The following is a 55866-nucleotide window of genomic DNA, read 5'->3' on the forward strand; positions in this document are numbered from 1 at the left end:
GACACCGTCGATCTGCCGCTGCGCGAGAAAGCGCATCAGGTCGGCCCACGCGAACGGCGGCCGGTACGGCAGCGGGAATGTCATGTCGCCATCGGCGGACGCGCCGGCCCCTTTGCGAAGCCGCAGCGGATTGAGGCCGTAGCGTTGCCGGAACAGGTCGTTGAAGCGCCGCACGCTGCCGAACCCGGCCGTCGATGCGACGACGGCCACCGGCAGCGCGGTGTCGGTCAGCAGCCGCTTGGCCATCAGCAGCCGGTGCGTCTGCGCGAACTCGACCGGCGATACGCCGAACTGCGCGGCGAAGATCCGGCGCAGATGACGTTCGGTCACGCCGACGCGCTGCGCGAGCGCGTCGACGGAATGCGTGTTCAGGAAACCGTCTTCGATCAGCGTGGCGGCCGCATCGGCGAGATTGCCTGAGAGGTCGAGCAAGCCGTGACCGGGCGCGAGCTCGGGGCGGCAGCGCATGCACGGCCGGAAGCCGGCTTTCTCGGCGGCCGCGGCGGTCGGGTAATAGCTGCAGTTCTGCGCTTTCGGCGGCTTCACCGGGCAGACGGGGCGGCAATACACGCCCGTCGTCGCGACGCCGACGAAGAACCAGCCGTCGAAGCGGCGGTTCCGCGAAAGCAGAGCGTCGTAGCAGGTGTCGGGATCGAGGCGCATGAAACGACTGTAAACCATCCCCGTCATCGATTCTGGCTGGAATCGGACATGTGTCTCGGCGTCCGTGCCCCGATTCGTGCGTTGGAAAATCCGGGAAAAACGGTTAATACCACTCTTCGAAACAGTCATCTCTTTTGCCGCGACCAATTTGAGATGACTCATCGAAATCCCCGACTGACAGCGTGCCGGCCGACGCCCTATCCTTTGAAAAACGTTTTCCAGAAGGATTGGCGATCGGCCGTGCGCGACAGCGCGTCATGGCCGTCCGCCCCGGCGCCGGTCGCCGGTCAACGAATATCGTGCGGCGCGACGGGCGCGGCCGCGCATCGGAGACATTCATGCAATCTGCCGTCGTCGGCACGGTGCGCGCCGTCGCCAGCCGCTACCGCTGGACCGTCTGTGCGCTGCTGTTTTTCGCGACCGTCATCAACTACATGGATCGGCAGATCCTCGGCCTGCTCGCGCCGATGCTCCAGCACGACATCGGCTGGAGCCAGGTGCAGTACGGCCGCATAGTGATGGCGTTTTCCGCGTTCTATGCGCTCGGGTTGCTCGGCTTCGGGCGCATCGTCGACTGGCTCGGCACGCGCGTGTCGTATGCGGTGGCGATGCTGGTATGGAGCATCGCCGCGATGCTGCACGCGGCGGTCGGCTCGGTCATGGGCTTCGCATTCGTGCGTGCGCTGCTCGGGATCGGCGAGGGCGGCAACTTCCCGGCCGCGATCAAGACGACGGCCGAGTGGTTCCCGCGCCGCGAACGCGCGCTCGCCACCGGCATCTTCAATTCGGGCGCGAACATCGGCGCGGTGTTCGCGCCGGCGATCATCCCGGCGATCGCGGTGGCCTACGGCTGGCGCGCGGCGTTCGTGATCATCGGCGCGATCGGCATCGTGTGGCTCGCGGTGTGGCTCGTGCTCTATCGCCAGGCCGACACGCGCGCGCTCGCCGCGGAATACGACGAGCCGCGCGACGAAGCCGAAGCGATGGATGCAGCGAACGCGGACGCCGGAGCGCCGCGCTGGGGCGAACTGATCCGCAAACGCGAGACGTGGGCGTTCCTGGTCGGCAAGTTCCTGACCGATCCGGTGTGGTGGTTCTACCTGTTCTGGCTGCCGAAGTGGCTCAACGAGTCGCGCGGGATGGACATGCAGCACATCGGCCTGCCGCTCGTCTGCATCTACGCGCTGACGACGGTCGGCAGCATCGGCGGCGGCTGGCTGTCGTCGATGCTGCTGCGCGCGGGCTGGAGCGTGAACCGCGCGCGCAAGACGGCGATGCTGATCTGCGCGTGCTGCGTGCTGCCGATCGCGTTCGTGTCGCAGGTGCAAAGCCTGTGGATCGCAGTACTGATCGTCGGTCTCGCCGCCGCCGCGCACCAGGGCTGGTCGGCGAACCTGTTCACGACGGCCTCCGACCTGTTCCCGCGCCGCGCGGTCGCGTCGGTGGTCGGCATCGGCGGGATGGCCGGGTCGATCGGCGGCGTGCTGTTCTCGGAAGTGATCGGCCAGGTGCTGCAGCGCACGGGCCACTACTGGGTGCTGTTCGCGATCGGCGCGCTCGCGTACCTGCTCGCGCTGGCGGTCATGCATGTGCTTACGCCGAAGATGAAGCCGGCGAAACTCGACGCTTGATTGCAGGCCGGAAAACGAACGCGCCGCTTAGTGCGGCGCGTTTTCGTTTTGAGGCGCGCAGCAGGCGACTCAACCGGCCGCTGCCGTCGACGCGCGCATGATCAGCCGCGGCTCGAACGTCGAATAACTCGCATCGGTGCGCCCCGCGAGCGCGTCGATCAGCTTCTGCATCGCGAGCTCACCCATGTTCTCGCTCTGGATGTCGACGGTGGTCAGCGCGGGCGCCGCGTATTCGCCATACGGCACGTTGTCGATGCCTGCGACGGAGACATCCTGCGGCAGCCGGAAGCCGAGCGACGCGGCTTCCTTCATGAAACCGAGCGCGATCAGGTCGTTGTAGCAGATCACGGCCTGCGGGCGCTGCGGCCCGAGCATCACGCGCGAGCACGCGCGTTCGCCGGCTTCGGCCGTCGGCGCGTGCGCGTCGTGCACGTCGAGCGTGAGCCCCGCTTCGGCGAGACAGTCGCGCGCGCCCTGGATCCGCTCGTCGTTCACGCGTGCGGTGCCGAAGCCGAGATACGCGATGCGCGTGTGCCCGAGATTGAGCAGGTGGCGCGCGAGCATGTAGGTCGACAGCCGGTTGTCGATGCCGACGCTCGGAATCGGCAGGCCGGGGCTGCGGCGCAGCAGCACGAGCGGCTTGTTCAGATCGAGCATCCAGCCGGCTTCGTCGTCGGGCATCCGCGTGCTGACGATCAGCCCGTCGACGCGCTGCGCGAGCGCCTCGATCAGCGAGCGTTCGCGTGCCTGGTTCTCCTCGGTATCGACGAGCAGCAGCGTGTAGTCGTGCTGCAGCGCGATCCGGTTCGCGCCCTTGACCACGTTCGTGAAGTGCGGGTTGCTGATGTCGAGGATCACGAGGCCGATCGTGCGCGTGCGCCCGGTGATCATCGAACGCGCGAGCGGGTTCGAACGGTAGCCGAGCCGCTCGATCGCCTCCTTGAGCCGCGCTTCGACCGCCGGCGAGAAGCGCTGCGTGCCGTTCACGTATTTCGATACCGTCGCGACCGACACGCCGGCTTCCGCGGCCACGTCGCGGATCGTCGGGGAAACTTTTTTCATCGGCAGGGTAACGTTTTCGTTCGATAACGCCGGATTGTGGCAGAAAAAGCCGGCATGCGGCCACGCGTCGATATCGGGAAAGTGCGGATGGCTGCGGACGGGTTCGACCATTGACGTTCGGTCGCGCTCCCGCGTATAGTTGGAAAACGTTTTCCGATTCGAGGTAAAAACCGGATCGGAGTCCAGGTCAGATTCAAGGAGAAGGAGATTCGATGAACGCCTCATCCACCGGCGCGCGCAAACCGTTCGGGCGCCTGTTGCTGACGGGCGCGGCCGGCAACCTCGGCCGCCAGTTGCGCGGCGCACTCGCGCAATGGGCCGACGTCGTGCGCGTCAGCGACATCGCGGCGCTCGGCGACGCGGCCGCGCATGAAGAAACCCGTGTCGTCGACCTGGCCGACCGGCCGGCGGTGATGCAGCTCGTCGACGGCGTGGACGCGATCGTCCATCTCGGCGGCATTTCGGTCGACGCGCCGTTCGACGATCTCGTCGGCGCGAACATCACCGGCACGTACAACCTGTACGAAGCCGCGCGCAAGCACGGCGTGAAGCGCGTCGTGTTCGCGAGCTCGAACCATGCGATCGGGTTCCATCCGGTCACCGAAGTGCTCGACGCCGATTCGCCGCTGCGCCCCGACAGCCTGTACGGCGTGACGAAATGCTTCGGCGAATCGCTGTCGCGCTACTACTTCGACCGCTTCGGGATCGAGACGGTGTGCCTGCGCATCGGCTCGTCGTTCGAGGTGCCGAAGAACCCGCGCATGCTGGTGACGTTCCTCAGCTATCGCGACTTCATCGAGCTCGTGCGCTGCTCGCTGCTGACGAACCGCGTCGGGCACGCGATCGTTTACGGCGCGTCGGACAACCCGGTGAAATGGTGGGACAACACGAAGGCCGGTTTCCTCGGCTTTCGCCCGCGCGACAGCTCCGAGCAGTTCGCGGGGCTGTTCCCGGTCGCGGCGCCGACCGCCGACTACGACGATCCGGCGCAGCGGTTCCAGGGCGGCGGCTTCGTCGTCGGCGAGCCGATGGAGCGGAAGGCTTCGTAAGCGTCGCCGGCGTCGTGATTCAGCGCAGGATGTCGGTCGCCTTGTGCCGTTCATCGACGCCGTCGATCAGGATCAGCGGGCCGCTCGCGTGCCGTGCGCGCAGCGGCTGGATCTGCCGGTACGCATCCGATTCGTACCATGCGCGCGCCGTACCGAGATCGGGAAATGCGATCGCGATCAGGTCGCCGCGCCACACGCCTTCGCGTACCTCCGGCCGTGCGCCGTGAATGACGAACCGGCCGTCGAACGGCGCGAGCGTGCCGTCGATGCGCTCGAGGTATTCGACGATGTCGTCGCACATGTCGACGTCGTGCAGGTGGGCGATGGCGTAGGCGGTCATGGCGGGCTCCTTGGCGTGACGCGGTTCGTCGGTCGATGGAGCCATGATCGCGGCGCGGGCGGCGCGCGTCGATTACCTGCGACGTAAGCGAATCCGCGCAGCGGCGCGCAAGCGTGCCGACCTGTACACCGCTCGCATGGCGCGACGGCATTCACGCGTACGTGTCGATGTCCAGCCCACTCTGAACCGGTGAAGGCTGTCGAGCAACGAGTTTCCGGAAGCTTGTTCACGGAACGCTGAACTCGTAGTTCATTCAGCTTTGAACGATCAATGGTGCGGTTCACTTTAGTCTGAACTTTCCGTGGCGAGAACCCACGCGCTGCCAACGTCAGAAATAGCACGGCAGGCCGCTGTCGACCCTGAACTGCCCTTCGAATCGACCGTAAGCGGTCATCCATCGACCGATCGCTAGCGCCGGGTGCTGCGATACGTGACGACCCCGTGGAACCCGACCTCCGCAAGGTCAATCACCAGTTGCTTGGCCGACGCTACGTCCTTAGTCTCGATCACGGTCTCACGCGCCGCAAGGCATCGATCGACTGAATGCTTTGCCTCCGCGAGACCCATGTGTGAATGCTGGCGAATCAACCGCGTCGCTTGAACCTTATTCGCCCCGGCCAACCATCGCGTTAGACGAATCTGAGACTCTTCATATCCGTTAGGATCTCCGCACGCACGGTAGGCTTGGATGGACTCGGTAATTGGCCTGTGATAGCTGACGGAAATGGCCCGGCCATCGTCCCGGCTGACAAACAATGGTGCATTTCCCGCTAGGCTATCCCGAACGTCACCTGTCTCAAGGAAACGCGATGATTGATAGTAGAAGACCCAGCCGACATCGAACTCACGGGTTGCCGCATCGATGATGGTAATCCCGACCGCCCCGGCCAAAGAGGAGAGGGTGCGGCGGGCCTGTTGCATCGCTTGTTCAAGCGTCCAACTCATGTCGAGGCCATTTAGATCAGTTGGGAGTTTGCAAGTGTAGCAGTGACTATTTTCGCCTTGATTGTCGGCGATTCAGATCATTGTGCCGAGTGGCTACTCATGGCCGATTACCGCCCGACGCGGTCAGCACATGCTGCCATGACCAGACCTTCGCCCAGTTCGAAAGGAAATGCAAAGCGTCGAGGAGCATCCTGCTTCCACTCCGTCAAAGCCCGTAGCGCTTCGCTGCTAACCGAAAGTCGCCGCTATCAGGTGCCGTTCAGAGTATGCAATCAAGGCGAATATGATCAGCCCTGTCACGATCCCTGCAACGCGCCCGGTCGTGACATTCGTCGATTTGGCCACGATATCGCCGGCATTGCGCCGTTCTTTAAGGCGATTCATGGCGTAAAGCACGGCAGCCAATGCCGCCGCCCGGACAATTGCACTCTGAATAGTCATATATCCCCCGGCTGATCTATTTGATCTAGTGTGTCGTCGATAGATGGTTATCAGGCGACGGCGAACCATTTTGTTGGTATGCGCCTTTGAGATGCTCGCGAGGGCAATTGTGGACGATTTGAGTCACGGTGTCGAACGACCGTTCATGGCTGCGGATTCAACCCGTCGATGCAACGAATTGATGAAAGCGCTCAGCCGGTGTATCGAAGTCTAGCGTCTTCCGAGGACGCTCATTGAGCCGCTTGGCAACAGCGTTGAGCGTGGCCTGTGAATAGGCCGAGAGGTCGATCCCCTTTGGGAAATACTGTCTGAGGAGCCCATTTGTGTTCTCGTTCGAGCCCCGTTGCCAAGGGCTCTGCGGATCACAAAAATAGACCTTGATGTCGGTGGCCACGGTGAAACGCGTGTGATCGGCCATCTCCTTGCCTCGATCCCAGGTCAGTGATTTGTATAGTTCGTGAGGAAGCTTGCCGGCGTGTCGGATCAATGCGTTGATGACCGTTTCCGTATCCTTACTGGCAACCTTCACCAGCATCACGAAGCGGCTCTGACGCTCGACAAGAGTGGCAATCTGGCTGTTCGCGCTGCCGAACAGCAGATCGCCTTCCCAGTGGCCCGGTATCGCACGATCATCAACGGTCGCGGGACGTTCACTAATCGGGACGGTGTCGCAGATTCTGCCGTGGTCGTCGGTCTTCATCGTGTGATGACGCGAACGACGCATAGCTCGCGAGCGCCGTAAATGCTCGAGCAATTCCTTTTTGAGTGCACCGCGAGCTTGTATATAGAGGCTGCGGTATATGGTTTCGTGCGACACCTGATAGTCCCTGTTGACCGCATACACGTGCTTAAGCCAACCGGCGATCTGCTCAGGTGACCACTGCAGCCTGAGCTTGCTTGCCACGACCTGGGCGAGCTCCCGGTTCCTGACGAGCTTGCAGACTTGGGGGCGCCGGGCTCGCTCCCACGCAAGTTCGTCAGCATCGTTCGCCCGATAACCCTGTATGCCGCCGTTCCGCTTGAGCTCGCGGCTAATGGTGGACGGAGCACGTGCGAGCCGAATCGCAATCGCGCGAATCGAATCGCCAGCAACCACTGAGCGCGAGATCTCCTCCCGCTCGGCAAGGGTTAGTGCCAAGCTCGAACGGTGCCGTTGCTTTGGCTGTATGCCCCCCCGTTTCGGCCAGAATCCCTTGTACCGAGGAATGGTTCCGATCAAACAACTGGGCGATCTGCTGCAGCGACTCGCCCTTGCGCCAGCGCTCCCACATTAGCGCTTTCTGGCTGTCTGTATAGTAGATCCGCCGTCTCTGTTTCATTGCAACACTCCTCGCTGCTATGCAGCCTCAAGTGTGTTGCATCGACGGGTTGAATCCGCAGCCGAACGCGGCCGGCCACCGCCCTACAACGCGCGACCGGCGCAGATCGACCCATCTCCGCCATAGGCAGCGTCAGTATCACAGTCTGCAGTTCGCTCCCCAAACAGCCACCCAACTCTCACGGGCGCGTTTTCTCGAAGTCGGAAACAGCAATGAATGGGGCTGCGGCACGCCCTAATGGAGCCCTTGTCCTAGCGCAAGAGCTCAACAATCACGACATCAGTGTCGTCTCGCGCCCTCAATACGAGCCGCGCTTCATCTCGAACGGCAATTCCATCGCGTCGCGTCAGCCTGATCGGCCCTATGTCCAGTCGCCCATGATCCGCAACCAAATAAGCGGAACCGGTCATCGGCAAAACGTGCAGCATCGTCGTGCCTTCGCGCAGCGTCGCGATACGCACCCGCGCGTCGGCATGGAGGGGCAAAGCACCCGTGCGGACATCCTCCGGATCGCCGCTCGCCAGTGTGACGAATCGGCCCTCTCGACATCCTGGCGAACAGACCCGCGTCGAGCAGCGCGGCGTACCGGCCGGTGTGCGCGGACGTAGCCAGATCCGGAACTGTCGCGCGGGAATGTTTTCATCGTTGCGCTCGGCGTGATGGATCGCCGTGCCGGCACTCATCACGTGGACGGAATTGGCAACCAGGCGCGCGCGATTGCCAGCATCGTCTTCGTGTGTGATGGCCCCCGAACGTACCCACGTGACGATCTCGACGTCGCGGTGAACACGAAGCCCGAGGCCCGCGTGCTGCGCGAATTCAATGTCGTTCCACATATGGAGCGGACCGAGGGGCGCATGGTCGGCGTGCCCGGAGTCGCCCGCGCGGAAATGTTGGCGGACATCAACGCCGTCGTGCCGGATTGCGTCAAGCGAAGGAAAAGGCCGATGTTCAATCATGACGGTGCTCGATTCGAGTCCGCCGGGCGTGGATCGCGATCGTCGAAGACCGCGTCCACCACACCCCGCGTGCTCAGCCTGGCTCAGATCTGCTGCTGGCCGCCGTCGACGAACAATTCGATACCGTTCACGAAGCTCGCGTCGTCCGAGGCCAGGAATAGCGCCGCGCCAGCGATCTCTTCCGGTTCACCGAGACGCCCCATCGGAATCAGGGAAGCCAGGTAATCGGCAAGCCCTTGCCGTTGCGTGGCGTCGTCGCCGGCAAGATCCAGCAGGCCCGGCGTACGGGTCGCGCCCGGGCTGATCGTGTTCACGCGGACACGGCGCTCCTTGAGGTCGAGAATCCAACTGCGCGCAAACGCACGCACCGCCGCCTTCGAAGCCGAGTACACGCTGAACGCGGCAGTGCCCGCGCTACCGGCCGTCGAGCCGGTGAGAATCACCGATGCACCCTCGGCGAGCAGCGGCAGCGCTTTTTGCACCGTGAACAGCACGCCCTTCACGTTGCGGTCGAAGGTGTCGTCGTAGTGCGCTTCGGTGATGTTGCCAAGCGGCAGCATCGAGCCGCCGCCGGCGTTCACGAACAGGACGTCGAGGCGCCCCTGTTCTTCCTTGATTTGCGCATACAGCGCGTCGAGTTCATCGAGCTGGGTGGAATCCGAACGGACGCCGGTCGCGTTGCCGCCGGCTTCGCGAATGCCTTTCACGGCGGCATCGAGTTCTGCCTGTCGGCGGCCCGTGAGATAGACGTGCGCGCCTTCCGCCGCGAAACGTTGCGCGGTGGCGAGACCGATGCCGCTGGTTGCGCCGGTGACGAGTGCGATCTTGTTGTCGAGTTTGCGTGCCATGGTATTGCTCCTTTCGATGGTCGGTGGATGTTTGCGTCGCAGCGGCTTGCTGCGATGTGAGGAGAATATCGACGGCCTTATCTTTTCGAAATAGAATTGATCGCAATTTAACGTTGCATAAATGAAAAGATAAGGACATGGCTCAACTACCCGATTTCGAGGGGCTCGCGATGTTCGCGAAGGTGGCCGAGCACGGATCATTTGCAGCCGCAGCGCGCGCGACCGGCGTGTCGGTCGCCACGGTCTCGCGCGGCGTGGCCCGCCTGGAGGACCGGCTGGGTGCGCGGCTTTTCAATCGCACGTCGCGCCAGCTCTCGCTCACCGAGTTCGGCCGGACGATCAGCGAGAAAGCCGGCGAGATCTATCGCCAGGCCGAGGAAGCGGAAAGCTCGGCGCGCGAAATGTCGGTGCAGCCACGCGGGCTGGTGCGGCTGGCCGTGCCGATGTCATATGGGCTGCGTTGGGTTGCGCCGCTGCTACCCGGCTTCTTTCGCGCGTATCCGGAGGTGTCAATCGACCTGCATCTATCGGATGCGTCGGTCGATCTGGTCGCCGATGGGTTCGACGCCGCCCTGCGTATCGCCGCGCTTCCGGATTCATCCCTGGTCGCGCGGCGGCTGTGCGCGGTGACGCAATTCGTGGTGGCGTCGCCAGAATATCTGAGACGTGAAGGACGACCCACGCATCCGCGCGAGCTGGTGGATCGCCCCTGTCTCTCATATGCGTACCGTGCGCGTAGCGCTGTATGGCGCTTCACGAACGACGCAGGCGAGGAGGAGCCGGTGATGCCGACGGGCCCGCTGCGCGTGACGAACTCCGATGCGCTGTTGCCCACGCTGCTCGATGGCCTTGCAATCGCCGAGCTGCCTGAATTCATCGCGGGCGAGTATTTGGCCGATGGCCGTCTTGAAGCGATCCTCACCGACTGGTCGCTGACGAAGGGTGGTCTTTACTTCGTTACGCCGTCGGCGCGCGCGCGGCCCGCGAAAGTCGCGGCGCTGTCGGATTACTTTGCCGAGCACCTTTCCGAGCCAACATGGCGGTGGCCGAAATGATCCATCGGCGCAGTTGATCAGCCGGCGTCCATCGTTGCATTCATGCAATGATGGATTTCAAACGATTCTATTTCGCAAATATTGTCCGATCCGTATTCTCCTTTCCACCGGCTGCACGACATCACGTCGCAAGCCACTGGACCAAGCAAAAGGAGAATCACGATGAATACGCAAGCCACACCGAACACGCCCGATACCGCGACGGTTACCTTCCTCGATGCGCTGAACAGTGCCACCGGCCCAGCAATCGAGACGCTCACGCCCGCCGAAGCGCGCGAAGTCTTGGCAGGCGCCCAGCGCAGCGTGCCGGTCGACGTCTCGGGCATTGACGTCACGCGCCGCACGGTCGAGCAGGACGGCCTGGTCGTGTCGCTTGTCGTCGTCAAGCCGCAGGATTCGCGCGGTGTGCTGCCCGTGTTCATGTTCTTCCACGGCGGTGGCTGGATTCTCGGCGACTACCCGACGCATGAGCGTCTCGTGCGGGATCTTGTTGTCCGGTCGGGCTCGGCGGCGGTGTTCGTCGAATACACGCCTTCGCCCGAAGCGCGCTACCCGGTCGCGATCAACGAAGCCTACGCCGCGACGAAGTGGGTTGCCGCACATGGCGCGGAGATCGGCGTCGATGGTGCGCGGCTGGCCGTCGTGGGCAACAGCGTGGGCGGCAACATGGCCGCGGTCGTCAGCCAGATGGCGAAGGACCGTCAAGGCCCGGCAATCCGCTTCCAGGGCCTCATGTGGCCGGTGGCCGACCACGCGTTCGACAATGCCTCGTACGACGCCTTTGCAAATGGCTACTTCCTGAGCTGCGACATGATGAAGTGGTTCTGGAATGCCTACACGATCGACGAAGGTGAGCGCAACGAACGCTACGCGTCGCCGCTGCGCGCCTCGCTCGACGAATTGAAGGGCTTGCCGCCCGCGCTCATCCAGACGGCGCAGTTCGACGTGCTGCGCGACGAAGGCGAGGCATATGGATATCGGCTCGACCAGGCGGGCAACGACGTGACGACGATCCAGTACAAAGGCACGATCCACGACTTCGGCCTACTCAACGTGCTTGCTGCGGACGCACCGACGCGCGCAGCCATGCAGCAGATGGCGACTGCGTTGAAGACGCATCTGCAATGAATCGCATCCTTTCACGCCTTTATCGAGCCGATCATGAACGACGCTAAACAACTGCTTTCCGCTTATCTCGAATCGATTCGTGACCCACGCGCGGCCGCCGCACTGTTTGCCGACGATGGCGTGCTGGAGCTCCCTTATCTGAAGTCGCTTGGCATTGACGGGCGAGCACAGGGGCCAAAAGCGATCGAAGGCTTCATCGCCTCGCTGTTCGCGAAAGTACCGGATTTTTCGTTCAGAAATGTGCGGCTGCTGATCGAAACGCCTGAGCAGGTATTCGCCGAATATGAAGTCGAAGCGCTCGTGCCATCGACGGGGAAAATCTATCGACAGATGTACGCAGGGCGGCTGGTGGCGAACAACGGCAAAATCCTGCTGTTGCGCGAAGCACTGGATACAATGGCTGCGGCACGCGCATTCTCGACGGCGCAGCCCATTTGAAGAGATGACGATGAAAGGCCGCCTGATCAATCGAAGCGGCCTGCCGCTGTTTCATCCCGACTGGCCGCTTCTGGCCGAACCGAGTCGGATGACCCGACGTCCGCGTCGCTCCCTTTGGCAGGCCCCGCCCAGCCCCTTGCTCGATGGCTTCGGTTGCTACACCTGCGCCCAATCACTTTCGGCCGCCAGTGTGCGCTACGCCGAGTTCAGCGTTACGTGAATCTCGACAGTACCCGCCTCCGTCGTCGTCAGTCGCGCCGCCATCAATGCTGCTTGCGGCAAACCGGATCGCTGTCGCGCCGCTCGCTCGATTCGCACCAGTAACTCGGCCGCCACGCTTCGAACGCGACGGCCTTGGTCGCATTCGCGCGCGTGACGCGGACCGGATCGGCCTTCAGCGCATCGCCGTCCTGCTCATAGTTGAACCGCCAGTTGCGGAACACTTCGCGATGGAACACCCACGTGCGGTGCGCGACGTCATAGCGAAACGTCACGCGGTCGCGCCAGTGGTTATGGCCCGCGAATACGCCCTGTTCGATCGTGAACATACGAGGCTCGACCGTGAGCGCGTTCTCGGCGACGCCATCGAGATACGGGTCGCCCATGCCACCTTCGTCGGCTTTCATGATCACCGTATCGTTGCGCGCCGCCAGCCGGTAGCGCCCGTCCTTGCCCTGCAGGAAGATCAGCAGCGGACGCGGCCCCGGCTTGATCATCGAATCGCCGGGCAGATGCGCGACGACGACGTAGCCGGTGCGGGCGCTGTCGGTCAGGCGTCCGGACGCGGCATCCAGCGCTTCGTAGCCGGCGGGAAGCTGCGCGACGATGTCGTCGGGGAGATCGGGCGTGTCCGGGCAAGTGAGCGACGGCGGCGTGTCGCCGCACTGCGTGGCGTATGCATTGCCGATGCCGAATGTCAGCAGCGCGGCGATGAGGAATCCTTTGAAGCGGGGGATCGTCATGCGGTTCGAATCATGAGTTCGCGGTGCGGAAGCCGACGCGCGCGTGTCGTCTCGTCTCGCCGCAGCGCGGGTTGATGGATCGGCAGGTGACGCCGTGTAATCAGTCACGCGCGCTTGCGCGTCGGCCGTGCGGCGGGCGCGGGCGCCGGCGCCAGCGGTTCGCCGGCCTGCTCGCACAGCCGGTCGAGCATGCGTTGCGCGGCGCCCGCGCAATCCTCGCCCGCCGGCTTGTTCTCGATCTCGTCGATCAGCGTCTCCAGATGGCGCCGGTTCTGCGCGAGACGCTGTTCGAGCAGCGCGATCTCGTCGACCTTGTGCCGCAGCGCGACCAGCAGTTCGTCGCGCGGCCACGCGCCGAGATCGGGCGGCAGCACCGCGCGGATTTCGTCGAGCGCGAAACCCGCGCGCTGCGCACGGTCGATGATCGCGAGCCGCGTCAACGCTTCCGGCCCGTATTCCCGATAGCCGTTCGCCTGCCGGCGGGCCGGTTCGAGCAGGCCGCTCGCTTCGTAGAAGCGGATGCGCGACGCCGCGAGGCCGCTGGCACGCGCCAGTTCGCCGATTTTCATGTGGTGCTCCAAAGGGGCTTGACCTTAAAGTTGACTTTAAAGTTATCGTTGGACATCGTCAATCGAGGATGCGCTCCATGAACCTGTTTACGCCCCTGACACTGCCCAACGGCGCGGTGATCCCGAACCGGCTGGCCAAGGCCGCGATGGAAGAGAACATGGCCGATGCGGATCACGCGCCGTCCGACGCGTTGCTGCGCCTGTACCAGGCCTGGGCCGACGGCCAGGCCGGGCTGATCCTGACCGGCAACGTGATGGTGGACGGCCGCGCGATGACCGGGCCGAACGGTGTCGTGCTCGAGAGCGACGCGCATCTCGACCGTTTCCGCCGCTGGGCGCAGATCGCGCGCTCGGGCGGCGCGCATGTGTGGATGCAGATCAACCACCCGGGGCGCCAGATGCAGGCGGCGCTCGGCCAGACGACGCTCGCGCCGTCGGCCGTGCCGCTCGCGCTCGGCGCGCTGTCGAAGCAGTTCCCGGTGCCGAAGGAAATGACACAAGCCGATATCGCCGAGGTGCAGCAGCGTTTCGTGCGCGCGGCGCAGCTTGCGGAGCAAAGCGGTTTCACCGGCGTGCAGATTCATGCGGCGCACGGCTATCTGCTGAGCCAGTTCCTGTCGCCGCTGACGAACCGCCGGCAGGACCAGTGGGGCGGCAGCATCGAAAATCGCGCGCGCCTGCTGCTCGACATCGTGCGGGCCGTGCGCGCGACGGTGTCGCCCGCGTTCGTCGTCGCGGTCAAGCTGAACTCGGCCGACTTCCAGCGCGGCGGTTTCAGCGCGGACGACGCGAAGCGCGTGGTCGAGTTGCTGAACCCGCTCGACGTCGATCTCGTCGAACTGTCGGGCGGCAGCTATGAAGTGCCGGCGATGCAGGGCGAGGCGCGCGACGGGCGCACGCTTGCCCGCGAAGCGTATTTCCTCGAATTCGCGCGCGACATCACGGCCGTCGCTCGGATGCCGCTGATGGTTACGGGCGGCATCCGGCGCCGTGCGGTCGCAGAACAGGTGGTCGAAAGCGGCGTGGCGATGGTCGGTATCGCGACCGCGCTGTCGATCGATCCGAACCTGCCGCGCGACTGGCGGGCCGGCAAGGACAGCGCGCCGGTGCTGCAGCCGATCCGGTGGAAGAGCAAGGCGCTGGGCGCGCTGGCCAACATGGCCGTCGTCAAGTTCCAGCTCACGCGGCTCAGCGAAGGGCGCCGCACGAACCCGCAGGTGTCGCCGCTGCGCGCGCTGGTCGGGCAGCAACTGGCCGCGCAATGCCAGACGCGGCGCTATCGGAAGTGGATGGCGGGGCGCGCGGCGAGCCCGCGCGCGTGACGGCGCTTTCCTGGGCCTGCCCGGCGGGCGCGAAGGCCGCGAGCAACGCAGCGGGCAGCATCAATCTGAACTTAATGCTTCGGAATCCTTTGAATCAGTGGAATCGCTTCGCGGTCATGCTGTCGCGCGCGCCGCACGGCCGAACAGCAAACGATCGATCAACCAGACCGCGACGATCGTCATCCCCATCAGCGGGAATACGATCCCGAGCAGCACGAGCCCTGCAATCCAGCCGCGCATCGGCGGCGTGCCGCGTTCGCGCGACGGCGCGCCCAGCTTGCCGACAGGGCGGCGCTTCCACCACATCACCGCGCCCGTGACGGCCATCGCGGCGAGCCCGAGCGACAGCACCGCGCAGATGATCTGGTTCGCGAGCCCGAAGTAGCGACCCATGTGCAGCGACGTGCCGTACGACACGGCTTTCGACACCGCGCCGTAGTCGTCGTAGCGGATGTCCTTCAGCACCGCGCCGCTGTACTGGTCGATGTAGATCGTCCGCTCCGCCTTCGGGTCGGCCGGGAAGTACGACGCGGTGAACACGCCGTCCGCGCCCGACGGCAGCGCGAGCGTGTAGCCGCTCGTCACGCCGAGCCCCGCGACGATCGCGATCGCGCGTGCCAGCGGCAGCGGCGCGGGCGTCGGCGCGGACGGCGAATGCGGAACGGGCACGTTGCCGACCGCCCACGGCGTTTGCGGCAGAGGCAGGTCGTCCATCACCATTCCCGGCATCGACTCGCCCGATTCGTGATGGTGGCCGGACGGCGCGTCGGCCTGCGCGCGCGCAGGTTCCGCCGCTGCGCCCGGGCGCGTCGAACGCACCGCCGCGCCGCCCCATGCGCCCTCCGGCGCGCCGAGGTTCACGGTCGCGGCGAGCGCCTTGAAGTTCTTGCCCCACGAGCCCGACCACGGCAGCCCCGTCAGGATGAACGCCACCGTACCGGCCGCGAGCCAGATGCCCGCGGTCGCATGGAGGCTCTTCCACAGCGGCCGGCCGCGCAGCGACAGGTCGGGCCGCAGCGCGCGTCCGACGCGCGCTGCGCCACGCGGCCACCACAGCGCGATGCCGGTGCCGATCATCACGAACGTCCAGCACGCGGCGAGCTCCATCAGCAATTCGCCCGTCTTGCCGAGCAGCAGCTTGCGATGCAGCATCCGGTCGACCTGCATGAAGCGTCGCTCGACGCTCAGCGTGCCGAGTACGCTGCCGTCGTACGGGTTCACGTAGACGCTCTCGCGGCTGCCGTCGCGCAGCCGGAATACATATTCGGCGCTGCGGTCCGGCGCGGTGGAGACCTGGACGGAAACCGGCGTCGCACCGGCCGGCATCGCGGTACGTGCGCGGGCGAGCAGCGCGCCCGGGTCGAGCCTCGGCGTGGCGCGCGGCTCGACGAGCAGCCGGTGCGGATACAGCAGCGGCTCGATCTGCGGCTGGAAGCAATAAAGCGTTCCCGTGATCGCGAGGATCACCAGGAACGGCATCACGAACAGGCCGGCATAGAAATGCCAGCGCCAGAGCGTCCGGTAACCGGCGCTTGCGGAATGGGCGGGCGAGATCGCCCGCTCGACGGTGGTGGTCGACATGGTGTCAGCTCCTCGTGATCGTCGATCGGCGAGGCCGGCGCGGGCCGGCCGCCGTCAACGCGCCACACACCGGCATGCGAGCATCGACGTAATGGGCAGCGCGGCCCGATGCGCAGGCAATGCGCAAGGCGGCGCCGCCCGCGCGACGCGGGCAGTCGGGTGAACGCTTGAATCGGGTTCAGTGAAACGAACGGCATGAAGGCCCATGCACATCGACGTGCACGAGCCGTTGGGCGGAACGTTCAGCAGAACAGAGGAGGGGCGCGGGAGGGCGGGCGATCGTCGAATATCGACCGCACGACAGGAAGGAAATCGGGAGGAATCCGGAAACGCCGCGGAACCGCGGCGGGAAACAGCAGCACCAGCAGCACGAACGACGCGAGGGCCGTAAATAGCGCGGCGCCGAATGCGCAGAGGCTGTCGCCGTTTCCTGAGGGCGCCGTCTTGTCGGCATGCGCGTCGTGTTTGAGCGCATCGACGAGCGCCAGCGCGTCGTTGGCCGGCGTGATCGGCGCGCTGGCATCGAAGCGGGCGGCCAGTGCGGCCACGTCGACGATCAGCGGGCCACGGCCCGAACACAGCACCACCGAGCCCGCATCCGGACCGTCCGGATCGAGCATCACGGCACCCGACATCAGCGCGCGGGACAGCAGCGTCACGAGGAGGAAACCCCACAGAAACTGTCGCGCGACGCCTTGCCGGAGCAGGAAGCGGCGAAGTGCGTTCATGGCGCGCGATTGTACATCCGTTTGCGGGGAGGGGCCGGCCGCAGCGCTGATGATCGGGATAAGCCGGCGCGCGAGCGGGCGTGTGCGCGGCGTTACCGCGTCATGCGTCGCTCGGCTTCGTGATCGCGGCGGCGATCGATGCGCGCATTCGCTCGTATCGGGAGCTGGCTTTCTACGGCAGCCGGTTCGTCAAGCCGCCTCGCCGGGCCGCGTCACGCCGGATACGAATCGTCGACCTTCAGGTTCGCGAGCCGGAACAGCGTGCGCAGCGTCTGCGGATGAATGTCGCGGCGCGCGGCGAGCGACGTCAGCATGAAGTCGAGCACTTTCGCGTAACGGAGCAGCACGAGGCAGCGCGGGAGATCGGGCGCGCGGCCGCGCATCTCTTCGGCGATGTGGACCATTTCGGTCGACAGCGTGCGTGCCATCTCGAGTTCCATCTGCTGTTTTTCGGTCCAGTCGGGCAGCGGCTGTTCGAGCACCTTCGCGAGAAAGAGCTGGAACGCCGTGTCGGACGAATTGGGCAGCGCATCCATGAGGGGCCTCGTTGCTTGCGCGAATCGTTCGGGCGTATTCGTGGATGCGCCCGAGGTTGAATTTGTGTCCGCGCGGGTCGTCGGCGCGGCTTTTACCGGAACGGAATGCAGTTTCCGTACCAGCGCCGCGATCCGATTGTCGAGCAACGTCGAGCGGCGATCCGGCGCCGGCCGGCGAGTCCCGCCGGTAGTGGGTTGCGCAGGCGGTCGAGGAGGGTGTCTACAGGCGGGGCGTGGTGGACGTCAGGCGCACGAAGGGGCTCGGCGACGCGAAATGCTTCACGGATGTAACGTAACGCGGGCGGAACGCGCGGTGCGTTTCTGCCGGCGAACGGCCGAAACGTGCCGATCCACGCGTTCCGCCCGTGTCTGCCGTGCGTTCGCTGGCGGCAAACGTTGAAACGGGACGAACTCCGTTGCATGGGGAAACGGGCGGCGAATGCGCCGGGTGTTTCATATCCGAGACGGTTTCACGAACGGCGATTCGATTGGCGTGGCCGTCGAACTGGCCCAGCGATTGGCCGCGCAATTGTCCATGGGCAGACGGCCCGCGTTTGCCAACAATCCCGGAACCCACCCTGCGAGATTCGACATGAGCGTCCACGCCTTCTTCTCGGCCAACCTGCTGCTGGCCTACACGGCCTATTTCATCGGTACGGCCAGCCCGGGGCCGAGCAATCTCGCGATCATGTCGGTCGCCGCGAACCAGGGCCGCAAGGCGGCGCTCGCGTTCGCGCTCGGCGTCATTTCGGGGTCGATGTTCTGGGCGACGGTGGCGGCGCTCGGCGTGTCGGCCGCGCTGCTCGCATGGTCGAGGCTGCTGGTCGCGATCAAGATCTTCGGCGGGCTGTACCTGCTGTGGCTCGCATTCAAGTCGGGGCGCACGGCGCTGTCGGGCACGGCGGCGGCGTCGCTGAACGCGGCGCGCGAGCAGCGGCTGTCGCGCTTCTACGCGCGCGGCGCGATGCTGCACCTGACCAATCCGAAAGCCATTCTCGTGTGGGTGTCGATCGTCGCGCTGTCGTCGGACGGCGCGGGCGCGTCGCACGGCGCGGTCGTGCCGGGCTGTGTCGTGATCGGGTGCCTGGTGTTCGGCGGTTATGCGCTCGTGTTCTCGATGGACGGCGCGCGCCGGCTATACGTGCGCGGCCGTCGCGCGATGGAAGCGTGTCTTGCGGTCGTGTTCGGCGTGGCGGGGATCCGGCTGCTGGCGTCGAACGTATGACAAGCAGCGCGGTGTTCGCTGAAACCCTCCGCAGCATCGACGCGCGGCGGAAGGTTCCCGCTTCACGACGGCTTCAGAAAATGAAGCCCGTATTGATGAACTTCGACGTGTGATCCGACACGATCGAGTCGAGCAACTGCTTGCTGCTGTCGGTCTGCTTCGCCGCGACCATCGAGCGGATCGAGAACGCGCGCAGCGCGTCGCTCACCGACAGCGTGCCTTCGGCCGAATCCTTGCGGCCCGCGAACGGGAACACGTCGGGCCCGCGCTGGCACTGGCAGTTGATGTTCACGCGGCACACCTGGTTCACGAGCGGATCGACGAGCGCGCCGATCTGCACCGGATCGGAACCGAAGATGCTGACCTGCTGGCCGTGCTCCGACGTCGTCACGTAGTCGAGCGCGGTGTCGACGTCGTCGAACGGCGCGACCGGAATGATCGGCCCGAACTGTTCCTCGCGGTACAGCTTCATTCCTTCTGATACCGGATACACGACGGCCGGATAGAACAGCGTCTTGCTGAATTCGCCGCCCGAGTGGTTGACGACCTGCGCGCCCTTGGCGTTCGCGTCGTCGATTGCGTCCGTCATGTAGGCCGTGCGATGCATGCCGGGCAGCGGCGTGATGCTGACGCCTTTTTCCCACGGCATGCCGATCTTCAGCTGTTCGAGCGCGGCGGTGAAGCGCTTCAGGAATTCGTCGACGATCGAGCGGTGCACGAGCAGCATCTTCAGCGCGGTGCAGCGCTGGCCGTTGAACGACAGCGCACCGAGCAGGCATTCCTTCACGGTGAGGTCGAGATCGGCATCGGGCAGCACGATCGCCGCGTTCTTCGCGTCGAGGCCGAGGATCGCGCGCAGCCGGTGCGACTTCGGGTGCTGCTTCTTCAGGTGATCGGCCACCTTGCTCGACCCGATCAGCGCGAGCACGTTGATCTTGCCCGACGCGAGCATGTGCGGCACGACCACCGCGCCCGGCGCGTAGATCGTGTTGATCACGCCGTGCGGGAACGCGTCGCGGAACGCTTCGAGCAGCGGCTCGAACAGCAGCGTGCCGTACTGAGGCGGCTTGAACACCACGGTGTTGCCCATCAGCAGCGCGGGGATCAGCGTTGCGAAGGTCTCGTTCAGCGGATAGTTGTACGGGCCCATGCACAGCACGACGCCGAGCGGCGTGCGGCGGATCTGGCCGATCGTGCCTTCCGCGATCACGAAGCGCGAGTTCGCGTTGTCGAGCTCCTTCAGCGCATCGATCGTCTGCGTCATGTACGTGACGGTGCGGTCGAATTCCTTCTGCGAATCGGCGAGGCTCTTGCCGATCTCCCACATGATCAGGTTCACGACCAGCTCGCGCTGCGCGACCATCCGCTTGATGAAGTCCTGCATGCACGCGATGCGCTGCTCGACCTTCATCGTCGGCCACTCGCCGCGGCCCGAGTCGTACGCGCGCACCGCGGCGTCGAGCGCCGCATCGCTCTCCGTTTCGCCCATCACCGGATAGCTGCCGATCTCGACCTGCTCGACGCTGCCGTCGGCCTGCCGCACGCACACGGGCGACAGCACGGTCTTGGTCGCGCCGTCCCACGGTCGAAGTTCGCCGTCGACGAGCGATACGCGCTGGTGAATCGGTGAAGCGAGCCGGAACTCGGCGGGGATGTCTTGATACGCGGGAAACAGTTGCTGCAGGGAGGCGGAATCGGGCATGACGGTCTCGTTTGACTAGGTGTCCGGGAAGGACGGGCGATGCGAATCCTGAGCTGAATGATCCTCGATCCTGAATCGGCATGATGACGCGCGGACGACGACACGTCACGCTGGAACATGGCTGAATCAGCGATTGGAACCAGTTCCATTAAAAAGGAACGCTGACGCGAATGCAAGAATTGCCGGATCGCAGCACATGCATCGTAAGCATTCGGAAAGACTGTTTCCGAATGGCCGGTATAGCGCGTTTGTTGCAACCGCAAACGTTTCACTCCGGCTGGTTTGGGCGGATAATGGCGCAGCGCGACGAAGAAAAAAATGAAGCGAGCCTGAGAGAGCAGATGTAGTGAACAACAGAAGAAGGTCCGCCGCGCTGCCGATGCGAGGTCGGCTGCCCGGAGCGCCGGGTCGGGGTTGCCCGGTCCGGCGCGCACCGGACCGTTGAATACGTGCCGCTCCTGCTTTACTTGATCCTTCGTGATCCTCTTCAAGTTTTTCGTCGTCGTATCCCGAACCCCACCTTCTGCCTGACCGTTTCCGCACGATCCACTTGATGCGGCCGATCGATTTCTTTCTATTTGCTTTCGGCGATGCGCGGATTAGCACCTGAAAATGAAAGGTATTCGTCAGGAATGCAGAGCGCAATACGCATGCACGTTGCGGGCAGGCGACACGTTAAAAATTAATCGAAAACACGAATCATTCTCGTTTATTATTTCGCACCATTACGAGCCGTGACGGGACGTCACGGCTTTTTTCGTGCCGGTCGTGCCGGCCGGCATCCACCCTCGCCGGCCGTTCGCCGCCGGCATGCGCGACGGGGCGATCCCCCGCGCGCCATCCAGTTCACGGAAAGGCTTCGTCGGTCGCTGCGCGATTCGCGCGTCGACCGGACGCGTTTCCGTTCGCCGTTTTTCCTTCACCCCCTACGTTCACGATGAAACTCAACACGAGCGCTTGCCATGCGCTTCTGATCGTCACGTCGCTGGCCGGCGCCCGCACTTCGTTCGCGCAGGCGAGCGACGCCGCGGCGACCTTGCCCGCGATTTCCGTCAATGCGGCCGCCGAGCATGCGTCGTACGACGCGAGCCGGTCGCGCGCGGCGACCAAGACCGACATGTCGCTGATGGACGTGCCGCAGACGGTGAACGTCGTCCCGCACGCGGTGATCGAGGACCAGAACGCGTCGTCGATGCAGGACGCATTGCGCAACGTGCCGGGCGTCGGCTTCTCGGTCGGCGACGGCCAGCGCGACCAGATCACGATCCGCGGTTTCAACAGCATCACGGACCAGTACGTCGACGGCATTCGCGACGACGCGCTCTACTATCGCGACCTGTCGAACGTCGAGCGCGTCGAGGTGCTGAAGGGGCCGGCGGCCGTGCTGTACGGGCGCGGCTCGGCGGGCGGCATCGTGAATCGCGTGCTGAAGCGGCCGGACGCGAACCCGGTGCGCGACGTGGGCCTGACGCTCGGCACGCGCGGCGAGCGGCGCGGCGAATTCGACCTCGGCTGGAATGCGAACGACGCGGCGCGCTTCCGCATCACCGGCGCGGCCGAGAACTCGAACAGCTTTCGCGACCAGTTCCAGCTCAACCGCCAGGCGATCGCGCCGTCCGCGCAGTTCAAGCTGGACAGCAACACGGTGCTGAACGTCGAATTCGACTACCTGCACGATCGCCGCACGTCCGACCAGGGCCTGCCCGCGTATCGCGGCCGGCCGGTCGACGTGCCGATCAACACGTATTACGGCTCGGCCGACGCGGCGAACAGCTCGTACAACGACGTCTCCGCGAAGAGCGCGACGGTGTCGCTCGATCACCGCTTCAACGATTCGCTGTCGTTCCACGGTGCGATCCGCGCGTACGACTTCTCGCTCGAACGCAAGAACTACGTGACGTTCGAGCCGATCAAGACGGCCGCGCACCCGGTCGTGACGCTCGACCAGTCGACGCGCCAGCGCACCGACCACGGCATCGACGGCCTGTTCGAGCTCACGCAGAAGACGTCGCTGTTCGGCATGCGCCACGAGCTGCTGTACGGGCTGGAGCTGTCGCAGCAGCAGAAGTTCGACACGGTCTACAACGTGACGAAGGTCGCCACCTACGACCTCTTCAATCCGCAGCAGGTGATCCTGCCCGGCGTGCCGACCGGCGCGCGTGCGAAGACGAACGCGTCGACCGTCGTCGGGCTCGCGGGCGTCTACGCGCAGGACCTGATCTCGCTGACCGAGCACTGGAAGGTGCTCGCCGGCCTGCGCTTCGACTACCTGAACCAGATCCGCCACGACTACACGTCGTCGAACGTCAATCTCGACCGCACCGATCACGCGTGGAGCCCGCGCGTCGGCCTGATCTACGAACCGCTCGACTGGCTGACGCTGTACGGCTCGTTCAGCCAGTCGTTCTCGCCGCTCGCCGATACGCTGATCAGTTCCGGCGCGTACTCGAACGGCGCCGCGCTCGCGCCGCAGAAGACCACCGCGTATGAGCTCGGCTCGCGCTTCGACCTCGGCGGCAAGGCCACGGCCAGCGTCGCGCTGTTCGACATGCGCCAGACCAACCAGCAGATCGGCGACCCCGCGAATCCCGGTTATGCGCTGCCGATCGGCACGCAGCACGTGCGCGGGATGGAGCTGGGCTTCACCGGCGAGATCGCGCCGAAGTGGTCGGTGTACGCCGGTTACGCTTACATGAACGGCACGGTCGACGGTTCGCCGCAATCGACGGCGGCCGGCCTCGCGCTGTCGAGCAACACGCCGGGGCTGATGCCGCGTCACAGCGCGAACCTGTGGCTGAAGCGCGAACTGCCGTACGGCTTCTATGCGGCGGCCGGCATGCAGTTCCAGTCGGCGCGTTACACGTCGGCCAGCGATCTCGTCACGCTGCCGTCGTTCACGGTGTTCAACCTGGGCGCCGGCTATCGCAGCAAGAAGGTCGACGTGACGCTCACGCTCGACAATCTGTTCAATCGCCGCTACTTCATTGCCGCGCACGGCAACGCGGACCTGTACAACATGCCCGGCGATCCGCGCACGTTGACCGCGACGGTGAAGTGGCACATGTAACGCTCGCGCTGCGCGACAATGCGGGTCTTCGTTTCGACGACCCGCACCTCACTGCCCATGATCCGGAAAGCGTTTGATGTGTCGAGCATGAACGGCCGCGCCCGCGTGCTGTGTCTGGTGTTGCTGGCGTGCGGTTCGGCCGCGGCGGGCGCGCAGCCGGTGCCGGCCGACGCCGAGCCGGACTGCCGCGCGGTGCATGCCGGGCGGGCGATCACGTTGTCGGGCCGTTACGCGCTCGACTACGGCGACGAATCGATCGGATCGGACGTGTGGTTCGAAGAGGACGACGCATCGGCGCGGCGCTTGCCGGACCGTTCGCAACGCGCGGGCGTGATCGTTTTCACGAACCAGCGCGATGCGACGCGCGGGCTGCGGCTGCCCGCCGCGCAGCCGAACGGCGTGTGCCGGTTCGACGGGCGCGCGACGATCGTGATCCGCGATCTGGATACCGCGTGCCCGGGGCTGGAAACGCCCGATCGCGCGCGGCTGGTGAAGGTCGTCGCGGCCGATGTGCCGACGCGGTACGCGTGCGACGCCGCCGCGCCGTGACTTGAGCGTGACCTGAAGCGAGCGCGCTACTCGACGTCCTCGTCATCCTCCGCGTCGGCGCCATCCACATCTCCGTCCGGCGCCGCATACGCGCTCGCCTGCTCGAGCAGCCAGCCGCGAAACAGCTCCAGCGGCTTGCTGTGGCTGAATTCCGTCGGATATACGAGGTAGTACGCGGAATCGCCGACCGTCGCCGCGTCGCACGGCACGACCAGGCCGAGCTGCTGCAACTGTTCCTCGACGAAGAACTTCGGCACGAGCGCGATCCCGAGCCCGGCCGCGGCCGCGCTGATCAGCATCGTGTGCAGTTCGTAGCGCACGCCCTGCATCGTGCGAATGTCCTCGACGCCATGCGTCTCGAACCACTGCGCCCACGCGCCGGGGCGCGTCGTCGAGTGCAGCAGCGGGTACGCGAGCAGATCCTCGACACGCTCGACCGGCCCGTCGAGCAGCGCGGGCGAGCAGATCGGCACGACTTCCTCGCCGAACAGGTAGTCGGACGACGTGCCGGGCCAGGTCGGCTTGCCGTAGTGGATCGCGGCCTCGAAATGGGTGTCCTCGAACGAGAACAGGTCGGTGCGGCTTCCCATGTTCACGCGCACGTCGGGCGTGCGGTCGTAGAAGCTCTTGATGCGCGGGATCAGCCAGTGCGACGCGAACGTCGGCAGCACCGCGAGCTCCAGGTAGCCGCCGCCGCTGCCGTGCGCGATGATCGACAGCGTGTCGCGGTCGAGCGCTTCCAGCGCGCGCCGCACCTGCGTGCCGTACAGCTTGCCGGCGCGCGTCAGCACGACGCGCTGCTTCACGCGCGCGAACAGCCGCACGCCGAGGCTTGCCTCGAGCGTCGCGATCTGCCGCGATACCGCGCTTTCGGTCAGGAACAGCTCCTTGGCCGCATGCGTGAAGCTCTCGTGGCGCGCGGCGGCTTCGAAAGCCACCAGTGCGCCCATGTTGGGGATCTTGAATTTGCGCATGATGCTCTATTTGTCTGACGAACTGACCCGCGCGGCGCGGGCCGGTGAGCGGGTCGGGGACGGTCGATAATTCCAAAAACTCATCACGTGTCAATTTAATCTCGCTTTACGCACGGCTGCAACCCTTTGAATAATGCTCCCCACGCAAGGTCAGGCGCCCGATGGGCGGCCGGCCGACGAGTTGCCGGCACGTTTGCCGGCGGTCCCCCGAGACGAGAATCCTGATGCGCAATCCGAATATCGAGAGCTTGCTGACGAAGCTGCTGGGACAGGCGAAGACCGACGCCCTGTTCTCGACCCTGAACATGCCGGCCATCCTCGAAGAATGGGAGGACGGCATCGTGACGCGCGCGGAGATCGCGCAGGCGATGAACATGGCGCTGTTCGAAGGGCTGCTCGAGCGTTCGGCGAACGGCCGCGCATACACGGCCGACGCGATCGAAAGCGGCGGCTCGGTCTACTTCGACCACGGCGCGCTGCGCACGGTGCGCTGGCCGCACACGGGCGCGCTGCCGCCGGGCGAGGCCGCGTTCACGCGCATCCTGCGTCCGCTCGGCTTCCGCCTGAACGGCCGTTACCCGCTCGACAAGCTCGGCATGACCGGCCGCGCGTATGCGCACGAGGATGCGCCGGACGAAATCGCGCAGTTCTTCGTCAGCGAACTGCATCCGGAACGTTTCTCGAAGGAATTCCAGCAGGCCGTGACGAATGTCGTGAGCTCGTCGCGCGATCCGCTGTCGCCGGCGGCCGTTGCGCTGCTGTGGGAAGTCGAACGCGAAGGCTGGCTGTCGCTCGACGCCGCGCACGCGCTGCTGCCGGAGATCGTCGGCGCGTTCGCGCGCCAGCACGATCTGCCGAACGAACTCGACTACGAAACGCTGCTGATGGAATCGGCGGAAATGGCGTGGATCTCGACCGAAGGCAACGCGTTCAACCATGCGACCGACCGCGTCGCCGACGTGTTCAAGCTGTCCGACGACGAGAAGGCAAAGGGCCGGCCGATGAAGCCGGAAGTCGAGCGCTCGCGCTCGGGCCGCGTGTTCCAGACCGCGTATCGCGCGGATACCGTCGAGCGCGAGTTCCGCACGCGCGACGGCGGCACGGTGAAGCGCAACGTGCCGGGCTCGTTCTACGAGTTCATCACACGCAAGCGCACGTTCGATCAGGCGGCGCGCCGCTGGGTGACCGACCTGCGTTTCGACGCGGGCAACGCGCAGGGCATCTTCAAGATGACGGCGAACGCGGCGAAGTAACGAACGTGAAGCGGGGCGCGTCGCGCTTCGCTTCCGAACGGGCAAGCCGATCGGGCAGGGCGCGCATGCGTCCTGCCCGATTTGCGTTGGGTGGCTGCGATGCAGCGGAATGCGTGCGCTCGTTCGAGCGATGGACTACGGAGTCGCAGCCGATGGTGTAGGGGGAACGTGCAGATGCGTCGGGCGCCGCGCCGTCACAGGATGTGCGTGATCAGATAGAACAGCACCAGCAGCCCGACCGGCACGCCGAGCAGCCAGGCGATCAGATATTTGCCCATGTCGTTGTCCTGATGGCCGCGACGCCGGCGGCGCCGCGGCGGGGTGAGTTTGCCGGTTGCGTTACAGCTCGCGATCGAATTCCTTCAACTGCTTCTCGGCCGCATCGCGGGCGATTCCGTAACGTTCCTGGATCTTCCCGGCCAGATACTCGCGATCGCCTTCCGCGACCGCGAGATCGTCGTCGGTCAGCTTGCCCCACTTGGCCTTCAGCTTGCCGGTGAGCTGCTTCCACTGGCCCTTGATCTTGTCTTCGTTCATGGTGTGCTCCTTGTCGCAATGGGATAACTGCGGGATAACTGCGCGGCGTCGGCCGCGCGGGAGGTCAGGCCTTCGCCTTCAGGCCGGATGCGTCGACGTGCTTCACGCCCTTGACCGCGCGCGATACAGCGATCGCCTTCTTCACGGCGATCTTGTTCGGCAGCACGCCCGTCAGCGTGACGACGCCGTCGATCGTCTTCACGCCGATGTCGAGACTCTTCAGGCCGTCGGTGGCGGCCAGCTGGCTCTTCACCTTGGTCGTGATCCACGTGTCGGTGACGGGCTGGTTCGATTCGGCCTGCATGCCGTTGCCGCTGTCGGTCGATGTTTTTTCCTGTGCATGGGCGTTCATGAGCGGCGCGGCACTCAGCAGGAAGGCCGCGCCGGCGGCGAGCAGCGTCGAAAGATGCCGGGTCTTGTTCATTGAAGTTCTCCATCGATTGACGTGTTGGATAAGGGAGTGCGATCGGCGTTGCCGGTCACCGGACGATCGGCGTGTCGTAGCCGGGCTCGCGCGGCGGGATGTCCGGGCGCGGCACGTCGGGCGGCGGCGGAACCGGCGGATCGGTGCCGGGCGATGGTTCGGGCGGACTGTCCGGAGGCGGTTCGGGCCGCGTCGGATCGGGTGTCTGATGCAGCTTCATCGTGCTTCTCCTCTGCGGGTTGGAAGGCAGCGCATGAGCGCCGATGCAGTACCAGCGTACCGATGCGAACGCAGGTGGGCATCGCGCAAATTCACCTGATCGGCTAGTGCGTTTGCACGGGGGCAGTGATGGGGTTGGGGTGCGTCGGTCGCCTGCAGCGCGGGGCGCGGCGGATGGCGGGATGCCGTACGGTTGCGGCGGGCCGTGCGAATGTACTATGACGGATAGTGCATTCGCGCCTGTCATGCCGAGGTGCGGCAAGCGATCATCGCCGCACGCGCCGGCCGGCGCGTGTCGAAGCGAGGTGTGGCCGGGCCGGCAGTCATGTTGACGACATGGACAACCATTCGATGAACGAACAGCTAAACGAACGGGCGCTCAAATCGCATACCGATCGGCGCCAGTTGCACCAGATCATCGCGGGGCTCACCGAGGGCGTGATCCTGATCGAGCCCGACCAGCGGATCGTCTGGGCGAACGAGGCTGCGCTCGCGATGCATGGCGTGACCGAGCTGAAGGCGCTCGGCGCGACCGTGACCGAATACCGCGAGCGTTTCCGGCTGCGCTACCGGAACAACCATCCGGTGCGCGACGGCCACTATCCGATGGATCGCGTGATCGCGGGCGAGGAGTTCAGCGACGTGACGGTCGAAGTCGAATCGGCCGCCGACGAAACCGTGAGCTGGGTTCACCGGATCCGCAGCCTCGTGCTGACGAACGCAGCCGGCGAGCCCGACTGCCTTGCGCTCGTGCTGCACGATGCAACCGAATGGGCGAGCGCGGAGGAGCGCTTCGAGCGCACCTTCAACGCAAACCCGGCGCCGGCCGTGATCTGCCGGCTCGACGATCTGCGCTACGTGAAGGTCAACCAGGGCTTTCTCGACATGTCGGGCCACGCGCGCGACGACGTGCTCGGCCGCTCGGTGTACGAGATCGACGTGCTCGAACAGGCCGAGCGGCGCGAACTCGCGGTCGAGCGGCTCGGCGAAGGTGCGACGATTCCGCAGATGGAAGCCGTGCTGAAACTCGCGGACGGCGGCACGAAGGCGGTGATCGTCGCCGGGCAGCCGATCGACATGAACGGCGAAGCGTGCATGCTGTTCACGTTCATGGATCTCGAACCGCGCAAGCAGGCCGAGCGCGCGCTGCGGCAAAGCGAGGAGCGCTTCGCGACGGCATTCCGGATGGCGCCGGTCGCGACCGCGATCGTCACGGCCGACCGCTTCGAGCTTCTCGACGTCAACGATGCGTTTGCCGCGATGACGGGCCATTCGCAGGACGACCTGCTCGGCAAATCCGCGGACGAGATCGGGCTGTGGGCCGAACGCGGTGCGTGGCAGCGCATCGAGGCCCGGCTCGCGCGCGACGGCAGCGTACGCAACGCCGACGTGCAGATCCGCACGCTCGACGGCGACGTGCGCGATTGCGTCGTGTCGGCGGACCCCGTTGCGATTCACGGGCGGGACTGCCTGCTCGTCGCGCTGCTCGACATCAGCGATCGCAAGCGCACCGAGATGGAGCTCGTCTACGCGATCGAAACCGCGATGCAGGATGCGTCGTGGTTCAGCCGCACGCTGATCGAAAAGCTCGCGAACGTGCGGCACGCGAATGCGCCGGACGCGGGCGCGCAATTGTCGGACCTGACCGCGCGCGAGCGCGACGTGTTCGACCTGCTGTGCCACGGCCTCGCGGACAAGGAGATCGCCGGCCGTCTCGGGCTCGCGCCGAACACGGTGCGCAATCACGTCGCGACGATCTACGCGAAGCTCGACGTGCACAGCCGCGGCGAGGCGATCGTGTGGGCGCGCGAGCGCGGCATCGTCGGCGCGGCCGATGCGAACGGCGTGCGCGAGAAGGGTGGGGAGAAAGGCGGCGCGAAGGGCAAGGACTGACGCCATCGGTACGAATGCACCATGCGTGCTGGTGCATCCGCATCTGCCGCGCGCGGCGGAGGCTTGCGAACCTGTCCACTCGGCGGTGCGGCGCGGGCCGTCACATCGCCGGCTCTCCCCAACCATCGCAGGAGACGACCATGGACAGCAATCGCGTCGAAGGCAGGCTCAAGCAGCTCAAGGGTTCGCTCAAGGAAGCGCTCGGCAAGGTGACGGGCGACCGCAAGACGGAAGCGGAAGGCATCGCCGAACAGCAGGCCGGCAAGATCCAGGAGAAGGCCGGCAAGGCGACCGATGCGGTGCGCAGGCAGACGGGCACGGATCGGCACTGAGCGGACGATGCGATGCGGCGGGTATCTCGATCGCGTGCCGTTGTCGAAGCAATGATGCTTCATCGGCATTACCGCGGCCGGCGTTGACGGACGGGCGCCGGCACGTATCCCACTGACGCATTCGGCTCACGGCCCGCCGTCGCGCGGGCCGTGAGCCGTTCGTGCGCACGGAACTTGATGACAAATCCTCACAACGTAGTTCCGATAATTCGTTTGCTGCACAGGTATTGGCTACCCACAATCCATTCACCTCTTTCGCGGTGAAAGGTTCTTCGGAGACGGAACCTCAGTGATCGGCCGACCGGTTTGACGCCTTCGTCGAATGGCGCTCCGGCGGCGGGCAGCATCACCGGCACGCAGGAGGTTGCCGACGCGCGGCGGTCGCGCGTTGCATCCCGACCCACAGAACAAGGACTGCCATGACGTTCCGCATTCGTTCGCTTTCCGGCGTCGCATTGACCGCCGCGATCCTCGCTTTCCAGACGGGCGCGGCCCATGCGCAGGAGACGGTCGTCAAGGTCGGCGTGGCCGGCCCGCTGACGGGCGGCGGCGCCGCATACGGCAAGGACATCGAGAACGGCGTGCGCATGGCCGTCGACGAAGCGAATGCCGCGCGCACGACGGTGGGCGGCAAGCCAGTGAAGTTCGTCGTCGCGTCGCAGGACGACCAGAGCGATCCGCGCACCGGCGTGCAGGCCGCGCAGCAGCTTGCCGACGCGCAGGTGGCGGTCGTGATCGGCCATTTCAATTCGGGCACGACGCTGCCCGCGTCGAAGATCTACGCGAAGGCCGGCATTCCGATGATCACGCCGTCGGCGACCAATCCCGACATCACGCGCGCCGGGCTCGGCACCGTGTACCGCGTGATCGCGACCGACACGCAGAACGCCGGCAACGCAGGCGCGTATGCGGCGAGCGTGACCAAGGCGAAGCGCATCGCGATCATCGACGATCGCACCGCGTTCGGCCAGGGCGAAGCCGACGAATTCGAGAAGTCCGTGAAGGCGAACGGCGGCACGATCGTCGCGCGCGAATTCACGAACGACAAGGCCGTCGACTTCAGCGCGCAGCTCACGAAGATCAAGAGCACGAATGCCGATCTCGTGTTCTTCGGCGGCCTCGACGCGCAGGCCGCGATGCTGGTCAAGCGCATGCGCCAGCTCGGCATTCGCGCGCAGTTTCTCGCGGGCGGCGGCGTGATGAACGCGAACTTCATCAGGCTGGCCGGCAACGCGGCGGAAGGCGCGGCCGTGTGGGAATACGGGCAGCCGCTGTCGCGCCTCGCGAAGGGCAAGCTGTTCGAAACGAAATTCAGGCAGAAGTACGGCGTCGACATGCTCGCGTATGCGCCGTTCGCGTACGACGCGACGTGGATCGCGATCAACGCGATGCAGAAGGCCAATTCGACCAAGCCGGCCGATTTCAACGGTGCGTTGAAGGACACGCGCTACGACGGCATCACGGGCACGATCGCGTTCACGAACACGGGCGACCTGAAGAACCCGAGCTCGACGCTGTACGAAGTGAAGAACGCCGCGTGGCAGCCCGTCACGACGAAATCGGCGGATTGAACGCAAGCACGCAGGCTTTCGCGGCGATGCCGGACGTGCTGAAATACCGTGAGCGATCGGTTGCGATCGCGGCGCACGCCGGGGCGATCGCCCGGGAAGTCTGCAGACGCGACGCCGCGTGCGACGCGGCACGAACAACCAACGGGCGTGGCCGGCTGGCCGCGCTTTTTACGTGCAACTGGAGTCAGTCGTGAGTTCTCAAGTCGTTATCGTCGGCGGTGGTGTGATCGGCAGCTCGATCGCCTATTTCCTGCGCGCCACCGATCCGACGGTCGCCGTGACCGTCATCGAACGCGACCCCACCTATGCGCGATCGTCGTCGGCGCTGTCGGCCGCGTCGATTCGCCAGCAGTTCTCGACGCCGCTGTCGATCGAGATGTCGCTGTTCGGCATCGACTTCCTGCGCACGATCGGCGAACGGCTCGAAGTGGACGGCAACCGGCCGTCGATCGATTTGCACGAAGGCGGTTACCTGTTCCTCGCGACGGCGGCCGGCGATGCGACGCTGCGCGAGAACCATGCGCTGCAGATCAGCCTCGGCGCCGATATCCGGTTGATGGATTGCGATGCTCTGCGCGCGAAGTTTCCGTGGCTGAACGTCGACGATCTCGTATCGGGCGCGTACGGCGTGAGCGGTGAAGGCTGGTTCGACGGCTACGGGCTCGTGCAGGCGCTGCGCAAGAAAGCGCAGGCGCTCGGGGCGCGTTATGTAGCCGCCGACGTGAAGTCGGTCGAGCGCGATGGACGGAAGATCACGCATGTCGTGACGGGCGACGGCGAGCGTTATGCGTGCGACACGCTGGTCAATGCGGCCGGTGCGTGGACGCGCACGCTGTCGTCGATGATGGGCATCGACATTCCCGTGTATGCGCGGCGCCGCAGCATCTTCAACGTGTCGTCGCCGGCGAAGCTCGCGGATTGCCCGCTGCTGATCGATCCGACGGGCGTGTATTTCCGGCCGGAAGGGCGCACGTATATCTGCGGCACGTCGCCGAGCCCGGATCGCGACCCGGACGATCTGCCGCTCGACGAAGTCGATCACGACCTGTTCGACGACGTGATCTGGCCGACGCTCGCGAATCGCGTGCCGGAGTTCGAGGCGCTGCGCGTGGAGAACTGCTGGTCCGGGTACTACGAGTACAACGTGTTCGATCACAACGCGATCATCGGGTATCACCCGGAACTCGACAACGTCGTGTTCGCGAACGGCTACAGCGGCCACGGGCTGCAGCAGGGGCCGGCGACGGGGCGCGGCGTCAGTGAACTCATTCTGGGCGGGCGTTACGAAACGCTCGACCTGTCGTCGCTCGGCTGGGCGCGAGTGCTGGAAAACCGGCCGATCGTCGAAAAGAACGTCGTGTAGCGCGGCGTGACCGCCCGGTGTGGGGTGGGCGGTATTCTCCTTGTGTCTCAAACCTATTGGCCCGACTTTGTCGGGCTTTTTTTGTTTATCGCGGATTTCGGTGGAGGGGTGCTTGGCGACTCGTTGCTGCCGGTCGCCCGTTCGGACATTCGAGGACAGCTAACTGTCCGTCGGATCGGAACAAGCGTGATGGCTGCTCGCAGACAGGTTTTGGACATCCACCGGGCGCTGCCTGATCATTCGCTTCGATCGATAACGGGGCCTCCAGCGGCGGCACGGGTTGAATCCGCATCTGATACCCGCCCTTGGGATTATGATGACGCGATCGGCAGCCGTGGCTTTGGGCACGATTGCGCGGCCTGTTCCGTCAATTGGCCGGTGCTCGCTTGCCGGCGCTTTCCCGATGCATTTTCCGTAACACGAGGCGGCGATCTTTAAAGCCGCGAGTGGGGCGAACCATGGATCAAGGCGGTGACTTTATCGTGCGCACCATGTCGGCCGACGAGGTAGTCATGGCGGTCGAATGGGCGGCTGCGGAAGGGTGGAATCCCGGCTGGCATGACCCGCGCTGCTTCAGGGAAGCGGACCCGGCCGGGTTCTTCGTCGGCGTTTGGCGCGGCGAGCCGGTCGCGTGCCTTTCCGCCGTCGCCTATGACGAACACTTCGGCTTCATCGGTCTTTACATCGTGAAGCCCGGGTTTCGCGGCAAAGGCTTCGGTATGCGAATCTGGCAGCACGGCATGCGTTATCTTGGAGACCGCAACGTCGGCCTCGATGGTGTCGTCGCCCAGCAAGCGAACTACGGGAAGTCCGGGTTCCGGCTCGCGTACCGCAACATTCGCTATCAGGGCCGCGTGGACGGCATCGGGTGCGCGCATGTAGCGGCAGCGGCCGATGTGCCGTTCGAGCAGTTGCTTGCCTACGATCGCCAGTGTTTCCCCGCGGCGCGCGAGCGTTTCGTCTCCGCGTGGATCGCGCAGCCGGATGCCGTTGCGCTCGCAACGGTCGACGCCGGCCGTGTCGCCGGATACGGTGTCGTGCGCCGCTGCAACGAGGGGTGCAAGATCGGCCCGCTCTTCGCCGATGATGCAGGCGTCGCTACCGGGCTGTTTCGCGCGCTGGCGGCGAGCATGCCCGGCGAGGTCATCGTGCTCGACGTGCCGGAAACGAATCCTGCGGCCGTCGCGCTGGCGGAGCGGCACGGGATGACGAGCGTGTTCGAAACCGCGCGGATGTACACGAAAGAAGCGCCCGCGATCGCGATCGATCGCGTGTTCGGGGTGACGTCGTTCGAGCTGGGGTGATGGGGCGGACGGGGCAGCCGTCGACGGCTGCATGTGGCAACATCGCGGTGATCCGTACATCACACCGGGGCGCGGGCGGGCCCAACTATCCGAGAGGGAACTCATGTTTGACCACGTCAAATTCGGAGTCAGTGATTTCGCAGCGAGCAAGGCGTTCTTCCTCAAGGCACTCGAGCCGCTTGGCGTAGTAGTCGCGGCGGAGGGGGAGCCTTCGTACGGCGTCGAGCTTTGTCCGCCGGGGCCGTGGCAGCCTTCGTTGTGCCTGTTCCAGACTTCGGAGAAGCCCGCGCATCTTCACATCGCATTCAAGGCCGAGAATCGGCGGCAAGTCGACGAGTTTTATCGTGCGGCGCTGGAGGCGGGCGGGAAAGATAATGGCGCGCCGGGGTTGAGGCCGCGTTATAGCGCGAATTACTACGCGGCGTTCGTCATCGGGCCGGATGGGCACAATATCGAGGTGGTTTGTCAGAAGGCGGAGGGGTGATTCTCAGGCGCGCGAGGCAGGCCGCGGGATCGAGTCGCACGTCACGTGTCGAGGGGCGGCGGCCGACGGATGTCTTCGAAACCATCAGTGGGCGTGTGCGCCACGCAAGCGACGGAGCGTTCCGGGATGAGTGACATCGCCATCGATTACCTTTTCCGGTCATCGTGATTCTGTTTGGCGCCATCTACTGGCCCGCGACGCTGTGTGTCGGTGTTGTCGGTTTGTATTTCGGTGCGACTCGTCTGCGCGGTATCTGGCGCGTTGTCTGCAACGTCATTGCACGTTTGTTCATCGTTGATGCCGGCGCGGGGATTTATGAGTCGCTCCGGCAGGGTTTAAGTACTCGACATTGATCTCGTCGCTGCGCGATACCTGCAAGCGGCGGGGAAGAGACAAACAAATTCCGGGGCGGGGGCCACTGGCTACCCGATAAGACGATGTTAATAAGCAAGTTGAAGGCTATGCCGGCGTTTCGCGCCGACGCACCTCCGCAGATCCGTCACGCCATCGCGCTCTTCACCGTTGTCTGGCTCATTGAGGTTGGTTATGCCGTCATGCTCCTGATTATCGGTTTCAGTCAGATTGACGAAGTACCCGCGGCGAAGTTGACCGACATGCGTCAAGGGCTCGTCGCGGTCGTGATGATTCAGGCTTTCTGGCTTTTCCTGAACGCCAGCCTGATCGTGGGCCTCTGCCAGCGACAAAAGCTGGCGCGAATGCTGGAATTGCTGCTCACGCTTGTCACGACAGTTGCCTTTCTCGCGATGGCGTTGCCATTCAATGTGAACCTGTTCGAAGTGGCCTTTTTCGCCAATGCGATTGCAACCGTACTCATTTACTCGGGGCCGTGTTCGCGTTGGTTTCAGGGGACGGCTTCGTAAGATCGCCGCGCCGTTGCCATCGCGAATGCAGACGTGCGCGATAGCGGCGTTTGAGCACGAAATGAAGATTCAACGGAGAGACAAGCGATGACCTCGAAAGGCGTCCGCAGAGCGACGGCAGACGATGTGCCGGCTCTTACACAGATCCGGAACGACGCGCACGCGAAGAAGGTTGCGCACGGTGACTACGCGTGGGGCAAGGACGGTGACGGTTTTTCCGAGCGATGGGTGCGAAACAACGTCTCCGAAAAAGAAGTGTATGTCGTCGAACTGGATGGCACGCCGGCCGGAACGTTTTCGTTCGGTCTGGACGATGACAAACACTGGGGGCCTCAAGAGCCGATCGCCGGTTATGTGCATGGGCTGTGTGTGCGGCAAGGCTTTAACGGGCTCGGGCTCGGCAGCTTCATGCTTGATTGGTGCGCTCTCAAGGTGAGCGGTTTGAACCGACGCCTTGTTCGACTCGACTGCGCCACCGAAAACACGAAGCTATGTGCGTACTACGAGTCGCTCGGTTTTATCCGCGCAGGACTGAAATCAGACGGCTGTGTCTGGTCACTGTACGAGAAACCGGCTGACTAGCTTCGATCGGAACGCCGACAGGCGTTTCGTACATGCCTGGCCAGATTGCCGCACGTAGTTGGCCGCAACCATCCGTTCGACGGCGGCGGCCGCATCGTCGACAATCTGCGGAACTTAATGAATCAGGGAGGGAGAGGGCATGCGCTGGACCTGCAAGACGCTCGGCGTGATCTTGACCTCATCTCCGCGCTTCCCCATACGTCTCCTTACACACCTCCCGTAGCGCCTCGACGAGCAAATCCCGCGCCGGCGAGCGCGCGTCGGCGGAGCGGGTAAACAGCGCAATCGGCGGAAGCGTCCACACCAGCGAGTAAGGCACGATCGCCACGCCGGCAATCCGCACCAGTTCCTCCGCGATATCGGCCGGCACGATCGACACGGCCTCGTCGCTCGACGCGATCATCTCGCCGATCAGCTTGGACGAGTAGCTTTCGACGATCGGAACGGGCGGCGGGATGCCGGCCGACAGAAACAGGTCGGTCACCTGCTCCCGCATCGGCGTATGCGGCGCGCCGAGAATCCAGTCGAGCGCGTGCAGCTTGTTCCAGTCCAGCGTCGTGCGGGCCAGTTTCGCGGCAAGACGGCGGCTCGCGATCATGCGCGGCTGCTGCTGGTACAGCACCTCGAAGGAAACCCGGCCCAGATCGACCGCCGACGACGCCCGCCCGATCACGATGTCGACGCTGTGGTCCTTTAGCTGCAGCAGCAGCTGATCGCTGGTGCCTTCGTGGATCGTCACGGTCAGGCGCCGTTCCATGCGCGCTTGCAGCCGCTTCAGCGCCGCCGACAGCATCTGGCCGGAAATGAACGGAATCACGCCGATGTGCAGGTGGGCCGCATGCCCGGCGGCGACGGCCTCCATCTCGCGGGCGAGGTGGTCGAGATCCTTGATCATCGCCTTCGCCCGTTCGAGCACGACCGCGCCGAGCGCGGTCGGCCGCATGCCGCGCGACGAGCGCTCGAACAGCGGCGTGCCGAACATGCTCTCCAGCTCGGACAGCGCGTTCGTCACGGCGGGCTGGCTGCTGGCCATGTGCTCCGCGACGCGCGTCAGCGACCCGTGCTGCTGGATCTGCAACAACAGCACCAGATGCCGAATCTTCAGACGAGCGCCCAGCCGCCTGACCACGTCGTTTGCGTCAAAAGTCATTGACTGGTCATGCATTCATCATGAAAAAGTGATGGACCGATATTAAAACAGAATCATCTCCTTATGGCTGATCCCTAGAATCACCTCCATGGATCGCGCCGGGACTGGCCTGGCGCCCGTGCCCGGACCGAAAAACATGAAACAGACAGAGACACAGCAGCAGGCAGCGTTCGACTATCACGAGTTTCCGACCCCGGGGAAGATCTCGGTCGTCGCCAGCAAGCCGCTCGTGACCCAGCGCGATCTCGCGCTGGCCTATACGCCGGGCGTGGCAGGCGTGTGCGAGTCGATCGCGGCCGATCCGCTGCAGGCGCACCGCTTCACGAGCCGCGGCAATCTGGTGGGCGTGATCACCAACGGCACCGCGGTGCTCGGTCTGGGCAACATCGGCCCGCTCGCATCGAAGCCGGTCATGGAAGGCAAGGCCGTCCTGTTCAAGAAGTTCGCCGGGATCGACGTCTTCGACATCGAGATCAACGAGACCGATCCGGACAAGCTGGTCGACATCATCGCCGGCCTCGAACCCACGTTCGGCGGCATCAATCTCGAGGACATCAAGGCGCCGGAGTGCTTCACGGTCGAGCAGAAGCTGCGCGAACGCATGAAGATTCCCGTCTTCCACGACGATCAGCACGGCACCGCCATCACCGTATCGGCCGCGTTCATCAACGGGCTGAAGGTCGTCGGGAAGTCGATTTCGGAGGTGAAGGTCGTGACGTCGGGGGCCGGTGCGGCCGCGCTGGCCTGCCTGGACCTGCTGGTCGACCTCGGGCTGCCGGTCGAAAACATCTGGGTGACCGACATCGAAGGCGTCGTCTATCGCGGCCGTACCACGCTGATGGACCCGGCAAAGTCGCGCTTCGCGCAGGAAACCGATGCGCGCAAGCTGTCCGAAGTCATCGGCGGCGCAGACGTGTTCCTCGGCCTGTCGGTCGGCGGCATTCTGAGCGCGGAGATGCTGAAGGAGATGGCGGCGCGTCCGCTGATTCTCGCGCTGGCCAACCCGACGCCGGAAATCTTCCCGGAACTGGCGCATGCGACGCGCGACGATGTCGTCATCGCGACGGGCCGCTCGGACTACCCGAACCAGGTCAACAACGTCCTCTGTTTCCCGTACATTTTCCGCGGCGCACTGGACGTGGGCGCGACGACGATCACCCGCGAAATGGAGATCGCCGCTGTTCACGCGATCGCGGGTCTTGCCGAGGAGGAGCAGAACGAAGTCGTGGCGGCGGCCTATGGTGCGTACGACGTGGCCTTCGGCCCGCAATACCTGATTCCGAAGCCGTTCGATCCGCGCCTGATCGTGCGTATCGCGCCGGCCGTGGCCAGGGCGGCGATGGAAGGCGGCGTGGCGACGCGCCCGCTGACGGATCTCGACGCGTATGTCGAGCAACTGCAGCAATTCGTCTACCACTCCGGCGCGTTCATGAAGCCGCTGTTCGCGACGGCGCGTCAGCTTGTGCGTGACGGCGGCAAGGCAAGGATCGTCTTCACCGAAGGCGAGGACGAGCGCGTGCTTCGCGCCGTGCAGGTGATCGTCGACGAGAAGCTGGCGCGTCCGATCCTGGTGGGGCGTCCGGAGGTGCTGCTGGCTCGGATCGAGCGGTTTGGCCTGCGTATTCGGCTCGGTCAGGATGTCGAAGTGACCAATCCGGAATATGACGAGCGGTTCCCGCAATACTGGACGACGTATTGGGAACTGCGCTGCCGGGACGGCATTTCGAAGGAGATGGCGCGCGTCGAAATGCGGCGTCGCCTGACCTTGATCGGCGCGATGATGGTGCGGCTCGGCGATGCGGACGGGATGATCTGCGGGACGGTTGGCGAGTATCACAATCACCTGCGGTTCGTCGACGAAGTGATCGGCAAGAAGCCCGGTGCGTCCACCTACGCGGCGATGAACATTCTGTTGCTCGACCAGCGGACGGTGGCGCTGGTGGATACGCACGTGAACGATAACCCCGATGCCGAGCAGATCGCGGAATTCACGATTGCCGCGGCCCGGCAGATGGAGTGGCTGAACCTGACGCCGAAGGCTGCGTTGCTGTCGCGCTCGAACTTCGGGTCAGGCAGCGCGGCTTCGGGTGTGAAGATGCGCCGGGCGCTGGAGATCGTCCGGGAGCAGGCGCCTGATATCGAGGCGGATGGCGAGATGCACGGCGACTGTGCGCTCGATGAAGGGCTGCGGTCGCGGCTGCTGCCGATGTCGCCGCTCAAGGGCGCGGCCAATCTGCTCGTTTGTCCGAACGTCGATGCGGGGAACATTGCGTACAACCTGCTCAAGACCGAGGCGGGCAGCAATGTGGCGGTGGGGCCGTTCCTGCTCGGAGTCAACGCGCCGGTGAACATCCTCACTTCGAGCTCGACGGTGCGGCGGATCGTGAATATGGCGGCGTTGACGGTGATCGAGGCCAATCGGAGTGCTTCTGCCTGATCGATCGGCGCTCGTGGGGGAGGGCTGCGGCCATCCCCCGCGTTTGTCGGTGCCCGGCCGGTTTCTGCCGCTCGAGACGCATCGGCGAGCGGCCGCTCCAACGCGCACCTGAGGCGCAATTCCACTTTGGCACGCCGATGCCGTTTCAGGCCGCCGGCAGCACGGCCGCCACGCCGCCGCTGCTACGCCTTTTTCGCATAGGCGCTGCACCAGCCTTTGGCATTGACCTGCTTGCCGCTGAAAATGGTGCACGGCGCCATCGCGGCGCCGGTCTTGCCCTGGAAGAACTGGCAGCTCGCACAAGCCTGGCCCGCCTGGAATTGAGGGAACTTCGCGTGGTCGACCCGGCTTGCATCGGTCTTGTAACCGAGAGCCTGGGCATTTGCATCGGATTCCTGAACGGCACCGGCATCTGCCGCCGCCGCGCGGCGTCCAAATGTCAGCGCGGATGCCAGAACGGTGGTGGTTGCAATAAAACGTCGGCGTGAAAATTTCATGGCGTCCTCCTTCATGTGCGAAGCGCTCGTCGCGTGACGAACGGGCGGCGAAGGGATCAGTGGAAGAAGAGCTCCCGCATGCCGAACGTGTGATGCGCTTCGGCCGCCATCAGCACCATCAGCACCAGCAGGCACAGGGGCGGTATCAGGATGGCGTACACCAGCGCCAGCCGCTCCCACATCATGTGCATGAAAATCGATACGATCAGCCCGGCCTTGGCGATCATGAGCACGACGATCAGCACCCAGCGCAGCAGGCCCTGCACGTGGAAGTAATCCACCATGTACGACAACGTGCTCAGCACGAACAGCAGGCCCCAGATCTTCAGGTAAAGGCCGATCGGATGCTGCTGGCCGTGCGCGGCGTCGGGTCGATCGGCGGGATCGGTGTGGTCCATGGCGTGCCTCACCACAAATAGAACAGCGCGAAGATGAACACCCACACCAGGTCGACGAAGTGCCAGTACAAGCCGGCGATCTCGACGATCTGGAAGTTGCCGTGCTCGGTAAACCCCGGCTGCAGGATCTTGCGCGCGATCAGCAGCAGGTAGATCACGCCGCAGGTCACGTGAAAGCCGTGGAACCCGGTGATCATGAAGAAGCACGCGCCAAACTGCGCCGCGCCCAGCGGGTTGCCCCACGGGCGGATCCCTTCATGGACGATCAGCTTGGTCCATTCGAAGGCCTGCATCGACACGAATGTCGCGCCCAGCAGCGCGGTGGCCAGCAACAGGGCGGCGGCGCGCCTGGCGTTGCGCCGGTAGCCGAAGTTGACGGCCATCGCCATGGTGCCGCTGCTGGTGATCAGCGTGAACGTCATGATGGCGATCAGCAGCAACGGCACGTCCACGCCGCCCACCGTGAGCCCGAACACCTTGGAGGGATCGGGCCACGGCACCGTGGTCGACATGCGCACCGACATGTAGCCGATCAGGAAGCTGCTGAAGACGAAGGTGTCAGACAGCAGGAAGATCCACATCATCGCCTTGCCCCACGGCACCTTGAAGGCTTCGCGGTCGGCCGACCAGTCCGTGACGATGCCGCGCCAGCCGTCGGGCCCGGCGTCGGTGGGCGGGGTGTCGGCGGATTCGGTGGGAAGCGTGGGTGCGGTCATGGCGCGGCTCCATACAGCGGCCCGCAGATGGCCGCGACGAACGCAGGGGTGAGCCACCACATCGCCGCCAGCAGCACGAGCCAGACAGCCAGCAGGAAATGCCAGTAGATCGCGCACAGCGCGATGGCGCGCTGGGCCCGGAACGGGGCCGCGTGCCGGAGACGCGCGATCGTCACGGCCCAGGCCGCCAGCCCGCCCAGCACATGCAATCCGTGCAGGCCGGTGAGCAGGTAGAGGAAGCTGTTGGAAGGATTGACGGTGACGGTCTGCCCGGCTTCCGACAGCATGCGCCAGGCGACCAGTTGCCCGATCACGAACACGGCCGCCAGCACGCCGCCGGACGCGAGCCACGCGACGCGGTGCAAGGTCAGCTGCCGGGCACGCTGCATGGCGACGCTTGCCAGCACCAGCGCACCGGTGTTCCACCACAGCAGCGCCGGATGCGGGATCGGCTGCCAGTCGGGCTCGCGCATGCGCATGCCATAAGCGAGCAGCAGCAGCGAAAACAACGTCGTCGCCACCGCCATGAAGACCATCAGGCCGATGCGGCTCGCATTCGGCAGGACCGGTGGCGCGTCGGGAACGTAAGGGCGGGGCAGTGTGGTCATTCGCGTGCCTCTCCGGGTTGAAGCGTCGGATGGGCCGCCGGCTCGGGCGCCGTCGCAGGCGGCTGGTTTTGCGGGACGAAGTCTTCCTTGTGCCCCGGCGGGCTGTATTCGTAAGCCCAGCGGTAGACGACGGGCAGCGCGGCGCCCCAGTTGCCGTGCACGGGCGGCGTTTGCGGCGTCTGCCATTCGAGCGTGGTGGCCCGCCACGGATTGCCGTCGGCGCGCTTGCCGCGCACGAGGCTCCACGCCAGGTTGTACAGGAACAGCAGCTGCGCCGCCGCAACGATCAGCGCAACGACGGTGATGAACGTGTTGAGCGTCTGCGCCGAATGGGGAATGAAGCTGTAGCCCTCGTACGCGTAATACCGCCGCGGCATGCCCAGGACGCCGAGATAGTGCATCGGGAAGTAGATCGCATAGGTGCCGACGAAGGTGATCCAGAAGTGCGCGCGCCCGAGCGTATCGTTCAGCATGCGGCCCGTCACCTTCGGATACCAGTGGTAGATGCCGCCGAACACCACCAGGATCGGCGACACGGCCATCACCATATGGAAGTGCGCGACCACGAAGTACGTGTTCGACAGCGGAATGTCCACGCTCACGTTGCCGAGATAGAGCCCGGTCAGCCCACCCAGCACGAAGGTGCTGATGAAGCCGATGGCGAACAGCATCGGCACGGTCAGGTGGATATCGCCGCGCCACAGCGTCAGCACCCAGTTGTAGACCTTGAGCGCGGTCGGGATGGCGATGATGAGCGTGGTCGTGGCAAAGAAGAAGCCGAAGTACGGATTCATGCCGGCGACGAACATGTGGTGAGCCCAGACCACGAAGCTCAGCGCGCCGATGACGACGATGGCCCACACCATCATCCGGTAGCCGAAGATGCTCTTGCGCGCGTGCGTGCTGATGAGGTCCGACGCGATGCCGAAGGCCGGCAGCGCGACGATGTAGACCTCCGGATGCCCGAAGAACCAGAACAGGTGCTGGAACAGCAGCGGGCTGCCGCCGGCATGCTTGAGCGTCTGCCCCATCGACACCACGGCCGGTATGAAGAAGCTGGTGCCGAGTATCCTGTCGAGCAGCATCATCACCGCCGACACGAACAGCGCCGGAAACGCCAGCAGCGCCATGATGGTCGCGATGAAGATGCCCCACACCGTGAGCGGCATGCGCATGAGCGTCATGCCGCGGGTGCGCGCCTGCAGCGTGGTGGTGACGTAATTCAGGCCGCCCATCGTTGCCGCGACGATGAAGATCGCCAGCGACACGAGCATCAGCACGATGCCCCATTCCACGCCCGGCGTGCCCGGCAGGATGGCCTGCGGCGGATACAGCGTCCAGCCCGCGCCGGTCGGCCCGCCCGGCACGAAGAAGCTCGCCGTCAGCACCAGCACGGCCAGCAGGTAGACCCAGTAGCTCAGCATGTTGAGAAACGGGAACACCATGTCGCGCGCGCCCAGCATCAACGGGATCAGGTAGTTGCCGAAGCCGCCCAGAAACAGCGCCGTCAGCAGGTAGATCACCATGATCATCCCGTGCATGGTGACGAACTGGTAGTAATGGTTGGCGTCGATGAAGCTGAACTTGCCGGGAAAGCCGAGCTGCAGCCGCATCAGGTCCGACAACACCAGGCCGACCAGGCCGATGGCGATGGCCGTCAGCGCATACTGCACGGCGATGACCTTGTGGTCCTGGCTCCAGACATAGCGGGTCCAGAAGCTTTGCGGGACGTGGTCGGTGTGCGCGTAGGGCATTGCGTGCTCCGCTGGGGATTCGCTAGGGATTCGTTGCGCTGCTGGCGGCCGGACCGCCTAGCGACTTGATGTAGGCCACCAGCGCGGTCAGTTCCTGCTCGCTCAGGTCGAAGGTCGGCATGACGGGCGAGAAGCCCTTCACGACGCGGGCCTTCGGGTCGCGGATGAAGGCGCGCAGATAGGCTTCGTCCACCTTCGCGGTGCTGCCGTCGGCCATCGTTTCGGTCTTGCCGTACAGGCCTTTCCAGGTGGGGCCCACGCGCGGACTGCCGTCCACGGTATGGCAGGCGACGCAGCCCTTGGCCGCCGCGAGCGTCTTGCCCTGGTCGGCAAGCGCCTGGGCGCTGCCGCCGGTAGCGGCTGCTGCCGCCTGCACCCTGGCCTGCTGCCGCTGCGCGAACGTGGTCTGCTGCGCGAGCCAGCGCGAGAACGATGCTTCGTCTTCCACCACCACCACACCGCGCATGCCGGAGTGCCCGATACCGCAAAGCTGTGCGCACAGGATGTCGTAACGCCCCGCCTTGGTCGGCGTGAACCAGAAGGTGGTCACCATGCCGGGCACCATGTTCATGCGCGCACGGAACGGCGGGACGTAGAAGTCGTGCAGCACGTCGCGCGACCGTGCCAGGACCTGGATCGGCCGGTTGAGCGGCAGGTGTACCTCGGGCGCCTCGATCAGGTAGTTGTCACGGCCGTTGGGGTCGCCGGGGTTCAGGCCGAAGGGGTTGTCGTTGCCGATGTAGCGTACGTCCGTCGTGCCCAGCTTGCCGCCGGGGCCGGCGAAGCGGAAGCGCCATTGCCATTGCTGGCCGAGCACCTCCATCTGCAGCACGTTGCGCGGCGGCCGGATGTAGTCCGCGTAGACGAAGAGCCCCGGTGCCAGCAACGCCGCCACGCCGACAGCGGTCAGGCCGATCAGCCACCATTCCAGCCGCCTGTTGTGCGGCTCGTAGGCCGCGCGATGCCCGCTGCGGTGGCGGTAGCGCACCAGTGCGATCACGATGAACAGGTTGATCGCGATGAAGAACGCGCCGGTAATGACGAGCGTGATCGTCAGCATGTCGTCCATGCGCACCCAGTTCGACGCGATCGGCGTGATCCACCAGGGACTGGCAAAGTGAAACCCCACCGCCAATACGATGATCAGGATCAGGGCAATCGCAAGGGCCATGGGCCGCCTCGCTGCGTGTCACTCGCCGGAGCCGCCGACAAGCGCTCCTGACGTCGTTGTGCCGCCTTGCCGTACTTCGTATGGTTGTTTTCGCCGGCAGTCTGCCAGGTCCGATTCGCCAAGCGTTGCAAGCGGCGCTAAAGAAAAGGTAGTCCTCTCCTTTGCATCGTGCAAGGCAGCGCAACGGGGCGGCGCGCGCCATACGCACATCGCGCGAATGGAGGAGCCGCATCGCTGCGATGCAATGCAAAACGGCCGCCTTCCGCATCGGTTGTCGAGGCGGCTGTCCCGCGAGGGCGCCGGGTCTTTAAGCACGGCAGAAAAAACGGCGTGTCAGTGCATCGCTTCCTGCTTGCGCCGTTCGAGCATGCCGTAGACGACGGCGGTGACCACACCGAACAACAGGTTTGCCAACAAGGGTCCGGAGCCCCGCTCCGAGATGAACCATGGGAACACGGCTGTCATCACATAGAAGTTCCACACATACGCGACGATCCCGAAAGCCAGCCCGATGACGGCCTCCATGCCCACGCTCGAATCGAAGCGGAACGGCGCAATGATCGCGGCGAGCATCATCCCCATGATGGCGCCGAGCACGTAGTGCAGTAACAGCGCCGTCCCCACGATGCCGAAGCTGAAGACCGACATCTGTTCGAGCGCACTGCGGCCCATCACCATTGCCGCGATCTTGTGGGTCGGTTGCCACGGGCTTTCGTCGAGCACCATGGTCGACCAGAAGAGTTCGAGCACGATCACCAGGGCGCCGCCCGCAAGACCGGCCACGGCAGCAGCGAGCCAGTCGGGCCTGCGCCGTTGCCAATGGTGCGATTGAATGTTCAGTTCCATACGACCTCCTTGCCGACGGTTCAGCTTCAGCACTCAGGTTCAGAAGGCGCCACTCGCGTCAAAAGTACGTCCTTTATTCGATTCAGAATGGCAGATATGGGTGCCAACGCAAGGTACAAAAACCCTGCGCGATGGGTGGCACGACGGCGTTCCGCTCGGAGTTCGGCATCGGTGTGTCGGCAGGCGGGCAGTTGGCGCGCGGCAGCATGCCGCCCGTGGCCGCGGTTATGCGATAACGCGCTCGGCGATACGCATCGATGCGTTCTGGCGAGGGCGCCGGCGCGTGTCGGGAAAGGGAACGGAGAGTGTGGCGCCGCGCGATTGCGGGCGTCTGATTTGATGCAGCGCAAATAGGCACGGGATGTCACGGAACAGCCCCTTGTACCGGCGTGCCGGGGGCAGCGGGAGCACCCCGAAAATTCTCCCGCTTGAACGTATGCCGATTTCACACCGGCGTGAAGCCGACACGCTCGATGCAGAGACAGCCTCGAGTGTTGCGTATGCCGGTTTTCGAGTTTCAGGGGAAGATCGGTGTCGTAGGCTCGCCGCCTTCCAGATCCGCCTTCGGAAAATGCTGGGCGACCATCTCCTCGATTTCCTGCTCTCGTAATCCCGGCACGTCGGCCATGATCAGGATCTGGCCTTCCCGGATAGCTTCACGAAATCGCTGGAGTCGCGCGTTCGGCTCGGCGATGCCGATCATCGCGGCCGACCACGCCCCGAAGCCCGCTCCCGCCAACGTCAATGCGACGACGGCGCCGCCCGCGATCACGAGCTCCGCAGGGGGGAACACAAGCGCGACGAGACCGATAAGCGCGCCCGTCGCGCCGCCGAGTGCGACGCCGCGCTCGAGCGCGTGCACGACGTCGCTGCTTTGCAGCAAGGATGCTTCGGGTAACTGATCGAGCGTGACGCTGTGATTGGCGAGGACGTGGATATGGCGCCAGATGATGCGCGCGCGCAGCAAGTCGTCGACGATCGCCTTCGCCATCTGCGTATCGGGTACGAGGAAATAAAGGCGTCTCATGTTGGCACTCCTTTTTTTTGCCATCAGCTCATCTTCAACAGAGCATTTTCCATTTTATGTCAGCATCGGCCGCGCAGTACGTGCGAGCGTTGCGCCGCATACCCCAACTCATTACCTGCCGCAGCGAGTGCGTTGCACGGCCAGGCGACCCTGGGTCGCTCCTGCGGTGATCGTTGCTTCCATGCACGCGATGAATCGCGGGTAGCCGGTCTCCACGTCATCGGAAGAATCACCCCCGTTCTCGGGCCTATGCGAGCGCGGCTTCGGCGGTCGATGTGTGCCGACCTTGCCAAAGACGAGCGCTGTCTTTGAGGCCCGGCTCGGGAACGGCTCGCGCACGGCAAAGGTCGACTGCGGGTTGCCCCGGGCTTCGCATGAACGCGCACGGATTCGTCTACGCAGTCATCGGCAAGAAGCCTGGTGTTTCCACCTACCCGGCAACGAACATTCTGTTGCTCGATCGGCGGGCGGTGGCGGATACGCATATCAACGATGATCCGAACGCGGAACGGACTGAGGCGTTCGCCGGTGCGTCGGATGGGGACTATGGCGGCGTTGACGGTGATTGAAACCAGCCGCATACGTTTGCGTGATCGAGCGTCGGAAGCAGGGCGGCGACGGGTTCGCGAGGCATCCATAGCCGAATCCCGCTGGTGACGGGTTTCACTATTCGGCCGCCTTGTGAACCAATGTTGTTGGGTATTCGTTTAGGGATGCTGGACATTTCTTCCGGAGGCATCGCGTCGCAACTTCTCCTGCGTGATGCATCGCCTCGCGATGTTCCGGAGCCATTTCTGTCGATATCGTCCGATAATTAGCTTTTATTTTCGTCTAAAATCGCGCTTCTTCTTACTTTAGGACGGAAGGACGTTTTGAAAAGACTGACGAAAAACATCTCGCGCACGGCCGTTGCCGCGTGCATTGCTTATGCTGGGCTCTTGCCTTTATCCCAGTCCGCCCAAGCTCAGGTCGAACCCCTGAAGAATCCGGTCTACGGCGTGACGCTCGATGATCTGACGAAACTCGATGCGATCATCGCGTCGCTGCAGAACCTGCCGTACCGGCCGACGGTGCGCGTCGTGTTCGATCCGGATACGCCGGCCTCGGACTACTACGCACCGCTGCTGCGCCTGCACTCGGTCGCGTATGTGATGGGCGAGATCTACGATTCTTACTATTTCCCGACGACGCTCTCCACGTATCAAGCGAGAACGCAGGAATTGGTGTCGCAACTGAAGAACACCGTCGACGTGTGGGAGATCGCCAACGAAATCAACGGCGAATGGCTGCGCAACAACCCGAGCGGTACGAACTCGGTGGTCAATTCGCAAGAACAGCAGATCGGCCAGATGGTCGCCGCGGCCAACACGATCGTGAAATCGAACGGCGGCAAGACTGCGATCACGCTGTACTACAACGACGACAGCAAGGGTACCAACTGCTGGGAGAAACCCCAGGATTACTGGAAGACCTGGCCGATGAACTTCCTGTCGTCGACGGTTCGCCAGCAGGCCGACTACGCGTTGTTCAGCTACTACCCGTACCAGGATTGCCCGGGGCTGAGCCCGTCGTGGAAGAACGATTTCGCGGCACTGGAAAGCATTTTCCCGAACGCGAAGGTCGGCTTCGGCGAAATCGGTACGTCGGATACCGCCGCGCCGGCGTCGGTGCAGCAGAACCTGATCAAAACCTATTACCCGATGGTCAACACCATGAACGACCCGCGTTTCATCGGCGGTTTCTTCTGGTGGAACTACGTCGAACAAATGCTCCCGTACTCGACGAGTTCGTATTTCCAGCTGCTGCGTCAAACGATCATCACGCTTAAGTCACCCAGCTAATTGCGCCATCCGCGCGTAAGCGTCAGCGTCGCAGGTTAAAACCACAAAGTTGCGCGTACCACGAGACCACGTGCGCGTACCGCTGACGTCAACGCAAACCTGTATTGCACCGTGACATCCAGATAGCTTGCCGGCGCGCTATACCTGCCTTCGCGAAACCAGTACCGGAACTGGATGCCGGGCCCCACACCGATCGCCGTCTTGTCCGGCTGGCGGTTGTCGTGATCGCCGGCCACCGCGGCATGCGGATAGACGGTCAGCCGATCGCTGAGCGCCGTCAAACGCCAGGTGTGCCCGTAACGCAACTCCGAATAGATGATGTATCGGCCTGCCTTGATGAAGTACGCACCTTCGACATAGGCCTGCCAGCTACGCCAGCTCGGTTCGGTGACCCGCAGGTCGGTCCCCGCTTCCGACGAATAGCCCAGGCGCATCAGCCAGTCCGTCATCGACAGGCTGCCGACGTGGAACAGCCGCTCGGCGGTCATCACCACGTTCTGGTCGGGTATCGGCTTGTAGCGCACCCCCACCGAACCCTGCACGGTCGGCATGCCGGTCACGTTGCCGCTTCCGTCGTATGCCGTGCCGTATCCGCGCACGAAGAACTGGAGAATGCGTCCGTTCTGGTAGCCGATCTTCGGTGGCTGCCAGTACGCTTCGATACCCGGCTGCAACACGCTGATGGTGCCTTGCGGGCCGAACGCGGCCGACTGGTAGGGCGCGCTCAGCACGAAGCCCCAGGTGCGCTGAAGTTGCTCGACTTCTCGCCGATAGCCGAACTTGTGCTGCGCATCGAACTTGTGTTCGTTTTCATCGGCGTCGAGACTGTGCTCGAACAGTTCGACGGACTGCTCGTTCAAGCCGATACGCTTGGCGGCATAACCTGCGTCCGCGTAGTTCATCGCGTTGCCGGCTCCGCCGTCGAAACCCTCCTGGAACGCGTCGAGCGCCTCGCGATCCTTGTGTTCCCGCAGCAGGTCATAGGCCTGCTGCAACTTCTGTGTCGCGGTATCGTCCACCGGTATTTGCGGCGCCTGCTCGGGTTGCTGGGCCTGCGTCACGATCGACGCGGCCATCTTCCGCTCGGCGTCCGTCGTCGCGTCGCGGGCGGCAAGATCCGCCACGCGGATCGCGCTTTCGCGATCGCCCGACATCAAGCTCAACTGCGCGATACGCAACTGAACCGCGGCCGATTTTTCATCTGCCAGCGGCGCCAGTGCAATGCCGGCGTCATGCGGGCGATGCGCCGCGAGCGCACTGTCCGACCATGCGAGACGCAGGTTGCGCTGTTGCTCCTTGCTCCATTTTCCCGTCGCGACGGCGGCCGAGAAATCGCTGCACGCCACGTCGTAGCGCTGTTGCCGCTGCGCCAGGTAGCCATGCTCGGCCCGTACCGCGGCGCTTCTCGGAAAACGAACGCTTAGCGATTCCACCATGGCGTCCGCTTCGTCGATTTTTCCTTCACGCTTGAATACATCGAGGAGCAGCAACCCGAGCTGTTCGCTTCCGGGCTGAATCTTGAGGGCGCGCTGTGCATACTCTTCCGCGCGGGGCAGGTCGCCGGCACTGATTGCCTTGTATGCGCCATCGGCGAGCCGATAAGCCTTGGGAGCGAGCGGCTGCGTGGCGTATGCGGGGGCCTGCCAGGCCAACGATACGGCGATCGCCAATGCGCTCAATCGCGCGCAGCGCGCGAGGCCGACCGCGATCGGGAGTCTGGAGCGTTTCATGCCTGTTCTCCCGACGGCTTTTGCATTGGAGAAACCTGCGACGTTGCATCGTCGCCGTCGCGTGCTCGCGCGAGTTCGACGAAGCGCGAGTGTCGGGCGAGTTCGGCCGCAATCTCCGTATCGCAGGCAATGAAATACGCAACGTTCGTCCTGGCGCCGCGCCGCACGACATCCTGTTCGTCTTGCGTGAGCGGCCGCCCGACCGCCACATTCAACGTTCCGTCGTCCGCGGTCGAAAACGGTACGGCCCGATACGTGTACTGCAGTTCGAATGCCAGCGAATCCGCGAAATGGCCGACCGCCACATTGCCGAGGCTTACCCGCGGGAGTTCCGCCTGTTCCGCGATCGCATCCGCCAGCGATTCGGTGGAGATCGCACTGCCTTCGATCAACAGTTCGCCGAGCCGCTTGCCGCATGTCAGCTGTCTCTCCAGGCTTGCCTGCAATTGCTCCAGTGAGACCACGCCCCAACCGACCAGGATCTCGCCAATCTTGCGGCGTACTTTTCCGAGCTGTTCGTTCGACAGGTAGGTATGGCTGGTCTTGTCCCAGGCGATCGGCTTGCCGCTTGCGAGGTGGCCGAGATAGATGCGCCACGCGCGGCAAACCGCGTAGAAATTGATCAGGTTGTTGACGAACATCCGCGGAATCGAGAGCAGCCCCTGGACGGGGCCGTTCAGCTTGCTGACAAAGTAGTAGCGCTGCCCGGCGCGGGCAAACAGCATGACGGTGTTCACCCAGAGCAGCGGGGCTATCCATTCGCTCGCCGTGACGAGCGGGGCGCTGACGGGGATGGCATGACCGAATTTCTGAAGGGCGGCTATCGCCAGGAAATTGATCAGTACACCGTAAGCAATCACTGAAAAAAGTGAGGTGACGATACCCTTGCGGTCATGGAAGAACATGTAGCGGGTGAGGAAATCGCCCTTCCAGCCGAGTTGCTCCCAGCCCTGAAAGGCGATGCCGAGGATCCATCGCGCACGCTGTCGATATGCGGTGCGAAATGTCTTTGGAAAATACTCGCGGGTGGCCAGCAGGTTTCGATTGGCGGCACTGCCTTTTGCGCGCTTGACCCCGGCATCCTGCGGGATATCCGAAAGCGGAAAGCGGGCAAAGGTTTCCTTCATGCCCAGGTCTCTCAACCGAAAGCTGAAGTCGTAGTCCTCGGTCAGCGAACTGGTGTTGAACGGACAGCCGCCGCTCTCCTTCATCGCCGCTTCGATGGCGCGCCTGCTGTAGCAGGACGCAACACCCGCGCCGGGGACGACGCCGGTCAGACGGGCTCGCGCCGGTACGTCCTTCTGGTGCGTTTCGCTGAAGTCGTCCATATAGCATCCGGCCACGAACTCGTTCCATTTCCGCGGCAATGACAGAACGGGGAGCTGGACCAGGTCGCTATCCGCAACTGCATGGCTGAGGTATTTGAGTTCGATCGGATGGATGACATCTTCGCAGTCGTGCATGACGACGCCCGCGAACTGAATATGATGCGTTTCTTCGTAGCGCAGGATCGCTTCGATGATCCAGTTCAGGCAGTCCGCCTTGCAGGTCGGCCCATCGTTCATGACCGTTGCGCGCGTCACCCTGCCCGGATAACGGCGGACCATGCGTTCGACCTCCGCCGTGGTTTCGGCGTCGTTGTGATAGGTTCCGACGAAGATCACATATCGTTCGTATTCCATGGTCGCCAATGTGTTTTCAATCATTTTGGCAATCACGTCATACTCTTTCCACGCCGGCACCATGAGTGCCAGATAGCGCTCTTCCTCGGCGCGCAGCATGCCGATATCGATAGTCTGCGTTTTTTCGTGACGCAGAAACCGCCCGATTTCGAATGACCAATAGCAGGCGTCGAGCGTAAGGTCATCCAGTGTACTTACCAGGATGACGATCGCGGTAAAAATGGTGATAATGTTAAGTGCATATAAATATGCAATCCATATTGTGTTATCCATCATCTCCCCGCGATTTTGTCTTGTATGTGATTCTTCTCCCTCGCACCAACGCAAGACGAATATCTCTTCGCCCTCGTCGACCCCGTCACTCCCACTTCTCGGCTTGCGCCGCAAAAAATCCTGTCACTCGAAAAAGACTCCGTCAGCCTGGAGCTTTCTCGATGCGATCACGTCATATCGTTAAAGATGAAACGTGTTCAGTGGGTGACTTTTGAAAGTTGGTATTTGCCTTGCATACTTCCGTCTCCCGCCGGGATGGATCCTGCACCATTAATGCTTGCATCCACTCTCGATCCAGTTCCCCGCAGCGCTCCCTGCGCACCGTCGTTTCAGTCGTTTCAATACGCAGTTCATAAAGCAAGTCGCGCGCCATTGCCGCGCCGCCCTTGACCGTCCGGGCCTCTGCGGGGCGTCGCACAAGATCGACCCACCGAATCCGAGCCAAACGTTTCAATGCTGAAACACAAGGTCAATTGATCTGATGAAACGTAATCTGCAGACCTGCTGCCGCTCCCCGGCTGCCTCCGCCGGGAAATCGTCACGCGATTCCGGCGATCACCGGCCTCTCCGGTCGCCATGACATGTTCGAGTCATGCGAGTCGATTGCCGCGTCACCATGCGCGAAGCGTTGAGGGAACTGGTTTTCCCTGAATCGTCCGAACAGGCTTCACTTGTTTGTCAGATGACAGCCTCGAAAGCGGATACGTTGCACGCCTGAAACGTTTTTTCTAAACAATTTCGGATCGCCATGGCGCGCCGATTTGGGTGCCTAGATCCCGTGCCCATTTGCGACCGATGGTACGTTTCTAGCTTGAAAGGAAAGCAATCCCGTCCTGTATTTTTGTCTGGCATCAAGTGCGCAGGAAAAAATAACGACATAACGCCCTGATTATTAAATGGCACCAGCCGTGCTCGTTTCGTTAACGAGATGAATTTATTTTGCATATCAAAGGATGAAAATCATGATTTCTCATCGCAATCGATATTTTCAGAACGGACTGAGCACCGTTGGATCACTCGTCACATTAATCTCTGCGCTCGCCTTCGCCGTCGCTGTTCAGGATGCGAATGCGCAGGAGCAGGGCAATTCGTCTGCCGTAAAGATCAAGCCGCCTCCGTTACCCAACGGGTCCGCCCAGGTCAAGGTGAAGCCGGGTATGTCCGACGAGGAATGGGAGAAGGCATACAAGGAGACGGGGCGCCCCAAGTTCGACTTGAAATCGGTCAAGAAAGCCGGTGGCAACGTGCAACGCGACTAGGGAGAAACGGCCATGAAAAAGATCTTGCTTGTCATAGCCCTGCTTGCCGGACTCGCGCAAATGACGTTGCCGAGCACGGCGCACGCGCAGGTCACCACGGCACGTACGCTCGTGCTATACGATAACCCGGCCAACGACCCGTATTCGAAGCTTGGCCTGATGTACAGCATCATGTTGAGGAACCTGCTTGGCCATTTCAACGCGACGGTCGATCTGGTTCCGATACAGAACTACACGTCCGGAATGGTCACGAATCACGACGTCACGTTCTACATCGGCGATTACTACAACAACCCGATTCCGACGGCGTTCATGAGCGACGTGATGACCACCACGAAGACCGTGGTCTGGTTCAAATACAACTTGTGGCAGCTTGCATGGAACACGGCCTACACCTTCAACCAGACCTTCGGGTTCAGCTTTCTCGGCATTGCCGGGTTGAATGCGCCGCCTTCGTCGAGCAATCCGAACCCCGGCTTCTACGACACGGTCACGTACAAGAACCTGCCGATGGTCAAGTACTACGCGTATAACGCGTCGACCGGCGCGATCAGTGCGGACCCGGAGGTCGGGCTGACCCAGATCGTCGATGCCACCAAGGCGCAGGCACTCGTCACCATCAAGAACAGCAAGAGCGGGGCGACCACGCCATACGTCGTGCGCTCGGGCAAGTTCTGGTATTTCGCGGATATGCCGTTTTCCTATATCGGCCCGACGGATCGGTACCTGGTGATATGCGACATCCTGCACGACATCCTGCAGACCAATGCACCGGTAAATCACCGTGCTCTCGTACGTCTGGAGGACCTTGACGCGTATACAACGACGAGTTCGATGAGAAAGCTCTCGGACTTCCTGTACTTGAAGAGGATTCCGTTCACGATGGCCACCATTCCCGTGTATACGGATCCGAACGGCTATTACACCGGCGGCGTCCCGCAGACGATCCATCTTGCGCAGGCAACGGGTCTCAAGAGTTCGCTGAACTACGCGGTCGCGCGCGGCGGTTCGATCGTGGTGCACGGCCTTACGCACCAGTACGATTCGACGCCGAATCTTCTGACTGCGGTCAGCGGCAGCGACTACGAGTTCTGGTATGCGGTGCAGAACCGCCCCGTCGATGAGGACTCCGTTCAATGGGCGGCAGGCAGAATGGCCGAGGGCATCCTCGAGTTCACGACCAACGGCTACAAGGTCGTCGGCTGGGCCGCGCCGCAGTACCAGATGTCGCCGATGGCAGCGGCGGCCACGGCCCTCACGTTCCCGACGACGTTCCAGCGGGCCGTCTACTACACCGCGACCAAGCCGCAACTCGGAACGGGGGCGCCCAACCAGGACTTTTCGGCCGGGCAGTTCTTCCCGTACATCATCAACGCCGATTACTACGGGCAGCGGATCATCCCGGAGAACCTGGGCAGCATGCAGTACAACATCTGCAATATCGACCCATTCTCGTGTATCTCATACACATGGCAGCAGCTCGTTACCAATGCTCAATACGGTTTGGTGGTGCGGGACGGTTTCGCGTCCTTCTTCTTCCACCCGTACTGGCTTGAACCCGATCTCGGGTTACCGGCCTACCAGGACTTCCAGAGTCTGGTCAACAGCATTACGAATCTGGGCTACAAGTGGGTAGACGGCACGACTGCCAAGTGAGGCAAGTGTGGTGGTAACCTCGTGCGATCCGCATCGGAAATGCGGGTCGCACGTTTTGCGTTTGATCCGCTACGATGACGCGCGACAATGCTTGGGGAGAGCCAGCGATGACCACGTCCGCCATCCCGGCCGTGCGCAAAATTCAACAGCGTATGGGCCGGTTTCGACTGGCAGGCCGACCGCGTCGGCTCTCCAGCGCACCGCGTTCGCACCGCGCGGCGACGCTCGCGGCGATCGGCGCATCGCTCGTCGTGGCCGCATGCAGCTGGACGTCGCACGACGTTCACGCCGACGGAATCGTGTGGCAGGTGGACAACACGACGACGAATCCCGTCGGAAACTGGCAGATGCTCGGCGTACACGATCTGTTGATCCAATGGACCGTCGTGGACGATACCGCGTTCGTCGCCAACACCCGCATCCCTACCGCGGCGCGCCTTCCCGACTGGGAACGCATCGGTCGTGCGCCGTGGGCCAGAAACGTGATCCTGGGCCTGGCCGGCTACCAGGACGAAAAACGCGCGCGCACCCACCTGTCGACGCTCGCGGACCAGTCCGCGGAGGTGGCGCGCGTGCATCTGCCGCTGCATGTCACCGGTTACTACTTCCCGGTCGAAATCGATCCGACCTGGCAGGACGCGCCCAAGCTTGCCGAGATTCTGCAGCGACTGCCTCGTCCGCTTTGGGTGAGCGTCTACGACCAGACCAACGTCGGCGGAAAAACGCTGGCGGACTGGCTCGTAACGTGGCTGCCCGCGGACGTCGGGGTGTTCTTCCAGGACGGCTGCGGCGTCTATGCCCGCGAGCCGCAGGTCGCGCGCACCTACCTCGACGAGCTGGCTTCACGCCTGGGCAAATGGCGCGTGCGGGTCATCGCCGAGGCCT

The 55866-nt window shown here is 64.0% G+C and carries 54 protein-coding genes and 1 pseudogene (2 of these 55 cut by a window edge); 26 read left to right on the plus strand and 29 right to left on the minus strand.

Annotated features, from left to right (window positions below):
- Positions 1 to 681: the start of a DNA-3-methyladenine glycosylase 2 family protein gene (locus tag KVT39_RS09555; protein ID WP_175747033.1), read on the minus strand. 804 nt of this gene lie to the left of the window's left edge; only the first 681 of its 1485 coding nucleotides appear in the window; the start codon lies at positions 679 to 681; the stop codon falls past the left edge of the window.
- A 320-nt stretch (positions 682 to 1001) separates the two neighbouring features.
- Here KVT39_RS09555 and KVT39_RS09560 point away from each other — a divergent pair, with 320 nt between their 5' ends.
- Positions 1002 to 2294 carry an MFS transporter gene (locus KVT39_RS09560; RefSeq protein WP_034182209.1) on the plus strand — a complete coding sequence of 431 codons (1293 nt, stop codon included), beginning with the start codon at positions 1002 to 1004 and terminating at the stop codon, positions 2292 to 2294.
- 69 nt (positions 2295 to 2363) lie between these two features.
- Here KVT39_RS09560 and KVT39_RS09565 read toward each other — a convergent pair whose 3' ends face one another.
- Positions 2364 to 3467 (minus strand): LacI family DNA-binding transcriptional regulator, encoded by a 1104-nt coding sequence (locus KVT39_RS09565; RefSeq protein ID WP_217588774.1) that lies wholly within the window; start codon positions 3465 to 3467, stop codon positions 2364 to 2366.
- Positions 3468 to 3568: 101 nt separating this feature from the next.
- Here KVT39_RS09565 and KVT39_RS09570 point away from each other — a divergent pair, with 101 nt between their 5' ends.
- Positions 3569 to 4405: an NAD(P)-dependent oxidoreductase gene (locus tag KVT39_RS09570; protein ID WP_034181965.1), complete on the plus strand. Its 837-nt coding sequence runs from the start codon at positions 3569 to 3571 to the stop codon at positions 4403 to 4405.
- A 19-nt stretch (positions 4406 to 4424) separates the two neighbouring features.
- On the opposite strand, the gene KVT39_RS09575 is transcribed toward KVT39_RS09570, so the two are convergent.
- The 6 genes and pseudogenes from KVT39_RS09575 to KVT39_RS09600 form a co-directional block, all read right to left on the minus strand.
- Positions 4425 to 4745, minus strand: a complete 321-nt coding sequence (locus KVT39_RS09575) for a DUF1330 domain-containing protein (RefSeq protein ID WP_217588776.1) — start codon at positions 4743 to 4745, stop codon at positions 4425 to 4427.
- A 408-nt stretch (positions 4746 to 5153) separates the two neighbouring features.
- Positions 5154 to 5690, minus strand: a complete 537-nt coding sequence (locus KVT39_RS09580) for a YrhB domain-containing protein (protein WP_217588778.1) — start codon at positions 5688 to 5690, stop codon at positions 5154 to 5156.
- A gap of 228 nt (positions 5691 to 5918) precedes the next feature.
- Entirely contained in the window at positions 5919 to 6131 is a 213-nt protein-coding gene (locus tag KVT39_RS09585; RefSeq protein WP_059855597.1) for a hypothetical protein, read from the minus strand.
- A gap of 157 nt (positions 6132 to 6288) precedes the next feature.
- A pseudogene (locus tag KVT39_RS09590) lies at positions 6289 to 7450 on the minus strand (IS30 family transposase).
- A 251-nt stretch (positions 7451 to 7701) separates the two neighbouring features.
- Positions 7702 to 8409, minus strand: a complete 708-nt coding sequence (locus KVT39_RS09595; protein ID WP_217588780.1) for a pirin family protein — start codon at positions 8407 to 8409, stop codon at positions 7702 to 7704.
- Positions 8410 to 8492: 83 nt separating this feature from the next.
- Positions 8493 to 9257, minus strand: a complete 765-nt coding sequence (locus tag KVT39_RS09600; RefSeq protein WP_217588782.1) for an SDR family NAD(P)-dependent oxidoreductase — start codon at positions 9255 to 9257, stop codon at positions 8493 to 8495.
- A 137-nt stretch (positions 9258 to 9394) separates the two neighbouring features.
- Between KVT39_RS09600 and KVT39_RS09605 the strand changes: the two genes are divergently transcribed.
- The 4 genes from KVT39_RS09605 (at position 9395) to KVT39_RS09620 (ending at position 12098) form a co-directional block, all read left to right on the plus strand.
- Positions 9395 to 10312 (plus strand): LysR family transcriptional regulator, encoded by a 918-nt coding sequence (locus KVT39_RS09605; protein WP_174416257.1) that lies wholly within the window; start codon positions 9395 to 9397, stop codon positions 10310 to 10312.
- 162 nt (positions 10313 to 10474) lie between these two features.
- Positions 10475 to 11440 carry an alpha/beta hydrolase gene (locus KVT39_RS09610; RefSeq protein WP_217588784.1) on the plus strand — a complete coding sequence of 322 codons (966 nt, stop codon included), beginning with the start codon at positions 10475 to 10477 and terminating at the stop codon, positions 11438 to 11440.
- A gap of 33 nt (positions 11441 to 11473) precedes the next feature.
- Positions 11474 to 11878, plus strand: coding sequence for a nuclear transport factor 2 family protein (locus KVT39_RS09615; protein WP_217588786.1), 405 nt, complete (start codon positions 11474 to 11476; stop codon positions 11876 to 11878).
- Between the two features lie 10 nt (positions 11879 to 11888).
- A complete protein-coding gene (locus tag KVT39_RS09620) occupies positions 11889 to 12098 on the plus strand; it encodes a hypothetical protein (RefSeq protein WP_217588788.1) in 210 nt (69 codons plus the stop codon).
- Between the two features lie 43 nt (positions 12099 to 12141).
- Here KVT39_RS09620 and KVT39_RS09625 read toward each other — a convergent pair whose 3' ends face one another.
- Together KVT39_RS09625 and KVT39_RS09630 are read right to left on the minus strand one after the other, a co-directional pair.
- The gene (locus KVT39_RS09625) at positions 12142 to 12840 is read right to left on the minus strand and encodes a hypothetical protein (RefSeq protein ID WP_217588790.1); all 699 of its coding nucleotides are present in this window, start codon (positions 12838 to 12840) and stop codon (positions 12142 to 12144) included.
- Positions 12841 to 12944: 104 nt separating this feature from the next.
- A complete protein-coding gene (locus KVT39_RS09630; RefSeq protein WP_217588791.1) occupies positions 12945 to 13409 on the minus strand; it encodes a MerR family transcriptional regulator in 465 nt (154 codons plus the stop codon).
- A 77-nt stretch (positions 13410 to 13486) separates the two neighbouring features.
- On the opposite strand from KVT39_RS09630, the gene KVT39_RS09635 reads away from it, so the two are divergent.
- Positions 13487 to 14731 carry an NADH:flavin oxidoreductase/NADH oxidase family protein gene (locus KVT39_RS09635; protein WP_217588792.1) on the plus strand — a complete coding sequence of 415 codons (1245 nt, stop codon included), beginning with the start codon at positions 13487 to 13489 and terminating at the stop codon, positions 14729 to 14731.
- 114 nt (positions 14732 to 14845) lie between these two features.
- Here KVT39_RS09635 and KVT39_RS09640 read toward each other — a convergent pair whose 3' ends face one another.
- From KVT39_RS09640 to KVT39_RS09650, 3 genes are all read right to left on the minus strand, one after another.
- Complete coding sequence (locus KVT39_RS09640; RefSeq protein ID WP_217588793.1) at positions 14846 to 16312, minus strand: PepSY domain-containing protein; 1467 nt, start codon at positions 16310 to 16312, stop codon at positions 14846 to 14848.
- A 242-nt stretch (positions 16313 to 16554) separates the two neighbouring features.
- Positions 16555 to 17040: a hypothetical protein gene (locus tag KVT39_RS09645; protein ID WP_175746694.1), complete on the minus strand. Its 486-nt coding sequence runs from the start codon at positions 17038 to 17040 to the stop codon at positions 16555 to 16557.
- 212 nt (positions 17041 to 17252) lie between these two features.
- Entirely contained in the window at positions 17253 to 17576 is a 324-nt protein-coding gene (locus tag KVT39_RS09650; RefSeq protein WP_034181973.1) for a hypothetical protein, read from the minus strand.
- A gap of 592 nt (positions 17577 to 18168) precedes the next feature.
- Between KVT39_RS09650 and KVT39_RS09655 the strand changes: the two genes are divergently transcribed.
- Positions 18169 to 18801: a LysE family translocator gene (locus KVT39_RS09655; RefSeq protein ID WP_217588794.1), complete on the plus strand. Its 633-nt coding sequence runs from the start codon at positions 18169 to 18171 to the stop codon at positions 18799 to 18801.
- A 73-nt stretch (positions 18802 to 18874) separates the two neighbouring features.
- Here KVT39_RS09655 and KVT39_RS09660 read toward each other — a convergent pair whose 3' ends face one another.
- Positions 18875 to 20503 carry an NADP-dependent glyceraldehyde-3-phosphate dehydrogenase gene (locus tag KVT39_RS09660; RefSeq protein ID WP_175746692.1) on the minus strand — a complete coding sequence of 543 codons (1629 nt, stop codon included), beginning with the start codon at positions 20501 to 20503 and terminating at the stop codon, positions 18875 to 18877.
- A gap of 937 nt (positions 20504 to 21440) precedes the next feature.
- Here KVT39_RS09660 and KVT39_RS09665 point away from each other — a divergent pair.
- Both KVT39_RS09665 and KVT39_RS09670 read left to right on the plus strand, forming a co-directional pair.
- The gene (locus KVT39_RS09665; RefSeq protein WP_217588795.1) at positions 21441 to 23570 is read left to right on the plus strand and encodes a TonB-dependent siderophore receptor; all 2130 of its coding nucleotides are present in this window, start codon (positions 21441 to 21443) and stop codon (positions 23568 to 23570) included.
- Between the two features lie 87 nt (positions 23571 to 23657).
- Positions 23658 to 24119, plus strand: a complete 462-nt coding sequence (locus tag KVT39_RS09670; RefSeq protein WP_217588796.1) for a hypothetical protein — start codon at positions 23658 to 23660, stop codon at positions 24117 to 24119.
- Positions 24120 to 24145: 26 nt separating this feature from the next.
- Here KVT39_RS09670 and KVT39_RS09675 read toward each other — a convergent pair whose 3' ends face one another.
- The gene (locus KVT39_RS09675) at positions 24146 to 25093 is read right to left on the minus strand and encodes a LysR family transcriptional regulator (protein WP_175746690.1); all 948 of its coding nucleotides are present in this window, start codon (positions 25091 to 25093) and stop codon (positions 24146 to 24148) included.
- A 224-nt stretch (positions 25094 to 25317) separates the two neighbouring features.
- Between KVT39_RS09675 and KVT39_RS09680 the strand changes: the two genes are divergently transcribed.
- The gene (locus KVT39_RS09680) at positions 25318 to 26346 is read left to right on the plus strand and encodes a DUF1338 domain-containing protein (RefSeq protein WP_034181979.1); all 1029 of its coding nucleotides are present in this window, start codon (positions 25318 to 25320) and stop codon (positions 26344 to 26346) included.
- Between the two features lie 339 nt (positions 26347 to 26685).
- Here KVT39_RS09680 and KVT39_RS09685 read toward each other — a convergent pair whose 3' ends face one another.
- From KVT39_RS09685 to KVT39_RS37915, 3 genes are all read right to left on the minus strand, one after another.
- On the minus strand, positions 26686 to 26883 hold the full coding sequence (locus KVT39_RS09685; protein ID WP_034181980.1) for a CsbD family protein: 198 nt from the start codon (positions 26881 to 26883) through the stop codon (positions 26686 to 26688).
- Positions 26884 to 26947: 64 nt separating this feature from the next.
- Positions 26948 to 27307 (minus strand): BON domain-containing protein, encoded by a 360-nt coding sequence (locus KVT39_RS09690; RefSeq protein ID WP_217588798.1) that lies wholly within the window; start codon positions 27305 to 27307, stop codon positions 26948 to 26950.
- A gap of 55 nt (positions 27308 to 27362) precedes the next feature.
- The gene (locus tag KVT39_RS37915; RefSeq protein WP_165948116.1) at positions 27363 to 27527 is read right to left on the minus strand and encodes a hypothetical protein; all 165 of its coding nucleotides are present in this window, start codon (positions 27525 to 27527) and stop codon (positions 27363 to 27365) included.
- A gap of 350 nt (positions 27528 to 27877) precedes the next feature.
- Between KVT39_RS37915 and KVT39_RS09700 the strand changes: the two genes are divergently transcribed.
- The 9 genes from KVT39_RS09700 (at position 27878) to KVT39_RS09740 (ending at position 35936) form a co-directional block, all read left to right on the plus strand.
- The gene (locus KVT39_RS09700) at positions 27878 to 29419 is read left to right on the plus strand and encodes a helix-turn-helix transcriptional regulator (RefSeq protein ID WP_217588800.1); all 1542 of its coding nucleotides are present in this window, start codon (positions 27878 to 27880) and stop codon (positions 29417 to 29419) included.
- A 140-nt stretch (positions 29420 to 29559) separates the two neighbouring features.
- Positions 29560 to 29751 (plus strand): CsbD family protein, encoded by a 192-nt coding sequence (locus tag KVT39_RS09705; protein ID WP_034181982.1) that lies wholly within the window; start codon positions 29560 to 29562, stop codon positions 29749 to 29751.
- Positions 29752 to 30170: 419 nt separating this feature from the next.
- Entirely contained in the window at positions 30171 to 31322 is a 1152-nt protein-coding gene (locus tag KVT39_RS09710) for a branched-chain amino acid ABC transporter substrate-binding protein (RefSeq protein WP_175746688.1), read from the plus strand.
- On the plus strand, positions 31319 to 31516 hold the full coding sequence (locus KVT39_RS09715) for a hypothetical protein (RefSeq protein ID WP_217588801.1): 198 nt from the start codon (positions 31319 to 31321) through the stop codon (positions 31514 to 31516). Before KVT39_RS09710 ends, KVT39_RS09715 begins: the two co-directional genes overlap by 4 nt.
- A complete protein-coding gene (locus KVT39_RS09720; RefSeq protein WP_034181984.1) occupies positions 31513 to 32685 on the plus strand; it encodes an FAD-binding oxidoreductase in 1173 nt (390 codons plus the stop codon). Before KVT39_RS09715 ends, KVT39_RS09720 begins: the two co-directional genes overlap by 4 nt.
- A gap of 458 nt (positions 32686 to 33143) precedes the next feature.
- Positions 33144 to 33989 carry a GNAT family N-acetyltransferase gene (locus KVT39_RS09725; RefSeq protein WP_217588989.1) on the plus strand — a complete coding sequence of 282 codons (846 nt, stop codon included), beginning with the start codon at positions 33144 to 33146 and terminating at the stop codon, positions 33987 to 33989.
- Between the two features lie 103 nt (positions 33990 to 34092).
- Positions 34093 to 34473, plus strand: a complete 381-nt coding sequence (locus KVT39_RS09730) for a VOC family protein (protein WP_105389774.1) — start codon at positions 34093 to 34095, stop codon at positions 34471 to 34473.
- Between the two features lie 437 nt (positions 34474 to 34910).
- Positions 34911 to 35354, plus strand: a complete 444-nt coding sequence (locus KVT39_RS09735; protein WP_034181987.1) for a hypothetical protein — start codon at positions 34911 to 34913, stop codon at positions 35352 to 35354.
- 87 nt (positions 35355 to 35441) lie between these two features.
- Complete coding sequence (locus tag KVT39_RS09740) at positions 35442 to 35936, plus strand: GNAT family N-acetyltransferase (RefSeq protein ID WP_034181988.1); 495 nt, start codon at positions 35442 to 35444, stop codon at positions 35934 to 35936.
- Positions 35937 to 36114: 178 nt separating this feature from the next.
- Here the strand turns inward: KVT39_RS09740 and KVT39_RS09745 are convergent, their stop codons facing one another.
- Entirely contained in the window at positions 36115 to 37086 is a 972-nt protein-coding gene (locus tag KVT39_RS09745) for a LysR substrate-binding domain-containing protein (protein ID WP_034181989.1), read from the minus strand.
- 136 nt (positions 37087 to 37222) lie between these two features.
- Here KVT39_RS09745 and KVT39_RS09750 point away from each other — a divergent pair, with 136 nt between their 5' ends.
- A complete protein-coding gene (locus KVT39_RS09750; protein WP_072438470.1) occupies positions 37223 to 39523 on the plus strand; it encodes an NADP-dependent malic enzyme in 2301 nt (766 codons plus the stop codon).
- A gap of 182 nt (positions 39524 to 39705) precedes the next feature.
- Here the strand turns inward: KVT39_RS09750 and KVT39_RS09755 are convergent, their stop codons facing one another.
- The 8 genes from KVT39_RS09755 to KVT39_RS09790 form a co-directional block, all read right to left on the minus strand.
- Positions 39706 to 40020 (minus strand): high-potential iron-sulfur protein, encoded by a 315-nt coding sequence (locus KVT39_RS09755; RefSeq protein WP_105389802.1) that lies wholly within the window; start codon positions 40018 to 40020, stop codon positions 39706 to 39708.
- Positions 40021 to 40076: 56 nt separating this feature from the next.
- Entirely contained in the window at positions 40077 to 40418 is a 342-nt protein-coding gene (locus KVT39_RS09760; RefSeq protein ID WP_034181991.1) for a cytochrome C oxidase subunit IV family protein, read from the minus strand.
- A gap of 8 nt (positions 40419 to 40426) precedes the next feature.
- A complete protein-coding gene (locus KVT39_RS09765) occupies positions 40427 to 41134 on the minus strand; it encodes a heme-copper oxidase subunit III family protein (RefSeq protein ID WP_034181992.1) in 708 nt (235 codons plus the stop codon).
- Entirely contained in the window at positions 41131 to 41742 is a 612-nt protein-coding gene (locus KVT39_RS09770; RefSeq protein ID WP_217588802.1) for a cytochrome c oxidase subunit 3, read from the minus strand. Before KVT39_RS09770 ends, KVT39_RS09765 begins: the two co-directional genes overlap by 4 nt.
- Positions 41739 to 43496: a cytochrome c oxidase subunit I gene (ctaD, locus tag KVT39_RS09775; RefSeq protein WP_217588803.1), complete on the minus strand. Its 1758-nt coding sequence runs from the start codon at positions 43494 to 43496 to the stop codon at positions 41739 to 41741. The genes KVT39_RS09770 and ctaD overlap by 4 nt, the downstream gene beginning before the upstream one ends.
- A 22-nt stretch (positions 43497 to 43518) precedes the next feature.
- Entirely contained in the window at positions 43519 to 44667 is a 1149-nt protein-coding gene (locus KVT39_RS09780; protein ID WP_175746681.1) for a c-type cytochrome, read from the minus strand.
- A 333-nt stretch (positions 44668 to 45000) separates the two neighbouring features.
- Positions 45001 to 45513, minus strand: coding sequence for a hypothetical protein (locus KVT39_RS09785; protein WP_217588804.1), 513 nt, complete (start codon positions 45511 to 45513; stop codon positions 45001 to 45003).
- Positions 45514 to 46030: 517 nt separating this feature from the next.
- Positions 46031 to 46540 carry a hypothetical protein gene (locus tag KVT39_RS09790; protein ID WP_034181997.1) on the minus strand — a complete coding sequence of 170 codons (510 nt, stop codon included), beginning with the start codon at positions 46538 to 46540 and terminating at the stop codon, positions 46031 to 46033.
- 374 nt (positions 46541 to 46914) lie between these two features.
- Between KVT39_RS09790 and KVT39_RS09795 the strand changes: the two genes are divergently transcribed.
- Together KVT39_RS09795 and KVT39_RS09800 are read left to right on the plus strand one after the other, a co-directional pair.
- Positions 46915 to 47109, plus strand: a complete 195-nt coding sequence (locus KVT39_RS09795) for a hypothetical protein (RefSeq protein ID WP_217588805.1) — start codon at positions 46915 to 46917, stop codon at positions 47107 to 47109.
- Positions 47110 to 47460: 351 nt separating this feature from the next.
- Positions 47461 to 48381, plus strand: coding sequence for a hypothetical protein (locus tag KVT39_RS09800; RefSeq protein ID WP_175747028.1), 921 nt, complete (start codon positions 47461 to 47463; stop codon positions 48379 to 48381).
- A gap of 35 nt (positions 48382 to 48416) precedes the next feature.
- Here KVT39_RS09800 and KVT39_RS09805 read toward each other — a convergent pair whose 3' ends face one another.
- Together KVT39_RS09805 and KVT39_RS09810 are read right to left on the minus strand one after the other, a co-directional pair.
- Positions 48417 to 50111 (minus strand): bacteriophage N4 adsorption protein A, encoded by a 1695-nt coding sequence (locus KVT39_RS09805; protein ID WP_034182000.1) that lies wholly within the window; start codon positions 50109 to 50111, stop codon positions 48417 to 48419.
- Entirely contained in the window at positions 50108 to 52069 is a 1962-nt protein-coding gene (locus tag KVT39_RS09810) for a glycosyl transferase family protein (RefSeq protein ID WP_217588806.1), read from the minus strand. The genes KVT39_RS09805 and KVT39_RS09810 overlap by 4 nt, the downstream gene beginning before the upstream one ends.
- 950 nt (positions 52070 to 53019) lie before the next feature.
- Here KVT39_RS09810 and KVT39_RS09815 point away from each other — a divergent pair.
- The 3 genes from KVT39_RS09815 to KVT39_RS09825 all read left to right on the plus strand — a co-directional run.
- Positions 53020 to 53325 (plus strand): hypothetical protein, encoded by a 306-nt coding sequence (locus tag KVT39_RS09815; protein WP_254640409.1) that lies wholly within the window; start codon positions 53020 to 53022, stop codon positions 53323 to 53325.
- A gap of 12 nt (positions 53326 to 53337) precedes the next feature.
- On the plus strand, positions 53338 to 54981 hold the full coding sequence (locus tag KVT39_RS09820; protein WP_034182002.1) for a DUF2334 domain-containing protein: 1644 nt from the start codon (positions 53338 to 53340) through the stop codon (positions 54979 to 54981).
- 107 nt (positions 54982 to 55088) lie between these two features.
- Positions 55089 to 55866, plus strand: partial view of a hypothetical protein gene (locus KVT39_RS09825; protein ID WP_217588807.1) — the 5' portion only. The gene runs 191 nt beyond the window's last position; the window shows 778 of its 969 coding nt (coding positions 1–778); its start codon is at positions 55089 to 55091; its stop codon lies off the right edge, out of view.

Source organism: Burkholderia sp. GbtcB21 (assembly GCF_019091065.1).
Taxonomy (GTDB): Bacteria; Pseudomonadota; Gammaproteobacteria; order Burkholderiales; family Burkholderiaceae; genus Burkholderia; species Burkholderia pyrrocinia_C.

Coding starts and splice junctions, on each gene's coding strand:
- KVT39_RS09560 (WP_034182209.1), top strand. CDS start 1,002: ATGCAATCTGCCGTCGTCGGCACGGTGCGCGCCGTCGCCAGCCGCTAC.
- KVT39_RS09730 (WP_105389774.1), top strand. CDS start 34,093: ATGTTTGACCACGTCAAATTCGGAGTCAGTGATTTCGCAGCGAGCAAG.
- KVT39_RS09650 (WP_034181973.1), bottom strand. CDS start 17,576: ATGGATGCGCTGCCCAATTCGTCCGACACGGCGTTCCAGCTCTTTCTC.
- KVT39_RS09710 (WP_175746688.1), top strand. CDS start 30,171: ATGACGTTCCGCATTCGTTCGCTTTCCGGCGTCGCATTGACCGCCGCG.
- KVT39_RS09630 (WP_217588791.1), bottom strand. CDS start 13,409: ATGAAAATCGGCGAACTGGCGCGTGCCAGCGGCCTCGCGGCGTCGCGC.
- KVT39_RS09635 (WP_217588792.1), top strand. CDS start 13,487: ATGAACCTGTTTACGCCCCTGACACTGCCCAACGGCGCGGTGATCCCG.
- ctaD (WP_217588803.1), bottom strand. CDS start 43,496: ATGCCCTACGCGCACACCGACCACGTCCCGCAAAGCTTCTGGACCCGC.
- KVT39_RS09755 (WP_105389802.1), bottom strand. CDS start 40,020: ATGAAATTTTCACGCCGACGTTTTATTGCAACCACCACCGTTCTGGCA.
- KVT39_RS09805 (WP_034182000.1), bottom strand. CDS start 50,111: ATGAAACGCTCCAGACTCCCGATCGCGGTCGGCCTCGCGCGCTGCGCG.
- KVT39_RS09685 (WP_034181980.1), bottom strand. CDS start 26,883: ATGAACGAAGACAAGATCAAGGGCCAGTGGAAGCAGCTCACCGGCAAG.
- KVT39_RS09600 (WP_217588782.1), bottom strand. CDS start 9,257: ATGGCACGCAAACTCGACAACAAGATCGCACTCGTCACCGGCGCAACC.
- KVT39_RS09700 (WP_217588800.1), top strand. CDS start 27,878: ATGAACGAACAGCTAAACGAACGGGCGCTCAAATCGCATACCGATCGG.
- KVT39_RS09660 (WP_175746692.1), bottom strand. CDS start 20,503: ATGCCCGATTCCGCCTCCCTGCAGCAACTGTTTCCCGCGTATCAAGAC.
- KVT39_RS09810 (WP_217588806.1), bottom strand. CDS start 52,069: ATGATGGATAACACAATATGGATTGCATATTTATATGCACTTAACATT.
- KVT39_RS09750 (WP_072438470.1), top strand. CDS start 37,223: ATGAAACAGACAGAGACACAGCAGCAGGCAGCGTTCGACTATCACGAG.
- KVT39_RS09610 (WP_217588784.1), top strand. CDS start 10,475: ATGAATACGCAAGCCACACCGAACACGCCCGATACCGCGACGGTTACC.
- KVT39_RS09615 (WP_217588786.1), top strand. CDS start 11,474: ATGAACGACGCTAAACAACTGCTTTCCGCTTATCTCGAATCGATTCGT.
- KVT39_RS09665 (WP_217588795.1), top strand. CDS start 21,441: ATGAAACTCAACACGAGCGCTTGCCATGCGCTTCTGATCGTCACGTCG.
- KVT39_RS09735 (WP_034181987.1), top strand. CDS start 34,911: ATGTTAATAAGCAAGTTGAAGGCTATGCCGGCGTTTCGCGCCGACGCA.
- KVT39_RS09620 (WP_217588788.1), top strand. CDS start 11,889: ATGAAAGGCCGCCTGATCAATCGAAGCGGCCTGCCGCTGTTTCATCCC.
- KVT39_RS09580 (WP_217588778.1), bottom strand. CDS start 5,690: ATGAGTTGGACGCTTGAACAAGCGATGCAACAGGCCCGCCGCACCCTC.
- KVT39_RS09815 (WP_254640409.1), top strand. CDS start 53,020: ATGAAAATCATGATTTCTCATCGCAATCGATATTTTCAGAACGGACTG.
- KVT39_RS09705 (WP_034181982.1), top strand. CDS start 29,560: ATGGACAGCAATCGCGTCGAAGGCAGGCTCAAGCAGCTCAAGGGTTCG.
- KVT39_RS09625 (WP_217588790.1), bottom strand. CDS start 12,840: ATGACGATCCCCCGCTTCAAAGGATTCCTCATCGCCGCGCTGCTGACA.
- KVT39_RS09595 (WP_217588780.1), bottom strand. CDS start 8,409: ATGATTGAACATCGGCCTTTTCCTTCGCTTGACGCAATCCGGCACGAC.
- KVT39_RS09690 (WP_217588798.1), bottom strand. CDS start 27,307: ATGAACAAGACCCGGCATCTTTCGACGCTGCTCGCCGCCGGCGCGGCC.
- KVT39_RS09655 (WP_217588794.1), top strand. CDS start 18,169: ATGAGCGTCCACGCCTTCTTCTCGGCCAACCTGCTGCTGGCCTACACG.
- KVT39_RS09605 (WP_174416257.1), top strand. CDS start 9,395: ATGGCTCAACTACCCGATTTCGAGGGGCTCGCGATGTTCGCGAAGGTG.
- KVT39_RS09675 (WP_175746690.1), bottom strand. CDS start 25,093: ATGCGCAAATTCAAGATCCCCAACATGGGCGCACTGGTGGCTTTCGAA.
- KVT39_RS09760 (WP_034181991.1), bottom strand. CDS start 40,418: ATGGACCACACCGATCCCGCCGATCGACCCGACGCCGCGCACGGCCAG.
- KVT39_RS37915 (WP_165948116.1), bottom strand. CDS start 27,527: ATGAAGCTGCATCAGACACCCGATCCGACGCGGCCCGAACCGCCTCCG.
- KVT39_RS09565 (WP_217588774.1), bottom strand. CDS start 3,467: ATGGTCGAACCCGTCCGCAGCCATCCGCACTTTCCCGATATCGACGCG.
- KVT39_RS09575 (WP_217588776.1), bottom strand. CDS start 4,745: ATGACCGCCTACGCCATCGCCCACCTGCACGACGTCGACATGTGCGAC.
- KVT39_RS09670 (WP_217588796.1), top strand. CDS start 23,658: ATGAACGGCCGCGCCCGCGTGCTGTGTCTGGTGTTGCTGGCGTGCGGT.
- KVT39_RS09745 (WP_034181989.1), bottom strand. CDS start 37,086: ATGACTTTTGACGCAAACGACGTGGTCAGGCGGCTGGGCGCTCGTCTG.
- KVT39_RS09785 (WP_217588804.1), bottom strand. CDS start 45,513: ATGGAACTGAACATTCAATCGCACCATTGGCAACGGCGCAGGCCCGAC.
- KVT39_RS09645 (WP_175746694.1), bottom strand. CDS start 17,040: ATGAACGCACTTCGCCGCTTCCTGCTCCGGCAAGGCGTCGCGCGACAG.
- KVT39_RS09820 (WP_034182002.1), top strand. CDS start 53,338: ATGAAAAAGATCTTGCTTGTCATAGCCCTGCTTGCCGGACTCGCGCAA.
- KVT39_RS09680 (WP_034181979.1), top strand. CDS start 25,318: ATGCGCAATCCGAATATCGAGAGCTTGCTGACGAAGCTGCTGGGACAG.
- KVT39_RS09790 (WP_034181997.1), bottom strand. CDS start 46,540: ATGAGACGCCTTTATTTCCTCGTACCCGATACGCAGATGGCGAAGGCG.
- KVT39_RS09740 (WP_034181988.1), top strand. CDS start 35,442: ATGACCTCGAAAGGCGTCCGCAGAGCGACGGCAGACGATGTGCCGGCT.
- KVT39_RS09585 (WP_059855597.1), bottom strand. CDS start 6,131: ATGACTATTCAGAGTGCAATTGTCCGGGCGGCGGCATTGGCTGCCGTG.
- KVT39_RS09725 (WP_217588989.1), top strand. CDS start 33,144: ATGGATCAAGGCGGTGACTTTATCGTGCGCACCATGTCGGCCGACGAG.
- KVT39_RS09780 (WP_175746681.1), bottom strand. CDS start 44,667: ATGGCCCTTGCGATTGCCCTGATCCTGATCATCGTATTGGCGGTGGGG.
- KVT39_RS09640 (WP_217588793.1), bottom strand. CDS start 16,312: ATGTCGACCACCACCGTCGAGCGGGCGATCTCGCCCGCCCATTCCGCA.
- KVT39_RS09570 (WP_034181965.1), top strand. CDS start 3,569: ATGAACGCCTCATCCACCGGCGCGCGCAAACCGTTCGGGCGCCTGTTG.
- KVT39_RS09770 (WP_217588802.1), bottom strand. CDS start 41,742: ATGACCACACTGCCCCGCCCTTACGTTCCCGACGCGCCACCGGTCCTG.
- KVT39_RS09795 (WP_217588805.1), top strand. CDS start 46,915: ATGAACGCGCACGGATTCGTCTACGCAGTCATCGGCAAGAAGCCTGGT.
- KVT39_RS09765 (WP_034181992.1), bottom strand. CDS start 41,134: ATGACCGCACCCACGCTTCCCACCGAATCCGCCGACACCCCGCCCACC.